Below are 56,727 nucleotides of genomic sequence, written 5' to 3'. Positions count from 1 at the left end.
GGATTCTTTAAACCGACAGAAGAAGTGACGGCAGAAGAGTGGAAGAAAATCTTCGATGTGAATGTCCAAGGTGTTTTCCTATGTTCAAAAGCTGTACTGCCGCATATGAAAAAACAAAAATTCGGGACCATCATCACTATCTCTTCCGATGTCGCACGCTATACGATTCCTAACGGTTCGGCATATGTGGCGACCAAATATGCCGTGCAGGGATTCTGCGGTTCACTTGCACAGGAAGTAAGGGAGTATGGAATCAGGGTCGGCACGATTAATCCGGGAATGGTCGATACCTACTTTGCGGACTCCAAGCAGGGGCTTCCCGAAAAAGAGGACTGGCTGAAGGTAGAGGACATCGCTAAATCTGTCATATACATGGCTTCTGCTCCCAAGCATATGCTGATCGACGAAATCAAGATCCATCCGTTCGCGCAGGATTATCCAATAGCATAGATGTCTTTAGAGAGATGAGGGGACTCATCTCTTTTTTTGATTTGGACCCTATTATATGAGGGGTGAGGTGGAGAGAATGTACAAGTGTGTGTGGAATTTGTCGAAATTTGATGAATGGCAAATATATCGTGATTTTGGCAGATAAAATAAATAAATGGCAGATATATCATGATTTTGGCAAATAAAACGAAAAAGTAGAAGATATATCAAAAGAATGGCAGATATCCCCCCCTCAGCTCGTTTAAGTCTATATAAATAAAATGGACTTCACACATGACAGTCAATACTATCAGTGAAATCGGACAACGGCATCCCTCAATAAATCAGAAACTGAAAAGAACAAACGTTTTCAGTAAAAAGTCGTAGAAAAATTCCTTCTTTCTTAGAATATCGAATTGCGATCAAAACTGTATAATAATAATAAGAGACTAGAGAGGACGATGACAATGAATGAGGAGGCACTTTCAAATATCGAGCTTTTAAAAGAAATTGCCGAATTCCTGAATAACGAAACCGAGCAAAGTGATATGCTCCACGGTGCCTTGAAAAAATTAATCAAAGGCACAAGCTTTACGACCGGATGGATCTTTTTTATAGAAGAAGGAGGAAAGCATCAGTTGGCGTCTTATGAAGATCTGCCTGAATCCCTGGAAAACAACGGTTGTGAATTGATGCATAACGGCGGGTGCTGGTGCGTCAATCGTTTTCGCAAAGGGAAGCTGACGAAAGCCTCGAATATCATCGAATGCCAAAGAATAGAAAAAGCCATCGAAGAGGATAGGGGGGAAACCGATGATATCACCTATCACGCGACGGTCCCCTTACAATCCGGTGACGAGGCTTATGGATTGTTGAATGTAGCAGCTCCTCACAAAACCCATTTTTCCAAAGACGAATTGGCACTGCTGGAATCGGTCGCCTTTCAAATAGGCTCAGCGATAAAACGGATCGCCCTTACTAAGAAAGAACAGGAGATCGCCCTGCTTGCGGAAAGAAATAGGCTGGCAAGGGATCTTCATGACTCTGTAAATCAATTATTATTCTCTCTGACGCTGACAGCACGAGGCGGTGCAGAGATGACCTGTGAAGATGAAGTGAAGGAGACTTTTCAAACGGTGCAGACCCTCGCCCAGGAAGCATTATCCGAGATGCGTGCCCTTATCTGGCAGCTGCGGCCGCATGGTCTGGAAAATGGGTTGGTGGAAGCGGCGAAAGGCTATTCTGACATGCTGGGGCTGAAGCTCGAAGCAAGGGTGGAAGGAGTCATCTCCTTAAGCTCAAAAGTAGAAGAAGTACTCTGGAGGGTCAGTCAGGAAGCGCTGAATAACTGTAAAAAACATTCAGGAGTGAAGAATATCAGCTACCTCTTAAAAGACGATGGTAATAGGATCGCTCTTACAATTGAAGACAAGGGATATGGTTTTCAATATGATGAAGGTCAACTGCTGCCCTCCATCGGGATTGAAAGCATGAGGGAACGGGTTAAGAGCTTGGGAGGAACGTTTCATGTGAGAAGTGCACTTGGAAAAGGAACAAAATTAACGGTAAAGATACCTTATTAGGAGGACCGGTATGACGATTCGTATCTTGATTGCAGACGATCATCACGTAGTGAGAAGGGGTCTTGTTTTCTTTTTGAAAACGCAAAAGGACTTAGAAATCGTAGGTGAAGCGAAAAATGGTGCAGAAGCCGTTCAATTGGCGGATAGCTTGCAGCCTGACCTAATCTTGATGGACCTCATGATGCCGGTCAAGGATGGGATTGAAGCAACGAAAGAAATCAAAAAGAAGCATGGCAGCGGCATCCAGATTCTCATGCTGACGAGTTTTTCCGATCAAAACCATGTCATCCCGGCAATTGAAGCCGGGGCTGCGGGATATCAATTAAAGGATATTGAGCCGGATGAGCTGGTAGAGAGCATTCGAAAGCTGCTATCAGGAGAAAACTCCCTTCATCCAAAAGCAACCAATCATCTTTTGACGAGAATTTCTAAGCAAGATCCCCCACATAAAATCCATGCTCTTACAAAAAGGGAAAAAGATGTTTTGGTCGAGCTGACAAAAGGGAAGAGTAATAAAGAAATTGCATCAAGCTTGTTTATAACGGAAAAGACGGTCAAGACCCATATTTCGAACATATTCTTAAAGCTTGAAGTATCCGATCGAACTCAAGCGGCACTATATGCCGTGAAACATAATCTGGTTTGAAAACAGAAAGGACGTAGTAAAAAATGAACATCGTGGTTATAAATGGCAGCCCAAGAAAAAGGGGACGAACAGGCATTGCAGCGCGTTTCATCGCAAGAACGTATAATGCCGATTTGATTGATCTCAGTGATGGTACCCTGCCTCTTTATACAGGTGAACAGGAACAGGCTGAGCTTCATTCCGTACAGTCGCTCAAACAAAAAGTGAAGAATGCCGATGCGGTCATTTTAGCCTCCCCCGAATATCACAGCGGGATGAGCGGGGCATTGAAGAATGCACTGGATTTCTTGAGCAGCGAGCAATTCGCGCATAAACCGGTGGCTTTGCTAACATGTGCAGGTGGAGGGAAAGGCGGGATCAACTGTCTGAATAATCTTCGTATAGTGGCGAGGGGCGTTTATGCAAATGTCATTCCGAAGCAGCTGGTACTGGACCCTCACTGTTTTGATTACGACAATGATGGTTTGATGGAAGAACCGGCAAAATTGGTAGATGATATGGTACAGGAATTGAAAGTATATATAAAGGCAGCGGAGATTGTTAAGAATGAAACAACATCGAGATAATTAAATGTTTGGAAGCTGACGCTTGGTGTCGGTTTCTTTTTTTGTGCTGTGTCCTGTGTCTGGCAGGTTGTGAAAGTGACCTTTTGATGTCGATTCTTGTAGAATTGTCGGTAAACCACAAAGAATTGTCCGCATTTCCGGATTTTTGTCCGTAAATCGAATGAATCGTCCGCAACTCAAAATTTTTGCCCGCAAAATCCAAAAAATGTCCGATAAACATTTAATCCACCTCTTCACCATTAAGATGGTGATTTATACATAAAAGCCGACTGTATGCAAATACTAAAAGCTGATTCAACAGTAAAAACTGTTGAATCAGCACGGTTAGGTGGAATTCTCTTTTTACATTTCTGCAAATGTTTCCTCAAGTGGTTGCTCGACACTGAAGGTGTAATTTGCATGTTCTACATATCGCAGTAATGTGTATAGGTTGCGCTCGATAACGGCATAATCCTTTGAAAAGTGATAGGCGTGCAAGAATTGTTCAATTCTTTTCGAAAGAAGGTCATCTTTCGTCCTTACCATCAGAATGAGCAGGTTATCCCATTCCGATCGGTGGGTGTAGTACAAGGCCCTGTCATAGTCGACTTTGTTCACTTTTGTTTCCCTCCTTCTGAAGGGGGTAATCTTATTGTGTGAAGAAACTCAGCATTATTTTCTCTGAAAAACTTGGTACTCCTGCTTGTACTGACTTTCCTTCTATTGGGTGAATATTTTTTATTTATTACATCATCCTATGTAATGAGAAGACATAAGAGGTGATTAAATGAAAAAGTCAATGATGATGCTGGCAGCCGTATTTGTTCTTTTATTTTCAAGCAATGTTCATGCCCAGCAGCCGCAGCCTTCGGATTATGAGAAGTTCGGCCGCATAGCGACAGCTGTCATAAAGGAAGATTATCCTGGGCAGCCTTTAAAGGACTATAAGTATCAAGGACGTCAAAAGATAGACGAAAACAAGCTTGCGGATTCTTTTGAATTCACCGTTCAGGATAATAATGAAGAGAAGGTAGTCATTGTGAAAGTGGTACATGATCTTGAAAATGAGAAGACGTTGAATATTACTGTTGCAGAGAAGAAATGAATCATCATAGGACTGGCTTAGAATCGCATGATGCGAATTAAGTCAGTTTTTTGCTGTTTATTGAAGATTGAGTCCTTTTATTCGGCAATCGACTAACGGAAAAACGTGCACGCTAGTCAAGTAAAACATATCGGCAGACTAGGAAACCTTTTGTTATCTGTTTGTATAAATTTATTTATGGTGTTCACCGTCAGAATTGTTTGATAAAATAAAATCATTATGAAATGAGAGAGGAGCCTTCATCCAATGTGATATGTCTTTCACCTTAAATATAAATTGAATATTGGGAGGAAAAGACATGGCTTCTAAATCATTTCAGCATCTTTGGATCGGTCAGGCACTGGCGAATATGGGGGATATCTTTTACATCGTGGCATTGATTTCCCTGATTCATACGGTCACAGCTTCACCGGTATTTTTGACTGCAGTGCCGTTGGTGATTACATTTTCGAGATTCATCAGCAGTGTGATGGCACCTCTGTTATTGAATCGTTCACAAATGAAATCCTTGATAGCGTATTCCCAGCTCGCAAAGACATTGCTGCTTATTCTTTTTTTGGCGATTGTTTTATATTCAATAGGGAATGTATGGCTCTATTTAGCGCTCGCAAGTATGATATCCTTTTTGGACGGCTGGGCACTGCCGGCAAGAAACGCATATATACCCTTTATTGTGAAGCGTGAAGAATTGATGGGGGCGAATGGTTTTTTATCGACCGTCGACCAAACCATTCAATTCTCAAGCTGGGCTCTCGGCGGATTATTGCTCACATTAATGAATGAAAGCCTCTTATTCGTACTTGTCATTTTGCTGTTTCTTGCCAGCACGCTATATATGCTCAAACTTCCGGTCATCCCGGGCACCACTCTCCAGCAAAAGAAATACTGGTGGAAAGAATTTGGGGAAGGCTGGTCTGAAGTGAGGACCAATGAACGGCTGAGAAATATATTCTTTATCTACGGTTTGGAATCTGCAGCTGGAGCCGTTTGGATTGCTGCCGTTCTTTATCTTTATGTGGACCTGGTCCTGAATCGGAGTGAAGCTTGGTGGGGTTTTATCAACAGTAGCTTTTTCGTCGGTTTGGTGATTGCTTCTTATCTTGTGTTCAAACTTCACGGCTTTTTTTCACGGAGACGGGGCGTTTGGCTTCCGGTATGCATGATCATGACATCCATTGTAACACTGGTTTTTGCCTGGAACAAAGCGGCCCTCCTCGCACTGGTTCTATCTTTGATCTTCGGTGCATTCGATCAGATAAAAACCATCGTTTTGCAGACATATTTGCAGGAAAGTTCACCTCATGAAGAGATCGGGAAGATATATGCTGCGCAGGGGGCGTTGACTACTCTCTTATTTGGACTGTCATCTTTAGGGATGGGGATGCTCTTGGAATTCACGAGTGTACAAATCATTTTTTCCATTTCAGCAATCCTGCTGATGCTCACTCTGATTCCGATCCAGTCATTAAGAAAAGCTTAGATGTAAGGAAGGCTGTTTCATCAATTTTGATGGTACAGCCTTTTATTTTTTTGAACCTGGAATCGGAAAAAATCATCCCGGCAGAAACAGAGTCCTTTTCTTCTCATGAATCAGCTCTTCTTCTCATACATTGTGATAAGAGTAAAAAGAGGGGGATGACCATGAACCAAGAGGAACAAAAACAATTGCAGAAAGCGATTGGTGAAATCACTGAAATAGCTGCCGGATTCGGCCTCGACTTTTATCCGATGAGATATGAAATCTGTCCTGCTGACATTATTTATACATTTGGTGCCTATGGGATGCCGACTCGTTTCTCTCACTGGAGCTTTGGGAAGCAATTTCATAAAATGAAGCTTCAATATGACCTGGGACTCAGTAAAATTTATGAGCTTGTCATTAATTCAAATCCATGCTATGCATTTCTTTTGGATTCCAACTCATTGATACAAAATAAGTTGATTGTTGCGCACGTACTGGCGCATTGTGATTTCTTTAAAAATAATGTGAGATTTGATAATACAAAACGGGATATGGTGGAAAGCATGGCGGCGACAGCCGATCGTGTAAGAAGGTATGAAATCGAACATGGCAAGCGGGAAGTTGAAAACTTTCTCGATGCAGTTCTTGCGATCGATGAACATATCGATCCTTCCTTAATGAGGCCTAAGCTTTCATGGACGATGGAGGATGTGGAATGGGTGGAAGAAGAAGTGAATCCAGTCACTCCTTATGATGATTTATGGTCGCTTGATGATAAACCGAAAAAACGCAAAACCAAGAAAGTGAAAAAGAAGTTCCCGCCGCAGCCTGAAAAGGACCTGCTTCTATTCATCGAGCAATACAGCCGTGAACTGACAGACTGGCAAAGGGATATTCTGACAATGATGAGGGAAGAGATGCTGTATTTCTGGCCGCAGCTTGAAACCAAGATCATGAATGAAGGCTGGGCTTCCTATTGGCATCAGCGGATTATCCGTGAGATGGATCTGACAAGCGGTGAGGCGATTGAGTTTGCCAAACTGAATGCAGGCGTCGTACAGCCATCGCGTACAGGAATCAACCCATACTATTTGGGGTTGAAAATTTTTGAAGATATTGAAGAACGATATAATAACCCAACGGAAGAGATGAAGAAGCGGGGTGTGAAACCAGATTCGGGACGCGATAAAATGTTCGAAGTGCGGGAAATCGAATCAGACATCTCCTTTTTACGCAATTATTTAACGAAAGATCTTGTGATGAGGGAGGATATGTACCTCTTCCAGAAGCAAGGAAAGGATTATAAGATTGTTGATAAAGAATGGACCGCTGTACGTGATCAGCTTGTAAGCATGAGGGTCAATGGAGGTTTCCCATATATTACGGTGAATGACGGTGACTATATGAAGAGCGGGGAACTTTATCTTAAACATTGGTACGAAGATGTGGAGCTTGATATTAAGTATTTGGAAAAAGTGCTGCCGTACGTTCACCGTCTCTGGGGCAGACCGGTTCATATCGAAACACATGTGGAAAACCGCGATATGCTGTTTACGTATGATGGACGGAGTGTGCAGAGAAAGTATCTATAAGCCAGAGGATAACCGATTTCTATTTGAAGGAATCGGTTTTTTTCTATTACTTCAAAAAAAGCACCACAGTTTTTCCTGTTCTAAATGACGTGGACAGGCTTATATATAGTAGTAAACAAGTTATGGGGTGAGGGGGAACTCAATATGGCGGATGTTGAAGTATTCATAGGCGACCTTACAGATCAGACATTTCATTATGAGGGGGGCGACTGGAATCATAATTATCCTAAAAGGATAAGTGAATTTTTCCCAAAAGGATATGATTTGTTTTTTTCGGTGTTAGATGACATTTACTATAATCGTATCGAAGGAAGGCAGACGGATTGGGGAAGTCATACATGCCCCATGTATCCTGATGAGATCCTCTCGCTGCTTGAGGACTACTATAAAAGGGATATGGGAGACATTAAGGTGCAGGAGCTCTTCCAGTTTGTAAAGCAGTTAGATCCATATCAGCAATACGGTTTGGTCGCATGCGAGATGACATAGGTATATCAACGGAAGAACAAGCCGCTGGGCTTGTTCTTTTTAACTGCATTCAAGGGTAAGGTCAACCGGCCTTCATTCTCCGATCAGGCTCCGGAAATCGTGTGTCCAGAATGCGGGTAAACGAAAGAAATGTATTCTGAAAAATCGGGCTCTGGATGAAAGTATAAATAAATGTAAAAATAAAGACCGGGCCGCCAAGCAGTAGTCCCAACAGTAATACACAGCATTCACATATGATTCTTACTGAGCTGATTGAGAGACCTGTCCTGTCTGATATCGTCAGCATGAACCCATCACGAGGTCCCGTCCCCAGGTGGGCCGCAGAGTATAATCCCCCGCCAATCCCCATCAAGACAATGGCAGCAAGAAGCAGGAGTACATCACCGACTAATTTCGTTTGAGGAGGAAGCAGGTTGAAGTGAAGAAAAAAATCTACAAGGACACCAACCATAATTCCATTGATGATTGTACCCACGCGGACATATTTACCCTTCAATAGAAGTGTACCCACTATCATCGCGGCTCCAATGATGATATTCCATGTTCCGATGGTCAGCCCGATTTTTTCGAACAAGGCGATATTCAACACATCCCACGGGTGAATGCCTAAATACTGCACCTTGATCGACAGGCTGATGCCATAACTGAAAATGAGTAATCCGATGATAAAATAGCCCAATTGCCAATAGATTTTCATAGCTTCTCCTTTTCCTTAATACTAATTTTCACTATACAATATTTTACAATAAAAACACGTATGTAGAAACGGACAGTTTTCCTAATTTTATTATTTGTGGCTGGTTGAACGAAAAAATCGGATCAGGATCCTGATCCGATTCTCATGTGTTTTTGGTGGGTCTTTTAGCCCCTTGCTTACTGTGCCGTATACCCGCCATCTAAAACGACAGCCTGACCTGTGACACCTTTCGCCTTATCGCTTGCGAGAAACATTGAATAATCAGCGATTTCCTCTACTGATAGCAATCTTTTTTGCGGTACGAGCGGATAAATGACATCTTCCAGCACTTTTTCCAGAGGTACTCCTCTTGTTGTGGAGATGTCCTGAAGCTGGTTCCGGACTAGAGGTGTGTCCACATAGCCAGGGCACATTGCATTAACCGTGATGCCGTGTTCTGCTCCTTCAAGTGCAGACACCTTTGTCAGTCCGATAACACCGTGTTTTGCACTGTTATAGGCAGCTTTCCCGGCGAATCCGATCAGACCGTTGATGGAAGCCATATTGATAATACGCCCGAATTTTTGCTTCTTCATATGAGGAAAAGCAAACTTAGTCGCGATGAATGGGGCAGTCAGCATGATTTTAATGAGCAGCTCAAATTTCTCAATGGGAAATTCTTCGATGGGAGCCACATGCTGGATTCCTGCATTATTGATCAATACATCGATTCTTCCATAATGCTCGACAGTTTTATCGATCCCTGCTTTGACTTCATCTTCATTCGTAACATCACACTTGATACCAATAGCATCGAACCCTCTGTCTTTTAAATCATCAACGGCTTCATCAAGTCCTTCCTGATTAATATCAGATAATACAACCTTAGCGCCGTTTTGCGCAAAATGTTCCCCGATCTCAAATCCGATGCCGCGTGCAGCCCCGGTGATAAATACCACTTTTTCATTTACCATGATGAATGAACCTCCAATATTTTTTAAATAGATTTTTAATTTTGTCTGTTTCTAAAAGGTTTTTTCGCAGTGATAAAAGTGTGTGGCTCAAGCTGACTAGCCACAAAACGTTCTATTTACATTACCTATTTTTTATAAACCAACATTAAAAACCAAATTAATAAATTCCCATATTCGCTAAAATGATGGAAACGATTTCAGCCACTGTCGGAATCAATAAACCGACGACTGCGACATCGAGGTATGAGTCTTTATGGGTTAGACCTGTAACAGCAAACAGTGTCAGCAGTGCCCCATTATGAGGCAGGATGGATGCACCGGATGAGATGGAAGCGATTCTGTGAAATGCTTCTGCACTGATTCCGGATGTTTGGGACAGTTCATAATATTTATCGCCCAATGCCTCGAGTGCAATGCCCATTCCTCCCGATGCCGAGCCGGTAATCGCAGCCAATACCTGAACGGCAATGGCTTCTGAAATAACCGGGTTTCCTTTGATGCCAAGAATCAGATTAGTCAGCGTTTTAAAACCCGGAGCTGCAGTTACGACAGCACCGAATCCTACAGCGGCACTTGTATTGATGACCGCCATGACAGAACCTTTGGCACCTCCGTTTATGGACGAGATGAACTTCTTGAAATGCTTGAAATTTATCAAGAGTATGGAAAGGATACCTACCAAGAGAGAAGTTAAAATATTCCAGTCGAATACATTCAATGTAACTACCACGATCACTAAAGGTAAAAAGGACAAATAGAAATTAGGCAGCTCATCTTTGTTTATTTCCTTTACTTCGTTGCCCTCGTTAGGCTCGGTGAATGTATCCCCTTTTTTTGTGAACATGCTTTGACGCCATCTTAAATAAAAATATCCACCTGCCGCCATGATCAATCCGCCGACAATCCCGATGATAGGTGCGGCAGTCGGAGACGTCTTAAAATAATCCATCGGTATCAAGTTCTGGATTTGAGGCGTACCGGGAATGGCGGTCATCGTGAAAGTGAATGCACCAAGTACAAATACTGGTGGAAGCAGTTTTCGTGTAATATCCGCTTCCCTGAACATTGCGATGGCCAATGGATAGATTGCAAAGACCACCACGAACAGGCTTACACCTCCGTATGTCAAAACGGATGCTGCAATGAGAACACCAAGAATGGCACGGTCCTTTCCAATGATACTCGTAATTTTATAGGCAACCGATTGTGCAGCCCCAACATCCTCCATAAGTTTTCCGAAAATCGCCCCGAAAAGAAATACTGGAAACCATTTCTTGGCGAAATCCACAAAGCCGGTCATATAGGTCTCTGTATACGCAGGCAGCAGATCAAGTCCACTCATGAGGGCAACCAATCCTGCTACCAAAGGAGCAATCCATATAATGGACCAGCCTAAGTAAGCTAATAACATAAGAAGGAGTAATCCAACAATAATGCTAGTCATAATTCACCTCTGATTATTCATTTGCTATTATTCTTCCTATAGCTCAAGGCTTTATGTGAATTTTGGTGAAAAAATAAAAGTCAAGAAATAGTAAAAAATTATCAAGAATATATACTTGAATTTCGTTTTGATTGGATTTATCCTTTATTAAGAATTAAACTGTTACCTTTTTCCCGTTGAATCATGGTAAGGTATAAATAATGTAATCCGTATCTTTAAACCATTAGATAATACCTTACATAGATGGAATGTTAACAGACATAATAAATAACCTTCTTGTCTGATGACGGGTTCAAATGTACAAGGAATAGAGGGAAATCGGAATAGTCGGAAAGGAGAAAGATTATGGCAGACGTATTTAATCAGGAGTTTGTTGTAGCTATCATCATAGCATTTTCTGCTTATATTATTTTAAGAGGAATAGCTATTTTCTTTGGCAAAGCAGGAAAAGGCTATCTGGAGAATATTGAAACGCCAAGAAAAGTGTATTTACAAATGATTGGTGTTTATTATGTAGTATCAGGCGGGTTGGGACTTTTGATTCCAAGACTTGAGTGGAAAACGGAAGACATCTATTTTGCCATTGCGTACTTTGCAATCATTTCGGTTGTTTTCTGGGCAGGCCTTGATTTCTTTATAAAGCGTGACAAGAAAAAGCAGCTTCAGCAGAATTAAGAGAAAGCCCAGGTTTGCGAACCTGGGCATTTTTATTGAGCCCGGGAAAAGGTTTTAGTCCAGAAAAACCAGAACGAACTCGTACCCGAGATTCCAACTCCATGAGGTTTATTCAAATGTACTCTCTGATATTTTCAGCTTTTTCCAGCGGTTGATTGGAGTGCAAGGCGAAGACTCCTGCGGGAAAAGTAGCTAATTAGAAAAGCGGAAGGGCTTTGCTCAGAGGCGGGTGGCATAAGACGAATCGGCCTGGAAGGCAGCTCTTTGCCTTCTTGGTCGGTTTGGCTTATGACATGTGCCTCTAAGCCCTGCAGCTAGACATGTGAGACCCCGCAGGAGCGAATGCGACGACGAGCTACCCGCGGAAAGCGAAGTCTTGCACGGAAATCAATAGCGGTATTAAAAACCTACGCTGGAATAAAAGCAGCCTAATACCCTCAAGTAAATGTTGGAAAAAAACAATCGGTTGGTTTAACACGATCTCTCATTGGGGTATATCCCCAAGTGGAGGGATGAAAAATGCTGCACCAAGAAAGTAAACCAAACAATGTAAATTCACCTGAAAATAAAAAAGACTTTTATATTCAACAACTATTGAGAATAGGTGTTTATAAATATTTCGGCAAACAGCTTTATGAATTATCGATGAGCGAACTTCAGGAAGTATACATTGAGTATTATGTAAGCAAAAATGATCTGATAAGTTAAAAAGACGAACCTTTTGTGAAGGATCGTCTTTTTTTATGCTATTTCTTATGGAACATCATGACCCATAGAGCTTTGCAGGATCTCAAACCACTGATCATGATTTAATTCGATGGCTAACGAATCGATTGCTCTTTGAATACGTTCTTTTTTCCCTGAACCTACGATCGGCATGATACCAGCAGGATGATTCAATAGCCATGCATAAAGAATGGAATCAATTCCTTTTGCATCGGTCTCACCCTGTATTTTCTTCAGTGTTTCACGCAGGCGGACGGCTTTCTCATCTTGACCGGAGAAGATGTTTCCACCTGCAAGCGGAGACCAAGCCATTGGTGCCACTCTTTTTTCCTGACAGAGATTCAGTGTGCCATCTTCAACATTTTCAAGCTGGTAAGCGGATAATTCAATCTGGTTGGTCACTAATGGAAATGGCAGGTAGGATTGCAGCATGTTCCATTGATGTTCCTTAAAATTGGATACCCCGAAATGGCGGACCTTTCCTTGTTCCTTCAGCTGGGTAAAGGCTTCTGCAACTTCTTGACCATCCATGAACGGGTCTGGGCGGTGAATGAGCAGTACATCAATGTAATCAGTGCGCAGATTCTTTAATGATTGTTCCACTGACGACAATATATGCTTTTTACTCGTATTGTAATGATGCGTTTTATTCTGTGGACGGTTTTTCGATGGAAGTACGATGCCGCATTTTGTAACAATCTCCATCTCTTGTCTTAGAGAAGGTTTCAGAGAAAGGGCCTCCCCGAAGATCTCTTCACAAGTGTAAGATCCATAAATATCTGCATGGTCAAATGTAGTAATGCCGTTTTCAAGGTTGTATTCAATCAATGACAAAGTCTCTTCCTTTGATTGATTCCATTCTGAAAGTCTCCATAATCCATGTATGATACGGGAAAATGATAATTCTTCATTCATTGTGATTCTTTCCATATGTATACCCCATTTCCTGTCAGTATGCAGTCACTTTCAATAAGTAATACTAAATTGTATCTTACTATGATGTGGAATGAAATGAAAATGAAAGACCTTTTATCAAATTGGAATCTTGAAAAAATCAAAATCAACGGCCATCAAAACAAGATAATGAAAATCACTTCCGGAGTAAATACGTTTTATTTGAAAAAGAGAAAACAAACTTCCTGCAGTGAACGTCTGGAAGAATACCGCATCACCCAGTATTTGGTTAGAAAAGGCATTCATGCAGAAACGCCACTCTTAACCAATAAAGGAGAAGCGTTCATTGCCACAGATGGAAGCTTTTATTCATTATATGCTTCCTTGGATGGGACTTCGCTCCATAACAGCAGAATGATTACTTCCGATCAATTTTTCTCGCTTGGAAGCTATTTGGCTAAATTGCATCAGGCATTGGAAAAATATCCATATAAAAAAGATACAGTTGTCTGGGATGTTTATGGGTATTTGAAAAGTTGGCTCTCAGTACCGAATCTCGCATTAAATGAATGGGCTGAAAAAGTATATGATGGGATTGAACGATATGAACTGCTATTTGAACAACTGCCTCGTCAGCTTGTACACAGTGACGTGCATTTGCGGAATTTTCTATGGAGGGGAAATGATATCAGTGGTCTTGTCGACTTTGAAAGAATCAGGCAAGCTCCCCGTGTGGGGGATATCTCCTATATCATAACGAATATTTTGAAAAACACTGAAAGCGGCCAGGTTTCCAAACATTTATCGTGGAAGATTCATCACTTTATTAATGGATACACCAGAAACCAGAAGTTAAGTGAGACAGAGCTCATTTTGATTCAGCCATTGGCCATTCTTTTCCTTCTTCAATATACGATGTTTTATGATCAAGAGGGTTATGGCGAGGCTGCCTATGATTGCATGAATAAGGTCGATGCTTTGATTAGCGATGAAGAATATATAAAATTTTGACTTACTTTTTACAAAATGAAAGGATGAAACATCATTTACCATCATAAAACTTCTTCTTCTGAGAAAAAATGAAAGCAATGAATTCTAGAAAAAAGGAGAAGGTGAAGATGATGGATGTGAATAATCAGAGTCTCCCATACGATGCAGGAGATGTGGTTTACGTGATTTACCGCAATCCCCATACTCAAACGGTTGCCAATGTTCAAGAAGCGGCAGTCGTTAAAAATCCTGAGAACCCTGAAGAATTGGCTTTGTTTTTATATGAAACCTATTATCCCCTGACAGATGATTTGGCTGTATACGCTTCGGAAACAGAAGCAGAGCAGGTATACAACCAATCATTTGGGGACCTTTAGGGGGATGAAACATGGTTAAACCGTTCATGCCGCAGCTGGTCTACTTTGAACCGGGTGCCTTAGAATATCCACTTGGGAAAGAGCTTAAAGAAAAGTTTGAAAAAATGGATGTCGAAATACGCTATACCACATCTCATAATCAGGTAAGAAATCTTCCAGGAGAGAACCATTTCCAAAAATACAGAATTGCGAAGTCCACCCTGGTTGTGGGAGTAAGAAAAACATTGAAATTCGATACGTCCAAACCATCCGCCGAATATGCCATTCCGTTTGCTACCGGTTGTATGGGCCATTGTCATTACTGTTATTTACAGACGACAATGGGAAGCAAGCCGTATATCCGGACCTATGTGAATGTAGATGAAATCCTGGAGGCTGCGGATAAATATATATCTGAACGAGTACCGGAAATGACAAGATTCGAAGCTGCGTGTACGTCCGATATCGTAGGTGTAGATCACCTGACCCATACCCTTAAACGTGCAATCGAACATTTTGGTGAGTCGGAACATGGCAAACTAAGATTTGTGACAAAGTTTCACCACGTCGACCATTTGCTCGATGCGAAGCATAATGGCAAGACAAGATTCAGGTTCAGCATAAATGCTGACTATGTCATCAAGAATTTTGAGCCTGGGACCTCACCTCTCGATAAACGATTGGAGGCAGCAGGTAAAGTGGCAAGGGCAGGATATCCACTTGGGTTCATAGTCGCTCCTATTTATATTCACGATGGGTGGGAAGAAGGGTACAGGAACATGTTTGAGCACCTGAATCAGCATCTTCCACCAGAAGCGAAAGAAGATTTGACATTTGAATTCATTCAGCACCGATTCACCAAACCTGCAAAACGGGTGATTGAAAAAAACTATCCTATGACGAAGCTTGAATTAAATGAAGAAGAGCGGCGTTATAAGTGGGGAAAGTATGGAATTGGAAAATATATTTACCAGAAGGATGAAGAACAGGAATTGAAGGACCGTCTATATTCGTATATGGAAGAATTTTTCCCTCAAGCAAAACTCGAGTATTTCACTTAATGGAAGAATAAAAAAAGGGACTGATGTCATTTGAATAAAATGATCGTCAGTCCTCTCAATTGAATTCGGGAAGGATTGTTTCAAGACTTTTTACTTTTAACGCTATTTCATCACAAATTTCCTGATACCTTGCCCATTCTTCCATTTGATTCCTTGAACGCTTACTCGGATTCGGGAGATCCCAATAAATGACTTTTTTTTCTAAATCAGATGGCAGACTGATGTCTTCATCGTATTCAGTGTCCTGGATCTTCACGATCACCGAAGCTTGATTTAAGTCAGGTATCTCTATTCGTGTACGGGGGAATGAACTAATATCAATACATAATTCTTTCATTGCAAGGACAGAAAGGTCTTGATCAGTCCCATCAATCCACCCGGCACTTTTGAAAGACCAGTTTGGAACAGAAAGTTTTTCGGCCCAGCCTTCAGCTATTAAACTGCGCTGCTGGCTGCTTGAAAGAAAGTATACAGTTTTATTCATAGCTATGTTCCTTTCTGTTTTCATGCTGTTATTACTATTTACCCAATATCATTTAAAGTATTCAATAAGATCAATGAAAGTTTCTGGAAATAATTTTTATAGGTATAAGTGATTAATAAATCCCTTATTTTATGTAATGAAACTTTTTTTACATAGTAGAAAAGATTGAAATTAGAGAGAAACTAATTTAATTTTTAAATTAATCAGTATAATGATAAAGGTAAAATCATTGAGAGGCTGTCAGGGCATATTAAATTAAATTAAAAAATGCAGGTTTGAAATTCTTATAATAAGGTAAACATCTGTAAATTATTTTGTGCAATTTTAGAAATCCTGATTTTAGTTTTTTATAAGGAGGTACATCAATGAAATTCAACTTAACAACAAAGATCATCCTTGCCCTGATTCTCGGGGCTTTGGTAGGACTGGCTCTAAATATATTTGCTAAAGATGTATTCGATATATTAGATCCTTATTTATTCACCCCGCTAGGGAAGATATTCTTGAACTTGATCAGCATGCTGGTCGTACCAATCGTGTTCTTATCCATCGTTTTGGGATCTGCCGGACTTGGAGATCCGAAAAAGCTTGGAAGAATTGGGTTGAAAACCATCGTTTACTTCTTGGTAACGACATGTATTGCCATTGTGATCGGATTGACATTAGCAAACGTCATTGATCCTGGATTAGTAGAAGGGATTGACCGTACTCAGGCAGAGGAATTTAAATCAGAGAAAGCTCCTCCAGTCGGGGAGACAATCATGAATATTATCCCTAAAAATCCTTTGACCGCCATGACGGAAGGGAATATGCTTCAAATCATTGCATTTGCCATCTTCATCGGATTGGGTCTGACTGCTTTGGGTGAAAAGACAAAAGGAATCTTGAAATTAGTCGAACAAGGTAATGAATTAATGATGTATCTTGTGACACTGGTGATGAAGTTTGCTCCGTATGGAACATTCGGCCTTATCGCATCAGCTATCGGCAGTCAGGGGATGAGCGCGCTTAAAGCGATGTGGCTGTACTTTGTCGTCGTTTTAGCTGCACTGATCATTCATGCTATCATTACGTACGGCAGTACAGTATTCTTGCTTGCCAAGAAAAATCCTCTATGGTTCTTCAAGAATTTCAGCCCTGCCATGAGTGTTGCGTTCAGTACTTCCAGCAGTAATGCTACATTACCGATATCAATGGAAGTGGCTCAGGATAGACTGAAGGTTTCGAAATCTGTAAGTTCATTCGTACAACCTTTAGGTGCTACGATCAATATGGATGGAACAGCCATCATGCAAGGTGTAGCTACGGTCTTCATCGCTCAGGTTTATGGTATCGATCTGACTCTTGAACAATTAGTTACAGTCGTACTGACAGCAGTCCTTGCAAGTATCGGTACAGCAGGTGTTCCTGGTGTCGGATTGATCCTGCTTGCAATGGTATTAAGTTCTGTAGGCCTTCCCGTCGAAGGAATCGGCTTGATTCTTGGAATCGACCGTTTGCTTGATATGGCCAGAACATCAATCAATATCTCAGGAGATGCAGCGTGTGCCCTGTTTGTTTCCGAAAGTGAGAAGAAGCGTACAATCAAGGAACAAAGAGGAGACGTTTAAGATTAAGGAGATAATCGCTTTAGTTTGCGATTATCTTCTTTTTTTAGGGAGATTTTTATTAGTTGTATTAAGAGAGTGGAATGGTGTAATATTACACTAAGTTTAAAAAAGCAGGTGTTTCAATGACAAAAGAAGAAATTATCCTCATCATTTCCGATAAGCTGCGATTAATCAGAACGGAAGCAGGTTATACACAAGATAAAATGGCGAATGTAATCGGTCTATCTAAAAAGACCCTCGTTCAAATTGAAAAAGGAAGAGTAGCTGCAAGCTGGACAGCCGTGATAGCGGTTTGTGCCTTGTTCAGGGACAATGAAACATTGACTTCAAGTCTAGGTGGAGAACCGCTCGAAGTAATTGAGACGATTGCACGTGATGGAATGGACTTTCGTAAAGAAAGAACGCTTGGCGGGAAAGTTTGGTGGAAAGAAATAAAGAAGAATGATGGATACGTCCTTCAGCAAAATTTGTTTAGCAAACACTATCGTATATTGGATCGGAATGACTATCGGATCTACAGCAGCTTTGATGAAGAAAGCTCAAACAGTCGATTTGATGAAGTTTCAACAGAGCTGATCACAAAAAAGGAGGAAGCTTGATAAAAGCTTCCTTCCTCTTTTTGTAAAGTATTCTATTACTTAACAAGCAATACACTTGCTTCACAGGAATGAGCAACTTTTTCACTGACGCTGCCAAGTACCCATTTTTTTAAGTTTGATTTTCCGGTATTCCCCACCAGAACCAAATCTGCATTGTTTTCTTTTGCATATTCACAAATTCTCTTTGCTTCTGAACCTGATAAATGAACATAGTTAATATTAAGCTGATAAGGATTTAATTTTTCTTTTACGTTTCTTAAAACCGCGTGAGAAGACGATGGCGCCGTTATTCCCTGGTTATTATCCACGGCTCTGTTAGTGTTTAATTTTTCATCGCGGGATGCAGATAGGTTTCCCATATACTGATTATCGAATCCAGGGGCTGTATCAGCCAGTGCATGGGTGGGAGTATAGTTGTCACGGGTTTCAGTCGTCCCTTTTTCCTCTGAAACATAAAGGATCGTAAGTTTTGTATCCGGTGATAATTTAGTTAACTTTAACGCTTCATCTAAAGCTTTTTTACTGCCGTCAGTTTCGTCATAAGCTACTAGTAAGTGCTTATACATGTAATCACCTCATTTGTAAGATATACGTTATTTACCCCGTTTTACTACTATTTAATCACTTATGATAAATCGCCATAAACTTCCTCTGTTTCTTACTCGTAAACCAATGAACCAAAAAGAGCAGGATAGGGGGAAGTCTATCCTGCTCTTTTTGGTTGCTTACATATAAAACTTATAATAGCTAATTGATTTTAATAAATTATTATAGCATGCTGATAATCCAGCCAATTACTACAATTGCACCAATGACCATTAGGATTGTACGTAACATGTGATTCACCTCGACTTATAGATATCAATAGTGTGTTTTTCTACTAATTACAACCGGTTAATGTATTGTTACCCGGTTGCTTTCTTCTCGAAACATTCCTCAATATCTTTTCAATGTACTTTTGATTGTGAGTCGTATTATTAGTGTGAACCTTAAATGAAAAATTATGAACGTTTTTTGGCAAGGGAATAGTCGATAGTGTGGTTTAAAGTATTATCACCATGATAAAATGGATTATATTGGTTAAAGGAGGGGTGGGATGAGTGGAAGGGTAATATTTGTGGAAGGGATCCCTGGTGCAGGGAAAACATCTACAGTCCAAATGATATCAAGAGTATTAAAGGATAAAGGTCTCCCTGTAAAAGCATACATAGAAGGGGACCGGGACCAGCCTGCGGACTATGAGGGTGTCGCTTGGCTGTCTGAAGAGAAGTTGTCTTTAATTGAAAAAAATAATAGTGAGTCAGCGAACAGCTTACAATTTTATTGTGAACCAACTGAGAATGGTGTGCTGGTTCATTATGCAAAAATGGCTGAAAGCAACCGGTTCGCTGAGAATATCATAAATGAAATCTCCCGGTATGATATCTACAACGAGGAACCTGCAACTTTTACGACGCTCTTAAAAAATAAATGGAAACAGTTCAACGAAATACTTGCTAACACGGATGATGTGTACATATTGGATTGCAGTTTGTTACAGAATCCAACTACGTTTCTGAGTGCCAGGAATGACCTGGCGAAAGATTATATCGAAGTATTCATTCTAGATCTCCTTAATGAAGTGAAAAAGTATCGGCCTTTGGTTATTTACTTAGAGCCGAATGATATCAAAAAAGCATTTGAACATGTCATGGCTGAACGTTCAGAGCAGTGGTTCAATTTCGTGAGGGACTATTATACAAAACAAACATTTGGGGTGAACCACGGTCTGGAAAATGATTTTAAAGGGGTTATGAGCTATCTGAAGCATCGGATAACACTCGAAAAATCAATTTTGACAAATGCCAATGTGGACTGGATTCATATCGAACGAGATCAATCAACATGGGAAGCTGTGAAAAGCAAAATCAAGGATGAACTCTCCAAACGCTATTAAGGGAGGATGAAAAGCCATCAGACTTCAGACGGAGGAAAAAACCACCAATAGACGCTCAACGGTCTACGGAATCTGAAGTAACATTAACATAAATTAGAAAATGGTGGAGATGATTCCTGTGAAAAAAATGATTGAAATCTTCAAGAATCCAATTTTTTTGAAGTTGTTCATGGCTAATTTGACTTCTCATATGGGAAGTGTAATTGGTCTTACTGCGTTTATGTTTTACCTTTTGGACCGCTTTTCAGACCAGCCGATGTATGCATCGATAACAGAAATGATGTATTCACTTCCGACACTGGTGGTATTCTTCCTAGTGGGGGTATTGGCAGATAGAATGGACCGGCAGAAAATTGCCTATCACTGTGATACGATTAGTGCTCTTTTAACAGTTATCTTATTAGGGGCAGTCTATATCGGATGGCTTCCATTAATCTTTGCTGTTCTCTTTCTGCGCAGCGGAGTTCAGAAATTCTTCTTTCCTGCTGAGCAAGCCATTCTGCAGGGAGTTCTTTCAAAAGATGATTATTCCACTGCAGCAGGATTGAATCAGATGGTCATGAGTTTGTTCATGTTACTAGGAAATGCCATTGCGATTTTTGTTTATTGGAATGCAGGAATATATGGTGCTCTCCTGGTAGATTTCATTACATTTGTCGTAAGTGCCATTTTGATCAAAAAATGTGTCATTCCGGAAGAGGTGCGCCAGCCGAATGGAAAGCATACTTGGAAAGACTTAAATGTCTCGTTCGTCATGAAGCACTTTAAGTCGGGTCTCGTATATATCCTGAATCATAAACTGCTTCTTTCGTTAATCAGTGGATTTGTCGTCTTTGGTATCGTTAACGGAGGGTTCTCCGTTATTCCGATATTCATTCTGAAATACAAGTTGGCTCCGGAGACGTATGAAGAATATTCAATTATTCTGGGGGTTGCTTTCGGATCGGGAGTCTTGATCGGTAGTATTGTTTCGTCGATGCTTACACAGAAATTTAAATTCTATCAATTGATCGTAGCAGGGCTCGTTATTTCAGGAACGTTCATCATTGCCGCTTCATTTGCACCGACGGCATGGCTCTTCATGATGATCGTGTTCATCGCTGCATTGGGACTTCCACTTGTAAACATTGCAATCGGGGGCTGGCTGCCGAGTATCATCGATCCAAAAATGATGGGGAGAGTACAGGGATGGATCAACCCACTGATGATGCTCTCCCAATCGATCACACTTGGTATCATCGCTTTCACATTCCCTGCAGTTGTTTCTGTAGAAATGTTATATTGGCTCGTTGGAGGCTGTTTACTCTTAGTGGGAGCTTTTTATACAGTGATTTTACCCAAGTTAATGAAAGAAGAGGAAATCAAGCCTGCAGTTGTAAATGGCTAAATAGAAATAATCCCTATGAGTGATCATAGGGATTATTTTTATTGAAGAAGCTGAATTTTACTGTGGAATAATTGTAACTACTATACCTGAACTCTCTTGCATAATAATCCTATCTAGATTAATTATTTGTTTGAAAATATAATTTTAAATGAACGTTTTGTCATATCATTCGTATTATCAATGAACGCACTGGCGGATAGAAGGGAAAAATGCGATGGAAGAGAGAGAATTAATTAAACGGGCAAAAAAAGGGGACCACGAAGCCTTTGCTTTCTTGTTTAGACAACATTATCCTTTTTTAGTGAAGTATTTGATAAAAGTGACAATGAATAAAGATCAGGCTGAAGAGCTGGCTCAGGATACAATGGCAAAAATAGTAGAGAAAATTCACCTGTACAAAGGTAAGTCCAAGTTTTCTTCGTGGCTTATCACAATCGCAACCAATCGGTATATCGATATCCAAAGAAAAAAGGGGAAAGAGAAGGACTGGCAGAAAGGAGAAGCCAGCTACCGCAGCCTTAAATGGAGTATGGAGTCAAGAAATGAAGAGTGGAATGATGTGCTGGCAGCATTATCGACTTTAGAAGATGGGGTGAGGATACCGATTATCCTTAAACATTATTACGGTTATTCCTATGAAGAAATTTCAGAGATGATTGGATTGCCACCCGGAACCGTTAAGTCAAGGACACATCACGGCATTATCCGGTTACGAAAGGAGTTGAAACTGGATGAACAACAAACATCAGCCAGATGAAGAATATGAACTGAAGCAAATCCTTACAGCCGGGATGGAGCCTTTAGAGGATGAAGTGGGAGATACAGTTCCTTCTGAGGAATGGTTTGAGCAATTCGTTCTTCAGCAGCAAAAAGATATAAAAGCGGGATTGAAACGAGACCTCCTCCTGTTTATGTTAATTGCAACCTGTCTGCTTATTATCCTTTCTCTCACACTTGTAAAATTACCAGTGCTGTTCATTCTGCTTCAAGGTATCGTATTTATAGGAGCAGCCATATTCAGCAGCCTTACGTTTTTCAAGCAGGTGAAGAAGATATGACGAAGGAAGAAATGTATCTGTTATTACTCATCATTCCCGTCCTTCTTGCTCAGAGCATCTACTTATTTCTCGATGCCAGAAAGAATGGACATCTTTATTGGTTCTGGGGATTATGGGGATTGATCCAAACGCCTATGCCGCTCATTTTTTATTTACTATTTGCAAAGAAAATTTGGAAGAAGTTCAAGAAAAGGGAGAGAATCGGATGATTATCGTAACGACTGATTATGTGCCGGGGAAGGAAGTCAAGGAATTAAAAGGATTCGTGAGAGGCAGCACTGTCCAGGCCAAGCATATTGGTAAAGATATTATTGCTGGTTTAAAAACAATCTTGGGGGGAGAAATCAGTGAATATAGTGAATTGATGAAAGAAGCCAGAAATCAGGCAATTGAAAGAATGACAGAAGAGGCTGCAGAAAAAGGAGCCAATGCGGTAATCGCCGTGAGATTAGAAACGTCTGCAGTGATGCAGAACGCCTCTGAAATTATTGCGTATGGTACAGCCGTTACAGTGGAATAATCAATTCATCTGAAACATATAGTGAATTGGGTGCACCCGCCCTGAAACACTCACATACTGTATAAAGAAAATTACTAATTAAAATAAAATTGACACAATTCAAAACCTATAGTATGGTTATTAATGGAATAAATAATAGTGAAGAAATGGAGGGTTTGTGATGATTAACGTATATACAGTTCAAGGCAAAGGAAGAGCAGCATCTACTAATTTCATATCATCACATAACCAGTAACTCCTTATTCACAATTCAAGCGGATAACAGGCACAGGTTATGATCGATAATCTGTGCTTTTTTATGTCCATTTATGGGCGTTAACAAGGCACCGTCAGGGCCACTGATGCAAATCAGCCCTGCCAAGTAAGCCTTTTAACGCCCTTTTTTATTTGGAAACAATCAATTGCCGGTGATTTCAGGTACAGTACCTGTTCACATAAATAATGACTATTTGGGAGGAAAAAAAGATGCTGAAAGTACAAAAGAAAAAGATGATGACATTGGTGGAGACAGAAGGCGGATAGTGAACGAAGATTAAGGGGGGATAAGGATGTTTAGTATTTTTAAGAAATTATCATGGTTTTTTAAAGAAAATTGGAAGAGATATACGGTTGCTATCTTCCTTTTGACGATAGTGGGGATTCTTGATGTGATTCCTCCTAAGCTCGTAGGAAATGCGATCGATGATATTCATATCGGATCGATGTCCTTCGACGCTTTAAGTAAGTACCTTTGGTTATTAGCGGGAATTACGCTCGTTTCATACGCGATGACCTACGTATGGATGTATCAATTATTTGGAGGAGCGTTCCTGGTTGAACGGAAGCTTCGATCTAACTTCATGGGTCATTTATTAAAAATGACACCGACATTCTTTGAAAAAAATCGTACGGGTGACTTGATGGCAAGGGCAACGAATGATTTGAAGGCGATTTCTGTAACTGCAGGATTCGGTGTACTGACACTGATCGATTCAAGTGTATTCATGCTCACGATCTTGTTTACAATGGGATTTTTGATCAGCTGGAAGTTAACCATAGCTGCCATCCTGCCTTTACCGCTCATGGCTTTATTGATGAAGGTGTATGGGGCAAGGATCCATAAGCGTTTCACAGAAGCACAGGACTCATTCGGGGATCTTAACGATAAGGTGCTTGAGTCCATTGCAGGTGTAAGAGTGATCCGGGCATATGTTCAGGAAAGAGCGGATGAGCGCCGATTTTCCGACATGACAGAAGATGTGTATAAAAAGAATATAGGAGTTGCAAAAACTGACTCGCTGTTTGATCCAACGATAAAAGTACTGGTCGGTTTAAGTTATTTGATCGGGCTTGGGTATGGAGCGTATCTTGTCTTTCATCAATCCATCACCCTCGGTGAACTTGTATCGTTCAATGTCTACCTTGGGATGTTGATTTGGCCAATGTTTGCGATTGGTGAACTGATCAACATCATGCAGCGGGGAAATGCATCGCTTGATCGTGTACAGGAAACGCTGGATTATGTTCAGGATGTAAAAGATCCGGAGCATCCTCAATCTGTCGGTACGCCCGAAAATGTAGCCTTCGAAGATGTCCAGTTTCAATACCCATCCTCACAGGTGAAGAATCTGTCCAATCTTAAAGTGAAAATAGGGCAAGGGGATACACTTGGAGTAGTCGGAAAGACGGGAAGCGGGAAGACGACCTTCATCAAACAGCTTCTTCGGGAATATCCTGCAGGGGCAGGTTCCCTGTCGATTGCAGGAGTTCCGATAAAGGATCTAACTCTTGATCAGGTCAGAAGCTGGATCGGCTACGTTCCTCAGGATCATGTATTATTCTCGAGAACTGTGAAAGAAAATATCTTGTTCGGGCGGCATGATGCGGATGAAAGAGACCTGGAAAAAGCGATTGAGCTTGCAGATTTCAAGAAAGACTTAGAAATGCTTCCAGACGGTTTATCCACGCTGGTGGGAGAAAAAGGAGTTGCGCTCTCAGGGGGCCAAAAACAGCGTATTTCGATTGCGAGGGCACTCATCAAGAATCCTGAAATTCTTATTCTGGATGACTCCCTTTCAGCGGTCGATGCCAAAACAGAAGCAAAAATCATTGAAAACATTCGAAATGAACGTGAAGGAAAAACAACGATCATCACGACTCATCGTCTATCGGCTGTTCAGCATGCTGATTGGATCATCGTTTTAGAGGAAGGGAAAGTGGTGGAAGAAGGGGTCCACGAGACACTTCTTGAAAATGACGGCTGGTATAAAGAGCAATTCGACCGTCAGCAGGTTGAAGATTCCTCACTTGAGGAGGTGGGCGTATGAAAGTCGGAAGAAGACTCGTAGACTATGCGCTATTATATAAAAAAATCATCATAGCAGCCCTGCTGATGCTGACCGTTTCTGTGGCAGCAGAGCTTGCCGGCCCTTTCATCGCCAAGAAAATGATTGATGATCATATTCTTGGGATAGAAGCGGCATGGTATGAAACCGAAAAAGGAAAAGATGCCGTATCCTATAAAGGAGAATGGTATAAAAGAGAACAGTATTTCAGCAGTGGTGAACAAATGGGGGAAGAAATAAGAATCCTTCAAGTCGGAAGAGAATTTTATTTTATCCCTGCTGCCATTTCGTTTGATGGTGAACGTAAATTCCAAAATGGCACAATGATCATCACAAAAGGAGAAGAAACAGAAGCTTATCCTGCTCAAAAAATAAATGGTGGTGAGCTGTTAGACTTTTATAATCCTGAAATTCCAAAGATTATCAAATTGCTCGCCTTTTATTTTGGGCTGTTGGTGGTTGCGTCCTTCTTTCAGTATGGTCAGCGGTTTTATCTTCAAAAAGCTGCCAACAGAGTCATCCAGAAAATGCGGAACGATATCTTTCAGCATATCCAGAAGCTGCCGATCCGTTATTTTGACAATCTGCCGGCAGGGAAGGTAGTTGCCCGGATTACAAATGATACGGAAGCGATACGAGATTTATATGTGACCGTACTATCAACATTTTTCACAAGTACAATCTATATCATCGGTATTTACATCGCCCTGTTCATTCTGGATGTGAAGCTGGCAGCAATCTGCCTGATCTTGATTCCGATACTCGTCATCTGGACATATTTGTACCGGATCTATGCATCAAAATATAATCATATTATCCGGTCGAAGGTCAGTGATATCAACGCGATGATCAATGAATCGATCCAGGGGATGAACATCATTCAAGCTTTCAGCAGAGAAAAGCAAACAAGCGGCGAATTTGAAGAATTGAACGGTACTCATTATAAATATCAAAATAAGCTGCTCAGCTTGAACTCCATGACATCTCATAATCTTGTCGGAGTATTGAGGAATATTACGTTTGTGGCATTCATCTGGTATTTTGGAGGAGGGGCGATCGGGGTCGGGTCTGTCGTGACTCTGGGTGTCCTCTATGCATTTGTCGATTACATCAACCGATTATTCCAGCCAGTGACTGGAATTGTCAATCAGCTTGCTAACCTGGAACAGGCACTTGTAGCAGGGGAACGCGTTTTCAGGCTGCTGGATGAAGACGGAACGAAGGTAGCCGATGATAAAATGACGCGCTACCAAGGGAATGTCAACTTTGATCACGTGTTCTTTGGCTACAAAGAAAATGAATATGTTCTAAAGGATATAACATTCGAAGCAAATCAAGGAGAAACCGTAGCTCTAGTCGGACACACGGGATCGGGAAAAAGTTCAATCATGAATCTATTATTCCGTTTCTATGATGCAAATGAAGGGAAAATCATGATTGACGGCCAGGACATTAAAGATATTCCTTATCAGACGATACGTGAGCATATGGGGATCGTCCTGCAAGATCCGTATTTGTTTACCGGAACAATTGCATCCAATGTCAGCCTTGATGATCCAAGGATTTCAAGGGAAAAGGTGGAAGAAGCCTTAAAGGCGGTAGGGGCAGAAAAAGTATTCAAGAACCTTGAAAAAGGCTATGACGAACCAGTTATTGAAAAGGGCAGCACCCTTTCATCCGGTCAGCGTCAGTTAATTTCATTTGCCCGTGCGCTTGCCTTTAACCCGGCAATCTTGATACTCGATGAAGCAACCTCGAGCATCGATACCGAAACCGAGGCCGTAATTCAGGAAGCAATGGAAGTATTGAAAAAGGGAAGAACTACTTTTATCATCGCTCACCGTCTATCCACGATTAAGAACGCGGATCAGATTCTCGTCTTAGATCGCGGAGAAATCGTTGAAAAGGGTAATCATGACGAACTCATGAAAACCAGAGGGCGATATTATCAAATGTATCAGCTACAGCAAGGCTCATCATCAGATTTAGCAGGATGATAAGAGATAAAGCATCTGACTATTTGTCAGGTGCTTTTTTTAAGGCTCTCTTTTTCAAGATCTGCTAATAACAAATCCCGACTCTATTATGTACAAATTGAGCGTGCATCAATTCCTTGCAGATAAAATCAGCAGTATCAAAAATCGAAATGCTTTTACCGTTCGCAGGGAGTGTATTTTTCTGAACACGGTAAGTGCCAAGTCGCTCCCCGTCAGGAAGATAAGTCGGGCAAACAACCGTCCAATCAAGTCCTGAAGAATGAAGCATCAGAAATGTTCTGAGATGATCCTCTGCAGCGATTGAACTTCTTCTCTTCGATTCACTGGATTGGAAACGGTATAAATGGGGTTCTGTCCTTGAGTTCAGTATCCCGGCCGTCCCGCACGTAATAATGCGGCTAACCGCATTACACCTCATTGCTTTTAAAATTAGCGGCATGCTTCTCGATAACACATCTTCCTTATCGGTGTTCAAACAGCTGATCACAGCATCACAACCTGAAATTGTATTGAACACATCTTCTTCATTTAGCACATCCCCTATCACTAAAAGCTCTCTTGATGAGTCTTTCTGAACAGAATCCCTGGTTAATCGGTGAATAGTATGATTTTGTTTTGCGTTTTCGTAGACGACCGAACCAACTCTGCCGGTACTGCCAAATAGAGCAAGTTTCACTATGTTATCCCTCCATAATCAACTCATTATCCACATGCGAAAGTAGCCTTTCCGTGGAATCTGTATCCACATTCATATATTTGGTTAGATTAAAAGTATACCAAAGGAAAGAGCATCAATGAAAAAAATCTCGAAATTAAGATTTTTTCATTGACTTTTTTTCCGTATCGTTTTATGATGACATTCGTGATACTTAATTCCGATAAGAATAGTGGGGGTTTAAACATGAAAAAATGGAAATTATCAGTTATTCTGCTGCTGGCTCTTTCAATGGTGCTTTCAGCATGCGGACAAACCAAAGATAAAGAATCAGGCGGGGATTCAGAACAGTCCCTTTACGATAAAGTGAAAGAAGAAGGCAAGCTATTAGTAGGGACTGAAGGAACATATCCTCCATTCACATTCCACGATGAATCTGGAAAGCTTACTGGCTTTGATGTGGAAATCGCACGCGAAGTTGCAAAACGCCTTGGTGTAGAAGCTGAATTCAAGGAAACTCAGTGGGATGCGATGTTTGAAGGGTTGAACTCAGAACGGTTTGACATGATCGCTAACCAAGTGGGGATCCGTGAAGACAGACAGAAGAAATATGACTTCTCAAAACCATATATTGAATCAAGTGCAGTGGTTGTCGTTTCGAAAGATAACAATGATGTAAAATCTTTCAAAGACATCAAAGGACTTACTTCGGCTCAATCGCTGACAAGCAACTATAGAGATATCGCAGAGGAAAATGGTGCAGTCATTCAAGGTGTGGATGGACTCGCTCAATCAATCCAGCTCCTTGAACAGGGACGTGTGGATGTAACAGTGAACGATAAAATTTCGATTCTTGATTATATGAATAAACAAAAAAATGCCAACATCAAAATCGCTGCTGAAGCAGAAGATGCAGGACAAAGCGGCTTGATGTTCCGTAAGGGCAATGACAAATTAGTGGAAGAAGTCAATAAAGCGTTAGAGGATATGATGGAAGACGGCACGTACGAAGAGATTTCTAAAAAATGGTTCGGTGAGAATGTATCTCCTGAGTAGTATCTTTCAAAATCCTGAAGAAATGTTTGATATATTACAAAGCTCCCTGCTTCCGATGATAAAGGGAGCTTTGTATTATTCTATCCCTCTAACGCTCATATCATTTACTTTAGGATTGATAATCGCTGTATTCACTGCTTTAGCGAGACTATCAAGTGTCTCCATTTTAAGAGGCATAGCGAGAGTTTATGTATCAGCGATCAGGGGAACTCCCCTTTTGGTACAGTTGTTCATTATTTTCTTTGGGCTCGGTTCACTCGGTATAGAATTCCTTAAATTAGAACCATTCCCTGCTGCAGTCATCGCTTTTTCCTTGAACATGGGGGCCTACTCTTCTGAAATCGTGAGAGCTGCCATTCAGTCCATTCCAAAGGGACAATGGGAAGCAGGGTATTCAATTGGAATGGGTTATTCCCAGACGCTGAAACGGATCATCCTGCCACAGGCGACAAGGGTGTCCATACCGCCTTTATCGAATTCATTCATCAGCCTTGTTAAAGATACGTCGCTTGCCTCATTGATCTTCGTAACGGAAATGTTCAGAAAAGCACAGGAAATCGCAGCAACGAATTATGAGTTTCTTCTCATGTATATGGAAGCTGCATTGCTATACTGGATTATCTGTTTTATCTTATCCATCATACAAGGACGAATAGAAGCAAGGTTAGATCGCTATATAGCAAAATAATGAGTAAAGGAGGGTAAAGATGATTTCAATAAAAGGACTGAAGAAACGCTTTGATGACCTAGAAGTGCTGAAGGGGATGGATGTAGAAGTCCGAAAAGGCGAAGTCATCGTTCTGATCGGCCCATCGGGATCTGGGAAAACAACGTTCCTCAGATGTTTGAATGCTCTTGAAACACCGAATGAAGGCAGTGTATCAATCGGTGAATTGAATGTGGATTTTTCTAAAAAAGTATCGACCGCCGAACTATTGAAGTTGAGAAGAAGAACAGGCATGGTCTTTCAAACTTATAATCTGTTTCCTCACATGACTGCCCTTGAAAATGTAATGGAGGGCCCAGTCATTGTTCAGGGAAAGAAAAAAGCAGAAATGAAAGAAAAAGCAAGCCGCCTTCTTGAAAAGGTGGGTCTCGGAGATAAAATCGACTATTATCCGTATCAACTTTCCGGGGGCCAGCAGCAAAGGGTGGGTATTGCAAGAGCGCTGGCAATCGAACCCCAGGTCATGCTGTTTGATGAACCGACATCTGCACTCGACCCTGAATTAGTGGGTGAAGTACTTAAGGTCATGAAAAACCTGGCAGAAGAAGGCATGACGATGGTGGTTGTCACCCATGAAATGAGATTCGCAAAAGAAGCAGCTGATAAAGTGATCTTCATGGACGGGGGTTATATCGTGGAAGAAGGGACTCCTCAAGAAGTCTTTGAGAAACCTAAACACGATCGTACCCGACAATTTTTAAACTTGATACAATGATTTTTACAAGATGAATGGGACTCAGATGAATGAGACCATTCATCTTTTTTTTAGGTTGGGGAAATAAAGGAGGATTTTCGTGAATTGGAAAGAAAAGGTATTAAATGAGAAAAGGGGGATTCTATGAAAATAATTAGAAGATTGCTGCTCGTATTTACTGGATTGATATTCATAAGTGTGCTGCCGAATCTGTTTTTTAATACTGATTTCCAATATGTTTATATGAACGCAGAAAGCGGTTCATTTGGTTTTTATCCACTGGGGTTTGTTCTTGCGATTTATGAGGTGTTACTGAACTTGTCACAGCCTGATCAGTGGTCGCTTGTAGTGATGGGGAAGGAATATGCATTTGCTGATGTGATTGGAGGCAGAGTTATGTATTCCATGAAAGTATTCTTTCTGTCACTCACGTTGGCAATTATCATCGCTTTTTTGATCAGCATATTGATTTCTCTGGCAGACGGAATGGTGAACCGCCTTCTTCTTTCATTAGTGAATGTTGTGGAATCGTTACCGGATATCTTTATTATCATCGGAGTTCAGCTGCTCGTCGTCATGTATTTCCGGCAGACGGGGGTATTGATTGGGGATATTGCGATGCTGAATGAAGAAATTTATTTATTGCCTGTCACATGTTTGACTGTGATACCTGCCGTCTTTTTAATAAAGACGATTGTGTTGTTGTTGAAGGAGGAGGAGCAGAAGTCTTATATTGAACTCGCGCGCGGAAAAGGTTTAAGCTCACTTCACATATTAGTGGTCCATAGTTTCAGGAATGTGGTGTACAGTCTGTTTTATCGATCGAAACTTATCTTTTCATTTATGCTGTCGAACCTATTCATTCTGGAACGACTGTTTAACTTGCGAGGGGTGATGGACCTTTTGATGTGGTCGACGGGTTATACATTTGTCATAATCAGTACAATGATATTTCTTCCGTTCTTCCTGATCTTTACATTCGTTGAGCAGCGTATGAAAAAGAGCATTGGAATTAAGGAGGACGGTACTTATGCTTAGGCATTTGTGGAAAAAACCAAAATTTTTGACAGGATTCATCTTTCTGGCCGGGCTTCTCACCCTCAGTTTTTTGTATGAGCCACTTTTCAAAGAAGGGATTGAAACTGTCAGCTTCCTACATGTAAATGGGAAAATAGTAGGGCCGCCATTTACTCCTTTGGAGTTACCGCCGCTTGGTTCCGACAGGGTAGGCACCCCGATTTGGACGTATGTAGTACAAGGAGCGAAATATACGATTCTGCTGGGATTGATCATCAGTCTCCTTCAAATCGTATTATCATTACTGTTTTCAATTGTGTTTACAAGATTTTTAAAGAGCATGTTAAGTGCTTTCGAAGAAATTGTGGAATCCATGATTTATGTTCCAATGGCTGTCATAGCATTTATGCTGCTCTTCCCAATTCGCTTCGTCGTGGACGCAGAGGTTGAACCGGCTAAATATCTCATGATTCAAATCTTTTTGCTTACAGTCATCGGGCTTCCCCAAATTGTGGCGGTGCTCTCTAAAGAGATACAAAAGATGCTTCAGGAAGAATTCGTAATGAGCGCTAAAACCTTGGGGGCAAGGGGGTGGTATCTATACCGCCGTCACATCCTTAAAATCCTATTGCCCCGCATCATCTTGCTATTCTTTCAAAGAAATGTCAGCGTGCTAATATTATTTGCACATCTTGGCTTCCTGGGGGTATTGCTTGGAGGCGGGGTTGAAAAGGAAATCATGGTAGGGGAATCCCGTTTATTCTCTTTATCAAATGAATGGGCAGGGAACATAGGGAATGCCCGAGTAGAGATCATGACAGGTCCATGGATTATCTTTTCTCCCCTTGCAGCACTGTCTTTAACTGTCTTTGCTTATAATATGATGGCAGGATCCCTTCAAGGAGTAATGCTAGGGGAAACCGAGATCAGAAAACGAAAGGGCATAAAAAAAGAAAAGCTGAATAAACCCACTGTAAAAGGACGAATCGAAAAGGATCAATTTACCTTCAAACGAAATCACACAATAAACGGATGAGAAACTTGCACGAATGTGGTTAGTTCCGATCTTTTAGTGGAAATATGGTAATGTGATTAATTTGTTGAGGGAGGAAGAGAAATGGATTATCGGATTGAACGGGATACTATTGGTGAAATGAAAGTACCGAGGGAGAAATACTGGGGAGCTCAGACCCAAAGAAGTAAAGAAAACTTTCAAATTGGTAATGAAAAAATGCCGATCGAGGTTACATATGCCTTTGCTCAGCTAAAGAAAGCAGCAGCAGTGGCGAATCACTCACTGGGAAAGCTCTCCGGAGATAAAAAAAAGGCGATCAGCCAGGCATGTGATGAGATTATCGATAGTAGATGGGATGAGCACTTTCCATTGGTCGTCTGGCAGACGGGAAGCGGCACGCAATCAAATATGAATGTAAATGAGGTCGTTGCTTATCGCGCCAATGAACTTTTAAAAGAGTTCGGAAGTGAAGAGAGAGTACATCCCAATGATGATGTGAATATGTCGCAAAGCTCAAACGATACATTTCCTACAGCGATGCATATCGCGGCATATAAAGAAATATCCGCGTATCTGCTGCCGGTCATCGATGAGTTTATCAAGACACTTCATGAAAAAGAAGAGAAGTTCCAGGATATCATAAAGATCGGACGCACACATCTTCAGGATGCTACACCTCTTACACTGGGACAGGAGGTAAGCGGCTGGAGGGCGATGATGGAAAAATCACGTCACATGATTGAAGAAAGCATGGGACAGCTTGTCCATTTGGCCATAGGGGGAACAGCTGTGGGGACTGGCATAAATGCACACCCTTCATTTGGAGATAAAGTAGCTCATGAACTGGAGAATCAGACAGGTATCGCATTTGTTTCATCCGACAATAAATTTCACGCCCTGACTTCCCACGATGAAATCGTATATGTGCACGGGGCATTAAAAGCGCTGGCTGCAGACTTGATGAAAGTGGCAAATGATGTCCGCTGGCTGTCAAGCGGTCCTCGCAGCGGAATCGGTGAAATCACGATTCCTGCAAATGAACCGGGAAGTTCGATCATGCCAGGGAAAGTGAATCCTACTCAAAGTGAAGCTGTCACAATGGTGGTCACCCAGGTATTTGGAAACGATGCTGCCATAGGCTTTGCAGCAAGCCAGGGGAATTTTGAATTGAATGTTTTCAAGCCTGTGATTATTTATAACCTGCTGCAATCCGTGCGATTGCTTACCGATGGAATACGGTCATTCAACGAAAAATGTGTAAAAGGCCTGGAAGCCAATGAGGACGTGATAGAGGATTTCGTCCAGCGTTCATTGATGCTTGTGACGGCTTTGAATCCGCATATCGGATATGAGAAGGCAGCAGAAATTGCCAAGAGTGCTCACAAAAGTGGATCGACTTTAAAAGAAGCTGCCATAAAGTCCGGCTACCTGACAGAAGAACAGTACGATGATTGGATCAATCCAGCAAATATGGTTAACAACAAATGAATTAGGAAGCTAATAGCGGGTCAATTTTATGGAGAATCATGTTTGAAGGTGAGATGTAGAATTTGACTGTTTCCAGCGATTGATTGGAGTGCAAGACGGAGACTCCTATCAGAAATGCGGAAGGGCTTTGCTCAGAGGTGTGTGGCATAAGACGAAGCGGTCACGAAGGCGTTTTTTGCCTTCTTGTCCGGTTTGACTTATGACATATACCTCTAAGCCCTGGAACTGGACAGTTACTCCCCGTTAATAAGAAGAGGAGGCTCACGGGCTACCCGTGGAAAGCGTAGTCTTGCACGGAAATCAATAGCGGTATAAATAGCTTCTTTCAATAAAAAAACCCCCGGCATCTGCCAGGGGTTTATCCATACATATTAAATTTTGCTTTTGATTAGTATTGTCCGCCGCCGATTTGTTGTTCAGCCATTTGAACTAGGCGCTTTGTGATTTCTCCACCAACAGAACCGTTAGCGCGAGCTGTAGCATCTGGCCCTAATTGTACGCCAAACTCAGAAGCGATTTCGTATTTCATTTGGTCGATTGCTTGTTGAGCTCCAGGAGCTACTAATTGGTTAGATGAATTGTTGCGAGATTGTTGTTGCATAATCTGTCATCTCCTTAAATATAGTATGTTTTTTTATGGTTGGGTCAGCCGGAGTTGCACCAGCACGCATTCCATTAGCGACCATCTATAATGGTATAACCCAAGGTTATGAGTTGGTTGTACCTTGTTACTAGGTATTATGTTTCGTCCGAAAAAATATATGCAAAAACATATTAAGGAAATTTATTCCTGACTAATTCCCTGTAATTTGTCTACATAAAACAGTATCAATCTTAAAAGGATAACATTATACACTTAAGCTGAAAGAATGGTGACACGCATGAAAGCTTGTGCATTATGTAATGGGATTGTCGAATATAAAGGCTTATGTCCAAAATGCGGTGATTCCACATTGGATCAAGGAAGATATTATGATTATTATGATGAATACAGTGCCTATATGGATATAAACCATGTACAGCTGGCAGATGGAATTCCGAACAGCAGCTGTACGGATACTTGCCTGCATTTATTCACGTGTATCAGATGTGGGGAAGAAGAAGGAAAAAGCATTAATTTAACAGAGTTTTAAAAAAGGCTTTTTCCTGAAGTCATGTAAATAGAGCCTGAAAACAAATGAAAAAGACCACGCTCAACAGGAGTGTGGTCTTTTTCATCTATGGGAGATTAGCGAATTCTTAATTCAGATTCAGTATCGAAGAAATGTGCTTTGTTCATGTCAAATGCAAGATCGATCGATTGACCGGCACTAATATCTGTACGGGAATCGACGCGAGCGACGAATTCCTGGCCTTCGATTTGAGAATACAGCATCGTTTCAGCACCCGTTAACTCAGATACTTCGATTTTTGCAGTGATTTTAGCACCTTGTGCTGTATCGATGAAAATAGGCTCATCATGAATATCTTCCGGCCTTACTCCCAAGATGATGTCTTTTCCAACATAGCCTTGGTCACGAAGCACTTTCATCTTACCTTCAGGAACTGCCACTTTGGATTTACCGATCACGAATGTGCCTTCTTCAATTTTACCGTGGAAAAAGTTCATTGCTGGAGATCCAATGAAGCCGCCAACGAATACGTTCTCAGGCTTATCATATACTTCTTTAGGCGATCCGACCTGTTGAATGACACCATCTTTCATGACAACTATACGCGTAGCCATTGTCATCGCTTCAGTCTGGTCATGAGTTACATAAATTGTCGTGGTTTGAAGACGCTGATGAAGCTTTGCGATTTCTGCACGCATCTGTACCCGCAGCTTTGCATCAAGGTTGGATAAAGGCTCATCCATCAGGAATACCTTCGCATCACGTACGATTGCACGTCCCAATGCAACACGCTGACGCTGTCCACCTGATAATGCTTTTGGTTTACGGTCTAATAATGCTTCCAAACCAAGGATTTTTGCAGCTTCCTGCACGCGACGGTCGATTTCCTTCTTATCAAATTTACGAAGTTTAAGTCCGAATGCCATATTGTCATAGACGCTCATATGCGGATAAAGTGCATAGTTTTGGAACACCATTGCGATATCACGATCTTTAGGAGCCACATCGTTTACGCGTTTTCCATCGATGGAGAAATCACCTTTTGAGATTTCTTCCAATCCTGCAATCATTCGAAGCGTTGTTGACTTACCGCAGCCTGATGGACCAACGAATACGATAAATTCCTTATCATTGATATGAAGGTTAAAATCATTTACTGCTGTCACTTTATTATCATAGATCTTATAAATATTCTCTAATTTTAATTCAGCCATTGTCGTTTCTCCTCCTGTTATGCAAACGTTTTATTCTATGAGTTCATTGTAAAGAAAGCGGATTCAAAACGGTATGGTCAACCTGCACAAAATTCATTCTTACTTTTTAGGCAGGTTGTCAGATTCATAATCAAGTACGGCTAAATAAGCAAGCAGTGCACCTTGAAATGTTTTTATATCTATCGTTGTTTTTTCAATGAATTTATCAATACGGTATTGGACACTGTTACGGTGCATAAATAATTTCTTGGCTGTTTGACTGATGTTTGATTGATTTTCCAAAAAAGCTCTAACCGTATGAATCAGCTCAGTGTCTTCTGAAAATACTTGGATGGTCTTGCTGAAAATATGTTCCTTCCATTCAATGGGGAGGTGCTTCAGCATAAACGAAGGCAGTACTGTAACAACTGATTGAATATAGTTGGTACGAAGACTGGCTTCTGAAAATGAATACATGTCACTCTCATACTTGAAGGATTTGATAAAATCACGATTCACCGGTTGGAACTGACCCATGAAGAATGACATGCTTACAAAAAAGTCAGATTCAATGACATGGGAAATGGAGAGAAGTTGTTCTTCGTCTAAATTCAAGTCATTTTTTTCTTCCAGGATTAACCCTTTTCTCTCATCCAGCAGCACTAATACTGCATTAAGCGGGAGTAAATGCTTGAATGCTTCTCTGATTAAATGCACGTCCGTCTGCTCACTAAAGGTGAACTGAATAACGCGATATTCATATTCGTTATGTGAAGGAGAAGGTCCATTTTTAAATAAAAATTCAAACCATTCATTTGCACGGGGAGACTCATTCATAAGCTTTACGTCACTGGACAACTCTTTGAACAGGCATCTTAACAATTCTATTTCTTCTTGTGTGAGATCACTTGCATTTATACCGATGAATTCATCTTGATTTGGATTCGTAAACCAGATTTTCATTGGGGTAAGTTCTGCCGGATAGTGTTTCTGGACGGTTGCATCAGGGTATTTTAAAAGTAAAGAAGTTAACATTTCATCCCTCTTATTTGAATTATTTATTGGCTTTGTTTATATGAATGATGCTTAGTTAGTATTTTGGACAACAGCTACGTACTTGCACGGTAATCAGCAGCGGTGTTTCTAAACAAATCCATATGTATTAAACCCATTGTACTGAAAATATTTAGGGAATCAAAGGGTCCTGCATTGCAAATTCTTCCTAATTCTAATACTATGGGATAAGGAATAAATCATTATGGGGTGTCCAATATGGAATACAATAAAGAAGTAACAAACCGATTAAAACGTTTAGAAGGACAAGTCCGCGGAGTCATTAAAATGATGGAAGAAGAAAAACACTGTAAGGATGTCGTTACCCAGCTGTCAGCAGTGCGCACAGCAGTAGACCGTACAATCGGGTTAATAGTTGCGAAAAATCTGGAAGCATGTATCCGTGAATCAGAGCTCGAAGGCGGAAATGCAGAAGATGCAATCAAGGAAGCCGTTAACATGCTGGTCAGAAGCCGATAATAATTGATGAAAGCTGCCGATGGGCAGCTTTTTTTATGGGCTTCTTGCTATTTTAATGGGTGCTTCAGCTGAAACATATAAAGAGGGGCCAGTAAGACAGACCCCTCAATTGAAAGATGATTAAGAATGAGCTGGGGGTTCCTCATGATCCGTAATGAGAGTCGCTTCACCGATATTCGTTGAATCCTCTCTCATATGAACAGACCCTCCGGACATGCCTTCGTTTATGAATCTGTCCACATCAAGGAACAGACTGCCTCTTCCTTCATAATTGGTATCAGGAAGAAATTGATAGTCATTTTTATCTTTTGCCATTCTTATCAGCCTCCTATGTTTAGTTTTAGAAAAGAGGCCTGGGTTCATTCATCTTTCATGATTTTTGTCGAGAGAGGTTTGAATTGAGAACAGGAGGGTTATTGAACAAATAAGGAGTGTCAGTGTAATGCGATTTCCGTGTATTTAGTTCGCGGGAAGAAAAAATAATGTTGAATATAGTTCTGAAAACATCTGTTTTGAGGTTTTCTGCAAGAACAGAATCCGATTTTCAGCTATTTTGAGTTAAATCTATATCCTACTATGGGATAAAGAAGCAGTATTTAATGAACAATGGGATTAATTGCGCAACTTTCTGATTATTCGGGCCGGAAATAAAATAATTGCGCCGGTTTCAAGATTTACGTGCCACATTTCATAATATTGCGCCACTTTTCCTGATAATTGTGCCACTTAGAATGATTCTAACTAAACTCTTCCTTTTAAATCTCCATCATCGGCTGTATCATAACCAGGGAACTTAATAGGCAAAGTACGCATTCCCGGCCCATTCATCTTATGCTTTCACCTCTAATCAAGCCGCCTCCGCTTTTCTATTGTCCAGCTGCAGGGCTTAGAGGCACATGTCATAAGTCAAACCGACCAAGAAGGCAAAGAGCGCCTTCTTGGCCGATTCGCCTTATGCCACCCGCCTCTGAGCAAAGCCCTTCCGCTTTTCTAGTGTCCAGCTCCGGCGGCTGGAGGCTCGAGACATAAGCCATGCCATCCAAAAAGGCAAAAAACGCCTTTGTGGCTGCCCTGTCTTATGCTTGTCGCCTCTAATCAAGCCGCCTCCGCTTTTCTATTGTCCAGCTGCAGGGCTTAGAGGCACATGTCATAAGTCAAACCGACCAAGAAGGCAAAGAGCGCCTTCTTGGCCGATTCGCCTTATGCCACCCGCCTCTGAGCAAAGCCCTTCCGCTTTTCTATTCATATACATGATACAACATAAGTTCATGCAGTTGTTTTTTCAGGTCTTCTTCTTTATCTGCAGGCGGGAGATGGCTTGTCCATTCGATGCTTCCGTTTTTATGATAATTTCCTTCGTATTTCAATCCGCTGTAGTAGAACGAGAATGTCCATCCCGGCAGCTGTTTGTTTTCATACATACTTTTGTATTGAAAGTGCTGTATCAAATTAATCACCTCAACTACCATTGTAAACGTTTCATCATACGCTGTGTAGGAATTCCTTTTATCCAATCATATTTTTCTTTTTCAATTAATAGAATTTAGGGAAGTGACCATAGGAGGGACGAAGCATGAATTCGTTTATTCGCGATTTGGAGAAGGCGATCAGTGATGAATGGACAGCCTATTATTTTTATAAAGATTTGAAGAACAGGACAAATAATCCGCTATATGTAGAATTCATCGAACATGCCAAAAAGGATGAGAAGGAACATTATGAGATGTTTCAGTATCTCCATTATTTATATACAGGTGAGTATTATGAGCATAAGAAAGAAAAGATTGAATATACCACGTTCAAGGAAGGGATTTTGCGCGCTTTGAAGCATGAATTGGAAGCAGCAGAGTTCTACAGGGATATGTTATTGGAAATGCCCAATCAGCAGGCCTATAATCCGCTGTTCATTGCAATGACAGATGAGATGGAGCATGCTACCCGGTTTTCCACGATTTATAATTCATTGCGTTAATAGTAAGGTTGACCTTGGTGCCCTATTCAAGCGGTCAACCTTCTTTGTGTACGGAAAGTGTGAGAAACGTGCGGACAAGCTGCCGCCTCCTCTTCGCTTCAATGTCTTCTTCGTCGAATGTCATCGGTTTTGAATTGACTTCAAACAGGACAAATCCTCCTTCTTCCCGCGGTGCAAGGTCGACAGAGAACTCGCCTACATACCCGAATGCCCTTTCAAGCTCTCTGCCGCAGGTCTTCACAATCGTGAGGATTTCTTTTTTTGTCTGAGGTGTTGCAACCTCCTTGATTGAAATGATTTTACCGCCGGCAGGGACATGGGTGGTCACTTCCTGCCGCTGAGAAATCCTTACGCCGATCCCCATCAATTTAAACTCCTCCCCGGTGTGCAGGACCAGGATCCGATAATCAAACCGGTGATCATGGAGCGTCTTGCAAGGAATCGCTTTCTGCATGATAAGGTTCTGTTCATGGTGGAACCATTCATGGTATGAGTAAATAAAACGGGGCAGGGAGGTATACTTTTCGATTTTTTTAATGCTTTTACTTATGATGGTGCCGTTTTCCTCCATTTCAATCAGCCTTATGCCTCTGCCTTGGGAAGCAAATGAAGGTTTGACATATATTTTTTTATGCTGTTCCAAAAATCCCGTGAAGCTTTCTTCATTTTCTAAGAGTGACGTTGGTGGTAAGTAATCCTGCAGCTCCCCGCATTGAGAAAGAATCTGATGTACTTCCCATTTGTTAAAGAAGTGGGGATTAAAATAGGGAATATTAAAAGTCTTGATAAACTGTTTAAATTTTTTATATTCCTGATGTTGTTCCGCTTCCCTTGATGGGATTCTGTTATAGATGACATTGGGAATCGGGAAGACACACTTCACCCATTTATTTACGTCTTTGTTAAAGATGATCCCGTTGATGGAATGTCCGGCAGCATCCTCAGGGGAGAATACGAAGCACATGCCTCCCTGCTTCTCAAACTCCTGCTGTATTGACCGGAACAATTCGAAGTTTCCCTTGTACTTATTTTGATCTTTGCTTGCAACTATGCCTACTAGCGGGACAGACAGAATCTTTTTATCGGAGTGGACCTTAAATCTGTAAACATCTTCCTTTTCTTTTGAAGAAAGAAGGAAGGAATCCTTCGCGAATGGAACGGCAGTGAGTGATTCCTCCCTGTGACAAAAGATCTTTCGGGACAAGTCATATAAAATGTTCATTTCATCATTTCCTCAGGGTGGTGAAGGGCTTGTTGAGATAAGAAGACCCCGAAAGATAAGGCGAGTTTCCTTGTCAGGATGTCAAAGTTTCTTAAATGAGGGTGAGAAAAGATGGCTCTCCCCGGCTTCGAATTCGCTTCGAACATCCATATACGGCCGTCTTCATCTATGCCTAAATCAAACCCGATTTCACCGATATACCCTTCCATATTGCATTCGATTGCACTGGAAAGCTTCAAAGCTGCTTCTTTGAGTGAATGTTCCACCTCATTTTTCCTGGAGGCATCCGGAAACAGCTCTGCGAGACTTTTTACCACCCCGCCATTATTGGCGTGAGAGGTGACGCTTCCGATACCGGCTACCTTTCCTGCCATTGCACTCACATGCCAGCTGCCTTCTTCGTCTTTATTAGTATGGACGCGGAAGTCGATTGGACGGCTGTTTTCCGTCAGGAGTGAAATTCCCTGCTGGACAAGAAATGAATCCAGGCTCCGGTTTCTAAAGACTGAATTCATCAGACGTTCAAGCGAGGAGAACCTGACAAGGCGATTTTTACCTTCTATATCACGGAACCGGCAATAATAATCCTGTGCCTGACGGTCGAAAGTGAGTTTGTGGATCCCATTACCCAAGCTGCCATTTTTCGGTTTTATAAAAACATGCTTATAAAGGGAAAGCATCCGTTCGATTTCTTCAAAAGATTGAAAAGAGTGGGTCTCCGGAAGATATTGAGCGACGGACTCATCTGATTCCAGCCGTTCAAAGAGATCAAGCTTATTGAAGAAACCTGGATTATACCATGGAATCCCATATTCCCTTTGCAGCCTTTCTTTGATTTCTTTGTACGTCTTTCTTTTTTCACTGCGCCGGTTTGGAAGCCGGTCATAAATCACATTCGGAAAAGGAACTGTTTCCATCACCCATCCATCTCCAAAATGAAAATAACCTTTGACCACCCCGTTTTCCCAGTCGATGTGCTTCTCGCCAAAAATGAACGGAATCACTCCCAATGATGACTGAACCGATAACAGTTTCCTGAAGAAATACGATCGTTCTCCGATAGGACTGAGCTTGAAGTTTGTAAATCCTGAAGTGAAAACACCGATTAACACTCCAAGGTAGAGACAATCGTCTTTTGTAAAGAGAGAGAGTGAGGTCACTTTGTCGGGAAGATTCAGACTCCTGGCTAGAGAAGAGCTGATGCCGATCACATTCCTGCCATTCGGATGCCTTTTACAATCGACTGCCTGTCTTTTGGTTCCGAGAACAGCAGTTTTAGGGAAATCGAATTTTTCAGGCTTCCAGCGGGAAGGCAGATAAAGGATGTATTCTCTTTCTTGGAATTGTTCTATTTTATAGGTTTTTAACATTAAAAATCACCTCTCCTTAAGGATGGAAGAGACCGTGTGTAAAGGTATTCACAATAATCCAAGGGGGATTGATGCAGGGAATCCAGCTTTTCATGTCCAAGAGTTTCCACAATCTTATGACCGGGCTTCGAATTGATATCCAAAATCCACAGTGAGCTGTCTCTCGCAAGCAGGACATCGATTCCCAATTCAAACAGTGGTGCAAAATGGTCTTCCAGCAGTTGAGGCAGTTCATTCATGATTTCATTCAGTTCCGTATTGATAAAACTCCAATCAGCTTTTGGATATCTGGATTCCCATTCGTCTTGTGAAAAATATGAACCGCCTCTGCTTATGTTTGTCAATATCCCTCCTTCAGGACCTTCGCGGATCGCACGCTGAAATTCCCTCCAATTCCCATTTTTATCCTTATTTAGCAGTATCCTGAAGTCAAAAGGAGTATCATGATCCGTTCTGTTAATGACTCTTTGCTGCGCGATGAAGGTGTACTGTTCAAGCAGTCTCTCTGCCCACTTGAGAAAGGTGGTCTTAGAAGAAAAAGTCTGTTCTGCGATCTGTTGGTTTTTGGTGGTTCGGACCGTCACATCATTTCTTGATAACATTACATGATATACGGCAAACCCATGTGATCCATCCACTGGTTTTATAATGATATCTTTATGCTTAATCAGTAAGTTAAATAAGTGAAAGTGATTTTTTAATAAGAACGTTTCAGGAATGTAAGAAGAAAGAGGAGAGTCTTTTAATTTTTCGTACAGGTGCCATTTATTTGGCAGCCCATATCCAAGGAATCGGATGTCTGCCTTGTTTTTCAGCCATTGAACGACGGCCTTCGCCTGCCTGGATTGCAAGCTTTTATCATAGTAGGTCCTGTCGTAAATGAATGTGGGAATATCAAAGGTTGCCTTTTCCCAGCTGCCGCTTTCACTATTGAATGCTAACCCTTCCACCGTTTCATTGAGTGGAGAGATGTCTTGAGGTGAAAATAAGTACAAATCGATTTCATAGAAGGTTGAATGTCTGGCTATTTCTTTAAAATATGGATGTGATGGGTCAGGCTTCAGCGTCATGATCCCGAGCGGATAATACATGTTAATCCTCCTTCTCATTCCAGATGTAGTAGCTGTACTCATATAAAGCTTTTACAGAAGGTCTAACGCGATCATTGGTAATAAACGTCTTTTTAGAAGGTTTGGAATTGATTTCGATGATCCAGGGTTTACCTGCTGAATCCACCCCGATATCAATGCCGAACTCCGCATAATGTCCTTTAAGGTGCTCTGACAAGAAAGCAGAAGCTGAGACGGATAATGCTTTCATATTGCTGAATATAAGCTGACTGTCCTCATGAGGGAAAAGAGATGTGAGTATAGATTGGGGAGGTTCCATTCGGCCGCCCAGATCGACATTTGCAACAAATTGCTTTTCAGAAGCAATCCGGGCTACTGCTGAAATCACCGTCCAGCTTCCTTTATGGTTTTTATGACATAAAAAGCGAAAGTCAAGCGGCTGCTCCTTTACCGTCATGAAAGAGATTGTCTGCTGAACGATATAACGCGAAGAGCGGCACCAGGATTGAATTTGTCTGTAAAGAGATGAATAAGTCGGGAACGTGAGAGTACGTTTAGAAGAAAAGGAATTTTGAAAGACGAGATAATCCTTTTCCCTCTTTTGGATGCGAATGATATAGCGTCCTTTGCTTCCATTGACTGCTTTTACAAAGACATCCTTATGAACGGACAGCATCTCATCCAGTCGATCGAGTCCTTGAACCGTTTCAGGCAAGTGGGGCTGAAACAGTGAATGATCCTGTAAATGGGAATAAACTATATCCTTGGAAAGAAAAGTAGAATTAAATAAATGTATGGATTGTTCCTCTGTCCTTTTCAGGGCAGAATCATAGAGTTTGTGGCTTTCGATTTTACGTGAATGGCTGCGGTTGTAAATCACATGGGGGAGAGGGACAGATCTCTTCTGCCAGTCATTATGATCAAACACGAATCCTTCCGGCTCATTCTTTATTAACGAGGTGACCGGCAGCAAATAAAAGAGCCCTCCTCTTTGTTGAAACCAACGTCGACACTCTGTAAAATATTCCTTTAAAGAGTGTGTATTTAATGTATCTTCATGACAATGATCAATCATTAAAGCTGTTATCGGCCCAATGGAAATGCAATTATGAGCCTGGTCGATTTTCATAAGGACGTTTTCCATCTGATTTATGGAGGTGAAGAATGGGTCCCTGCTTTTTAATATGACCTGATCACTCCCGGCGGCAGTTGGAGAGCAGTTTACACGAAGGAAGGAAGCTCCGGCTTTCAGCGTCTGTTGCCCCGAAAAATCAAATTTACGATAGATGGGTTGGGGTAAAATCAATTCATTTTCATCACTATGATTCTCTAAACTGATGAAGGGACATTTATACATCATAAGACATTCCTCGTTTGCATATGGGGATGAGATAACTTTATAATTGTTTATTGGGCTAATGTTGATATAGCATTGTATGTAAAGATAGGCAAAATGTTCAAAAGCAGAAAAGGAAGGTGCCATTATGCTGGATGCTTTCATCCTCATTGTATTTATGGTAGTGATTGGAGCCCTTATAGGAGGCGTGACCAATTCACTCGCTATTAAAATGTTGTTCCGGCCGTATAAGGCTTACTATATTGGAAGATTCAAAGTACCATTCACGCCTGGGCTGATCCCGAAACGAAGACAAGAACTGGCTGAACAGCTCGGCAATATGGTGGTCGATCATTTAATCACTCCTGAAAGTCTTCAGAAGAAAATCTTGAATGAGGAGTTTCAAAGAGATGTCGCAGCGTGGCTCAAGGAAGAGACTGAACCGGTCTTCACTTCAGAAAAAACTGTAAATGAATGGCTGGAAATGCTGCATATCCCTGTTTCATCCGATGTATTGAATCAGTGGCTTAAGGATTGGGTTGAAGAGAAAGTATCCTATACAAAATCGGAGTACAGCTCAAAACGGATAGAAGAAGCACTGCCTGAAAAGTGGGAGGAAAAAGTCGAAGAGACAATCCCGAAACTGGTCGACTTGATCGCCGGTCGCGCTGAAAGCTACTTTACCAGCCCAGAAGGAAAAGCGAAAGTGAAGGTCATGATTGATGACTTTCTAAAAGAAAGAGGCATGCTTGGCAATATGCTCGGGATGTTCCTTGGCAACACGTCTGTAGCCGATAAGGTGCAGCCGGAAATCGTCAAGTTCATCAAGCATGAAGGCACGCAGGAAATTCTTCACAACCTGCTAAGAAAAGAATGGGCAAAACTCAAGCTCATGAAAATCGAAGACGTAATCGATAAGCTTCCGGAAGAAGATATCATGTCTCAGCTCCATGTATCATTAATCAAGGTCGTCAACTTTGAAGGACAACTTTCCAAACCATTGTCACACTGGCTGTCACCGCATCAAGAAACATTCACCGGGACGTTGCTTCCTAAATGGGTTGAAAGAGGGACGGACCTTTTATCAAAAAAGATTCCAAATCTGATGGGCAAGCTTCATCTTCAGAAAATCGTCCAGGACCAGGTGGAATCATTTTCGGTTGCAAGACTCGAAGAATTGGTACTTGGCATTTCACGGCGGGAGTTCAAGATGATTACCTACCTCGGTGCCCTGCTCGGAGGCGTCATCGGGTTGATCCAAAGTATATTCGTCATGATATTCACGTAGATTTGATAAAAAAATGAATGAGTACCGAAACAGGTGGAAAGGGAACTTCCTAGAATTCTGCCTCATAGTTTGTTATAGTGGTGGAGGAAACAAAGAGTGAAAATTTTAGGAGGTACGTATTTTGGCTATTAATTTATATGATCAAGCAAACGAACTGGAAAGAGCGCTTAGACAAAGCGACGAATTCTTGGAATTGAAAAAAATGTACGACGAAGTAAACAATGACGAATCAGCAAACAAGATGTTTGAAAACTTCAGAAACATTCAAATGACTCTTCAGCAAAAACAAATGAGTGGCGAAGAAATTTCACAAGAAGAAGTTGAGCAAGCTCAAAAAACAGCACAACTCGTGCAACAGCATGACAAAATCGCTAAGCTTATGGAAGCTGAACAGCGCATGAGCATGGTTATCAATGACTTGAACAAAGTCATCATGAAGCCGCTTGAAGAACTATACGGTTCCATGCAGAAATAATCAGTTTCACTAAGGGTACCCGGATATGATCCGGGTACTTTTTTTGTTGGGATTGAGTGGCCATGGTGGAAGCCCGGTAAGGATTACCGGTTCTGTACCAGGCAGGGCAGTTTGTTATTTGTATTGTATCTCTGATAAATATGACAATGGTTTTACCAGGTACAACACCCCACCTCCTCAAAACCTTACCCCCTTGTCATATTTGTCTCAGTTCCTTCATATGAGTATAGAAAGGAAGTAGACAACATTTAGGGGGGACACCAATGATTTATAGAATGATGGCTCTTAATATTGATGGCTCTGTAGTGAATGAAAATGGAAAGATCGCCAAGGAAACAAAGGAAGCGATTGAGTACGTTCAAAATAAAGGTGTGCGGGTTACGCTTGTCACAAGCAGAAATTTTGCTTCTGCCAGAAAAGTCGCAAAAGCCCTTAAAATAGAGGGTCCAATCATCACCCACGGCGGTTCGTATATAGCTGCGGAGCGTGATCGACCGATCTATGTCAGAAAAATCTCTGAAAATATCACGTATGAAATCACACAATTCCTTGAGGGCTTCTCTAGCCAGGTACAATTATCCCATGAAAAACAGAGTATTGTAGGAAAAGCAAGTAATCAGTCGAAAATGACATCCACCCTATCGTGGGAAAGGGATTCCCGCTTTTTATACAGTAAGCAGTATGTGAATGTGGTGAGCGAACACCTGCTTGAAAACCCGCTGGCGGTTCCGAAAATTTCTGTGCTGTTGGAACATAGGGAGGATTTATGGGATATCGTTGCCGCATTAAAAGGAATGTATGAGGAAGTGGATGCAATTCCTACGTCGGATCATACCCTTGATATTGTTCCTAAAGGAGTTTCAAAGCTGAGAGGTCTGATGTATTTGTCAGAGAGACTCGGAATCAAAAAAGAGCAGATTGTCATGGTCGGTGCGGGAATCGACGATGTCGATGCCATCCGGTGCTGCGGTCTCGGAGTCGCAATGGGGGAAGCGCCTCCGGAGGTAAAGGCACATGCAGACTGGATTACAAGAAGTCAGGACCTTAAAGGTCTTCCATATTTCATCACGGAGCTCTTCAGGAAGCAGCACCCGATTCCGTTTTTGAAAAAAATGAATGTGATCAGATCTTAACATATAAAGAGGCTGGGAAAAAATATTTTAGGCTAAGTAAACCCCGGACTAATTTGCCTTAAGAGAGGCGAAGTAGTCCGATTTTTTTTATAGTTTATAAAATGGACGTCTAGTTTTAATTTGTTTCAGCGGTTGATTGGAGTGCAAGACGAAGAATCCTGCGGGAAGAGTAGCTTATGTGAGACGTGTCCAGCTACGGGGCTTAGAGGCACATGTCATAAGTCAACTCGGCCAAGAAGGCAAATAACGCCTTCGTGGCCGATTCGCCTTATGCCAACCGCCTCTGAGCAAAGCCCCTCCGCTTTTCCAACCCGCAGGAGCGCAACGACGAGGAGGCTCACGGGCTACCCGCGGAAAGCGAAGTCTTGCACGGAAATCATTAGCGGTATTAAAAGCCTTGACTGAAATATTGGTCTTTGGGTTTTGTCCTAGGCTCTTTTTATGCAAAAGATTTTGACACCCTTCACGGACCCCAATGCTCATTGACCATTTTCCTGCCTTTCTGTACACTAATAAAAGTTAGTTTTATTGAAAGGTGATTACAAACGTGAATGTTTTAATAACGGGAGTGGAAGACGAACGTTTCGAACGACCGCTTCGATTGATAGCCAATTTATTTTTTGAAGAGACGACGATTCATTTTTCAGTATGTGAAGAGTATGATTTAAAGGTTCATATAGATATAAACACAGATGACCGAATAGAAGCGAAAGCTGTTTTATCTGATCCTGAAAGCGAGAAGGATCTTCACTCAGAGTATTCAAGGGAGTGGCAGCCCTTTGAAACGGATAAAGAGCGATTCCGGCAAGTGAAGACGGCGCTGTCCCATGTGTATCTCAATGTCCTGCAGGACTTGACGGGCATCAGACAAAAATGGGGGATCCTTACAGGGATTCGTCCCACTAAGCTTATCCACAAACAGAACCAGCTGGGCACTCCGAAAGAAGAAGTTCATGCAAAGCTGAAGGAAGAATATCTGATTACAGAGGAAAAGATCCAGCTTATGCAAAACATCGTCGACCGCCAGCTATCCGTGGTACCAGATCTGTATGAAGTGCAGAATGAGGTCAGCATTTATATTGGTATCCCTTTCTGTCCTACGAAATGTGCCTATTGTACATTTCCGGCATATGCGATCCTCGGAAAACAAGGCCGTGTGGATTCCTTCCTGGCAGGTCTCCATTATGAAATACAGGAGATGGGCCGCTGGCTGAAAGAAAAAGGGATCAAAATCACGACAATTTATTACGGTGGAGGGACACCGACTTCGATTACCGCGGAGGAGATGGATGCTCTTTATGAAGAGATGTACAGGTCCTTCCCGGATGTGGACAAGGTAAGAGAAGTGACGGTGGAAGCCGGTCGTCCTGATACGATCTCTGTAGAAAAGCTAGAGGTATTGAATAAATGGAACATCGATCGGATATCAATCAACCCGCAATCCTATACACAAGAAACCCTGAAAGCGATAGGGCGTCATCACACAGTAGAAGAAACCATCGATAAATTTCATCTGGCACGTAAAATGGGGATGAATAATATCAACATGGATCTGATCATCGGTCTTCCAAATGAAGAGCTTCCTGAGCTTCAACATTCGTTGGATGAAACCGGGAAACTCATGCCTGAATCACTTACAGTCCATACTTTATCTTTTAAGCGGGCATCCGAAATGACCAAGAATAAAGAAAAGTATAAGGTTGCCGACAGACTTGAAATCGAGCGGATGATGAATCTGGCTGAAGAATGGACGAGCGAACACGGCTATGAGCCATACTATCTCTATCGCCAGAAAAATATTCTGGGCAACCTTGAAAATGTCGGATACGCCCTGCCCGGGCAAGACAGTATCTACAATATCATGATCATGGAAGAAGTTCAGACGATCATCGGCATCGGATGCGGGGCAGCAAGCAAGTTTATCGATCCGAAGACGGGCAAGATCACCCATTTCGCAAATCCTAAAGAACCAAACGCATATAATCTCAGTTTTAAAGAATATACAGAGAAAAAAATCAAGATTCTTAATGAATTATTCTCATAATAAAAAGCAGTTCGTGAGCATGCGTCTCATGAACTGCTTTTTTTTATCTCCCGGAGTCCACGCCAAATTTTCCAACAGACGGCCAAAATCATGAGAATGAAAAAAGTAGAGCGGTCGACTGTTTGATATGGGGCAGGATTCGGTATTGCTATAAAGAGATAGCTGACACACAAAGCAAGAAGCATCCAAAAAACATCAATCTTGAATTTTCGCAATATCGGAAGCTTTGCACCTGTACTTGGCATATAAATGGCTGTGCCGATCCATGCGATCAGCATAAGAATGAAAACAACAGGAGAGGAAGAAAAATGAACACGCCATAAAACGGACGTCACGATTCCGGCCACTATAACCCACATAAAATGATACTTAGCAGATAGACTCATAATAAATTCCTTTCTTTGTGACACTATTGAAGTTTGTTCTAAGCTGGTTCCAGCTGTTGATTGGAGTGCAAGACGAAGACTCCTGCGGGAGAAGTGACTGATGTGAGACCCCGCAGGAGCGCAGCGACGAGGAGGCTCACGGGTCACCCGCGGAAAGCGAAGTCTTGCAAGGAAATCAACAGCGGTGTTTAAAGTGACGTCTTTTTCACCAGTTCTTTTAGTGTAACGTTAAGTAGTGTAAATTTTCAATAAACTTAAAGGAGAAATAAGAGAAAAAGAGAATAGTAACTATAGACAGAAAATGAAAGCGCTTTACTATTTGAGGGGAGAGATGGAATATGATGCAAACACCTCTGCTTTTAACACAAATGATTGAAAGAGCTGAAAGATACTTTCCAAAGAAAGAGATAGTTTCACGCACTGAATCAGGGATTCACCGCTTCACGTACAAACAGTGGGGCGAACGGACGAGAAGGCTTGCAAGTGCCTTAAGTACATTAGGCGTCAAAGAAGGTGACAAGGTTGGGACACTCGCCTGGAATCATCACCGCCACCTCGAAGCCTATTTCGCGATCCCGTGCAGCGGGGCCGTTCTCCATACCATCAATATTCGGTTATCACCACAGCATATCAGCTATATCATCAACCATGCAGAGGATAAAGTACTCCTCATAGATTCGGATATCCTTCCGCTGGTCGATAAGATAAAAGACAGCATTCCAGGTGTCGAAGCTTTTATCGTCATGACTGATGGCGACCTGCCGGAGACATCATTAGAAAATGTGTTTCATTATGAAGAATTATTGGAGAAAGGAGATCCTTCCTATTCATTCAGGACAGATCTGGATGAAAATGCTCCTGCCGGAATGTGCTATACTTCTGCAACAACAGGCAATCCGAAAGGGGTCGTCTACTCCCACAGAGGAATTGTGCTTCACGCCATGGCACTGGGGCTTGCAGATACTACGGGAGTCTGTGAACGGGATGTGGCTCTTCCAGTGGTGCCGATGTTCCATGTGAATGCCTGGGGACTGCCGTTTGCTTCTGTATGGTTTGGTACCAAACAGGTACTGCCTGGTCCGTACTTTACTCCTGGAATTCTTGCAGGCTTGATGCAGGATGAGAAGGTGACGATTACGGCAGGTGTTCCAACGATATGGCTTGGGCTGTTGAATGAGATGGAACAGAATTCGTATGATCTTTCCAGTTTGCGTTCTGTACTGTGCGGAGGTTCTGCTGCACCTAGGGGAATGATCAAAGCTTTTGAAGAGAAGTTCGGTATTCCATTCATGCACGCATACGGGATGACAGAAACAAGCCCTCTTGCAGTCATTGCCGCTTCAAAGAGTTATCACGATGACCTGTCCAATGATGAAAAGCTTGATTTGAAAGCGAAGCAGGGGATTCTTGTTCCTGGTTTGGAAATGAAGATCATCGGTAAAGACGGGGAAGTTGCCTGGGACGGGAAAGAAATGGGAGAGCTGGCGCTGAGAGGCCCTTGGATTGCTTCGGAGTATTATCAGGATGAAAGAAGTCAGGAAGCTTTCCGAGACGGCTGGCTTTATACAGGAGATGTCGTGACAGTCGATGAAGAAGGCTATATCAAGATTGTGGACCGGACTAAAGATTTGATTAAATCTGGTGGAGAATGGATTTCTTCAGTAGATCTTGAAAATGCGCTCATGGCTCATGAAGATGTTTTTGAAGCTGCAGTCGTTGCGGTACCGCATGAAGAATGGCAAGAGCGTCCGGTTGCATGTGTCGTATTAAAAGAATCCTCTCAAGGAAAAGTGACAAAAGAAGATATACTTGATTTCCTGAAGCCGCAATTCGCAAAGTGGTGGATTCCGGATGATGTTCTATTCATGAATGAGATTCCGAAAACATCTGTAGGGAAATTCTTAAAAAGAACATTACGGGATCAAGTTCAGGATAAGATCAAGCAGCCATGATTCAGAAGAGGTCAGCCTATAGGGCCCGACCTCTTTTAAATTGAGATAAATAGTTAAACTATTCAAAAAATGATTCACTATTCATTTTTTATGAGGTATTCTAGAAATAAGGGGAGGGATTACATTGACAGTGTCAAACCATTATGAAACGGTGAAGTTACATAAAGAGGGAAGGGTGGCAAGGCTTAAGTTAAATCGGCCGAAGTCTCTGAACGCTTTGGATGCAGGGCTTATGAAGGATCTCCTGGGCGCCCTCAAGGAAGTCAAAGCAGATCCGGAGATTTCCATATTAATCCTGACTGGGGAAGGAAAGGGGTTTTCCTCAGGCGGAGATATCAAATCAATGCTCATGCTGAGCGGAGAAGAACAATTTTCAGGAATAATGGACACAATCAGTGAACTTGTCATGACGTTGTATACGATGCCTAAAGTGGTGGTCACCGGCATTCATGGAGCAGCAGCCGGTCTTGGATTCAGCTTGGCACTTGCGTCAGATTATATTTTATGTGAAGAAGACAGCAAGCTTGCCATGAACTTTATTGGAATCGGATTGATTCCGGATGGAGGCAGCCATTTTCTTTTACAAGAAAGGCTGGGTACCCATAAATCGAAGAGAATGATCTGGAATGGTAAAGTATTTGAAGGGCAGGAAGCATTAATGAAGGGCCTTGTCGATGAAGCTCTTCCATCTGGGAAATTGGAGGATGGAATCCAACGATATATTAAACAATGTTTAGCTGCACCTGTAAAAGCCATGCTCAAGACAAAGGAGATCTATGTTTCACTGAATAAGGAAAGATTGCAGCATGCTTTGGAGCTCGAGAAAGAAGGCCAGTGGCTCATGAGGCAAACAAGTGATCATCAAGAGGGAATACGTGCATTCGTAGAGAAAAGAAAACCGGAGTTTAAAGGGAATTAAAACAGCAAGAAAGATAGAAGAAGGCCCGCCCTTCAGTGATTTAAAGCGCTGAGGGACGGGCCTTTCGATTGGCTTTCAGGTTAGGCGTGGAATAATACCAGCTTGCCGAGCGGGGATGTACAGCGGTGTGTATGGTCAAGATATCCCTTTTCCTCTAGCAGGGATTCCCCGGTTTCCTTTGCTTCATTGTCAGAGGATGCTTCAAATGTTTCGTCGAGAATCTTCTTTCCGTCTTTTTCAAATACCGTTAACTTATACGTTTTCATTATCGTTACCCCTTTGTCTAATAATCTTTCATTCTTTATTATTTTTCCATAATTTTTAAAAAATTTAAAGTCTAAATAAATATAAATTACAGGTAGGAAAATGAAACCTTTTTCTGTCAGAATCGTAGAGTAACAAGAGAAGGAAAAGGATGAGAGGAGAAACTGCATATGAGTTTAGCTATTCAACAGGTTACCAAGAAATTCGGCAGCTTCACAGCCGTCGATAGATTATCTCTTACAATAGATCGTGGAGAGATGTTCGGATTTCTCGGTGCAAATGGAGCGGGGAAGACTACCACATTTCGGATGGTGTTGGGATTGTTGGACCCGACTGGAGGAGAAATCACATGGAATGGCAGCCGCATTGATTACGCGTCAAGTGGTGAAATCGGCTATCTGCCTGAAGAACGCGGACTATATCCCAAGATGAAGGTAAAGGATCAGATTATTTACCTTGCGCGACTCCGCGGGATGGACAAAAAAGATATACTCAAGGAATTATCCATATGGCTGGAACGATTTAATATTCCTCAATACTTAGATAAAAAAGTAGAAGAGCTTTCTAAGGGGAATCAGCAAAAGATTCAATTCATCTCTTCGGTGATTCATAAACCGAAGCTGCTGATCCTGGACGAGCCATTCAGCGGACTAGACCCGGTAAATGTCGAGCTGCTGAAAGATGCTGTCAGGGAAATAAAAAAGGGAGGTACTACTATTGTGTTTTCGAGTCACCGGATGGAGCATGTGGAAGAACTGTGTGAAAGCTTATGCATCATGCACCAAGGCAATCCCGTCGTACATGGGGGACTTAAAGACATCAAACGCTCCTTTGGAAAAAAGAATGTCGTTATTCATGCTGACTTTGATTTGACCCATCTGAAAGAATTCAAAGGGGTCACCAAGTTCAGGGAAACAACGGAAGGCGTCCTGCTTCAAGTGGAGTCGGAAATAGCTGCAGAAGAAATATTTCATCATACAGCTCAAAAAGGATTCCTTAGAAAATTCGAATTGGAAGATCCATCATTGAATGACATTTTCATAGAAAAGGTGGGGACTTCCTATGAATAAGTTTTTTATCATGCTTGGCCATTCATATTTCTCGAAACTTAAAGCCAAATCCTTTATCATTTCTACCATTATCATTGCAGGTGCCCTTGTTTTATTGACGAATTTTGATATGATACTGTCGACTTTCAATGGTGATAAGGAAGAAAAGGTAGTTGTACAGGATGAAACGGGCTATCTCTATTCAATGCTTAAAGCACAGGTAACAGTTTTGAATGATGATATAACTTTGACTGCCTCCAAGGATTCACAGCAAGAAGTCGAGAAGAAAATTGAAGAGGAAGAGATTAAAGGGCTGCTAGTATTGACCGAGGGGAAAGACGGTCTGCCGAGTGCACTTTATAAATCAGCTTCTTTATCTGATTCGACGATCACGTCTGATTTGCAGCTGGCCCTGCAGAACATAAAATCATCCCTGGCTGCAAATAAGCTTGAACTCTCAAGTGAAGAATTGGCAGCATTAAGCGGACCTGTTACATTTGAAAAAGAAGCCTTGTCAGAGGGGGCAAAGTCTGAAGAAGAATTGAGCCAGGCAAGAGGGGTCGTTTATGTTCTCTTGTTTTTCATTTATTTCTCTGTCATCGCTTATGCCAATATGACGGCCATGGAAGTAGCGACCGAGAAAAGTTCAAGAGTGATGGAAATACTGATTTCAAGTGTATCTCCTGTCAAGCAGATGTTTGCAAAGATCATCGGGATCGGCCTTGTAGGGTTGACTCAATTAGCCGTTATCCTCGCAGTTGGGTATTTTACATTACTTAACCGTAAAGATGAACTTGCAGGAGGATTTTTTGAATCGTTTGGTTTTGAATCTTTATCTGTGAGTGTCATCCTGTATGCAGTTGTATACTTCTTGCTGGGATATTTCCTTTATGCAACGCTTGCAGCTCTGCTCGGTTCTCTTGTCAGCAGGATTGAAGATGTTCAGCAGATGATCATGCCGATGACGTTCCTCATCATGATCGGGTTCTTTATCTCAATGTTCGGACTTGGCAACCCTGAATCAAGCTTTATCACAATCACTTCTTACATTCCTTTTTTCACTCCTATGGTCATGTTCCTGAGAGTGGGGATGCTGAATCTGCCGGTATATGAACCGATCATCGGAATCGTGGTACTGCTTGGCACCATCATTCTTCTAGGGGTGTTCGGAGCCCGGGTTTACCGTGGAGGTGTCTTGCTTTACGGGAAGTCAAACTCCTATAAGGATATAAAGAAAGCGATGGATCTTACGAATAATAAATAACATCTGGCTGTCTCCGTTAAAAGGAGGCAGCTTTTTATATGGTTTTCTTATACTTTTCATGATAACAGCTGAAATAATAGGCTATTTTAGGATATAATGAGGATATAGAACGTACATTCGTAATGGAGAGGGGATTTCATGGAGAAGATACGATTTATTCATTGTGCCGATTTGCACTTGGACAGCCCGTTTGCCGGGTTGAAGCATCTTCCAGCAGAATTATTTGAACGCATACAGAACAGCACATTTACCGCTTTTGAGAAACTGGTAAAGGAAGCGATACAGAGACAGGTTGACTTTATGATCATAAGCGGTGATCTGTTTGATGAAGAAGACAGAAGTATCAGGGCACAGGCAAAACTGATGAATCAGTTCAGCCTGTTGAATGAAAATAAAATTCCCGTCTACGTCATTCACGGTAACCATGATCATCTCGGAAGCTTCCGGCTGGAGCTTGACATGCCCGGAAATGTCCATATCTTTGATAAAGAAACAGAAGTGAAGGAACTGGTGACTAAAGGCGGTTCATTGGTCAAATTGGCAGGTTTCAGTTATGGTTCCCGCCATATTCGCGAACGGAGGATTTCAGACTATCCGAAGCATTTAGAGGCTGATTATATCATTGGCTTGCTTCATGGCAGTGAAGGGAGCGTAAAATCCCCCCATGAAAGCTATGCCCCTTTTTCAATAAATGAACTGAAAGAGAAGAACTATCATTATTGGGCGCTCGGTCATATTCATCAGCGTCAGATCCTGAATCATGAGCCTCCGATTGTCTATCCTGGTAATATTCAGGGCCGCCACCGCAAAGAAACAGGAGAAAAGGGCTGCTATCTTGTAGAAATGTCTCATCACGATGCTGTCCTTGAGTTCATCCCAACCCAGGATATATTATGGGGAAAAGTGGAAGTGTCACTTAAAGGAGTTGAGC

59 protein-coding genes (2 of these 59 running past the window's edge) are annotated in these 56,727 nt (G+C 41.7%); 41 read left to right on the top strand and 18 right to left on the bottom strand.

The window, feature by feature from the left end; genetic code table 11:
* The 4 genes from ACXAFV_RS21230 to ACXAFV_RS21215 form a co-directional block, all read left to right on the top strand.
* On the top strand, positions 1-450 hold the 3' portion of the coding sequence (locus ACXAFV_RS21230) for an SDR family oxidoreductase (RefSeq protein WP_475129409.1). It extends 273 nt beyond the left edge of the window; 450 of the gene's 723 nt are visible here — the last part of the coding sequence; its start codon lies off the left edge, out of view; its stop codon occupies positions 448-450.
* A 446-nt stretch (positions 451-896) separates the two neighbouring features.
* Positions 897-2,012 (top strand): GAF domain-containing sensor histidine kinase, encoded by a 1,116-nt coding sequence (locus ACXAFV_RS21225; protein ID WP_475129407.1) that lies wholly within the window; start codon positions 897-899, stop codon positions 2,010-2,012.
* A 10-nt stretch (positions 2,013-2,022) separates the two neighbouring features.
* Entirely contained in the window at positions 2,023-2,658 is a 636-nt protein-coding gene (locus ACXAFV_RS21220) for a response regulator (protein WP_475129405.1), read from the top strand.
* A gap of 23 nt (positions 2,659-2,681) precedes the next feature.
* Complete coding sequence (locus ACXAFV_RS21215; protein ID WP_475129403.1) at positions 2,682-3,224, top strand: NADPH-dependent FMN reductase; 543 nt, start codon at positions 2,682-2,684, stop codon at positions 3,222-3,224.
* 342 nt (positions 3,225-3,566) lie between these two features.
* On the opposite strand, the gene ACXAFV_RS21210 is transcribed toward ACXAFV_RS21215, so the two are convergent.
* Positions 3,567-3,821: a YhdB family protein gene (locus ACXAFV_RS21210; protein WP_475129401.1), complete on the bottom strand. Its 255-nt coding sequence runs from the start codon at positions 3,819-3,821 to the stop codon at positions 3,567-3,569.
* A 169-nt stretch (positions 3,822-3,990) separates the two neighbouring features.
* On the opposite strand from ACXAFV_RS21210, the gene ACXAFV_RS21205 reads away from it, so the two are divergent.
* From ACXAFV_RS21205 to ACXAFV_RS21190, 4 genes are all read left to right on the top strand, one after another.
* Positions 3,991-4,308: a DUF3889 domain-containing protein gene (locus ACXAFV_RS21205; RefSeq protein WP_475129399.1), complete on the top strand. Its 318-nt coding sequence runs from the start codon at positions 3,991-3,993 to the stop codon at positions 4,306-4,308.
* A 298-nt stretch (positions 4,309-4,606) separates the two neighbouring features.
* Complete coding sequence (locus tag ACXAFV_RS21200) at positions 4,607-5,788, top strand: MFS transporter (protein WP_475129397.1); 1,182 nt, start codon at positions 4,607-4,609, stop codon at positions 5,786-5,788.
* Between the two features lie 161 nt (positions 5,789-5,949).
* Positions 5,950-7,362: a SpoVR family protein gene (locus tag ACXAFV_RS21195; protein ID WP_475129395.1), complete on the top strand. Its 1,413-nt coding sequence runs from the start codon at positions 5,950-5,952 to the stop codon at positions 7,360-7,362.
* 144 nt (positions 7,363-7,506) lie between these two features.
* Positions 7,507-7,851, top strand: coding sequence for a hypothetical protein (locus ACXAFV_RS21190; protein ID WP_475129393.1), 345 nt, complete (start codon positions 7,507-7,509; stop codon positions 7,849-7,851).
* A 61-nt stretch (positions 7,852-7,912) separates the two neighbouring features.
* Here the strand turns inward: ACXAFV_RS21190 and ACXAFV_RS21185 are convergent, their stop codons facing one another.
* The 3 genes from ACXAFV_RS21185 to ACXAFV_RS21175 form a co-directional block, all read right to left on the bottom strand.
* Entirely contained in the window at positions 7,913-8,548 is a 636-nt protein-coding gene (locus ACXAFV_RS21185; RefSeq protein ID WP_475129391.1) for a YczE/YyaS/YitT family protein, read from the bottom strand.
* A gap of 176 nt (positions 8,549-8,724) precedes the next feature.
* Positions 8,725-9,501: a 3-hydroxybutyrate dehydrogenase gene (locus ACXAFV_RS21180; protein ID WP_475129389.1), complete on the bottom strand. Its 777-nt coding sequence runs from the start codon at positions 9,499-9,501 to the stop codon at positions 8,725-8,727.
* 157 nt (positions 9,502-9,658) lie between these two features.
* Complete coding sequence (locus ACXAFV_RS21175) at positions 9,659-10,945, bottom strand: GntP family permease (protein WP_475129387.1); 1,287 nt, start codon at positions 10,943-10,945, stop codon at positions 9,659-9,661.
* Between the two features lie 345 nt (positions 10,946-11,290).
* Here ACXAFV_RS21175 and ACXAFV_RS21170 point away from each other — a divergent pair, with 345 nt between their 5' ends.
* Both ACXAFV_RS21170 and ACXAFV_RS21165 read left to right on the top strand, forming a co-directional pair.
* Complete coding sequence (locus tag ACXAFV_RS21170; RefSeq protein WP_475129386.1) at positions 11,291-11,620, top strand: hypothetical protein; 330 nt, start codon at positions 11,291-11,293, stop codon at positions 11,618-11,620.
* A gap of 519 nt (positions 11,621-12,139) precedes the next feature.
* Complete coding sequence (locus tag ACXAFV_RS21165) at positions 12,140-12,328, top strand: Fur-regulated basic protein FbpA (protein WP_475129384.1); 189 nt, start codon at positions 12,140-12,142, stop codon at positions 12,326-12,328.
* A 45-nt stretch (positions 12,329-12,373) separates the two neighbouring features.
* Here the strand turns inward: ACXAFV_RS21165 and ACXAFV_RS21160 are convergent, their stop codons facing one another.
* Positions 12,374-13,276: an aldo/keto reductase gene (locus ACXAFV_RS21160; protein WP_475129382.1), complete on the bottom strand. Its 903-nt coding sequence runs from the start codon at positions 13,274-13,276 to the stop codon at positions 12,374-12,376.
* 81 nt (positions 13,277-13,357) lie between these two features.
* On the opposite strand from ACXAFV_RS21160, the gene ACXAFV_RS21155 reads away from it, so the two are divergent.
* The 3 genes from ACXAFV_RS21155 (at position 13,358) to splB (ending at position 15,647) form a co-directional block, all read left to right on the top strand.
* Positions 13,358-14,251: a phosphotransferase enzyme family protein gene (locus ACXAFV_RS21155; RefSeq protein WP_475129380.1), complete on the top strand. Its 894-nt coding sequence runs from the start codon at positions 13,358-13,360 to the stop codon at positions 14,249-14,251.
* Between the two features lie 110 nt (positions 14,252-14,361).
* Positions 14,362-14,607, top strand: a complete 246-nt coding sequence (locus ACXAFV_RS21150; protein WP_475129491.1) for a transcriptional regulator SplA domain-containing protein — start codon at positions 14,362-14,364, stop codon at positions 14,605-14,607.
* Positions 14,608-14,618: 11 nt separating this feature from the next.
* Positions 14,619-15,647: a spore photoproduct lyase gene (gene splB / locus ACXAFV_RS21145; RefSeq protein ID WP_475129379.1), complete on the top strand. Its 1,029-nt coding sequence runs from the start codon at positions 14,619-14,621 to the stop codon at positions 15,645-15,647.
* Between the two features lie 55 nt (positions 15,648-15,702).
* Here splB and ACXAFV_RS21140 read toward each other — a convergent pair whose 3' ends face one another.
* On the bottom strand, positions 15,703-16,131 hold the full coding sequence (locus ACXAFV_RS21140) for a low molecular weight phosphatase family protein (RefSeq protein ID WP_475129378.1): 429 nt from the start codon (positions 16,129-16,131) through the stop codon (positions 15,703-15,705).
* A 365-nt stretch (positions 16,132-16,496) separates the two neighbouring features.
* On the opposite strand from ACXAFV_RS21140, the gene ACXAFV_RS21135 reads away from it, so the two are divergent.
* Together ACXAFV_RS21135 and ACXAFV_RS21130 are read left to right on the top strand one after the other, a co-directional pair.
* Positions 16,497-17,741: a dicarboxylate/amino acid:cation symporter gene (locus ACXAFV_RS21135; RefSeq protein ID WP_475129376.1), complete on the top strand. Its 1,245-nt coding sequence runs from the start codon at positions 16,497-16,499 to the stop codon at positions 17,739-17,741.
* Between the two features lie 122 nt (positions 17,742-17,863).
* Positions 17,864-18,340, top strand: coding sequence for a helix-turn-helix transcriptional regulator (locus ACXAFV_RS21130; RefSeq protein ID WP_475129375.1), 477 nt, complete (start codon positions 17,864-17,866; stop codon positions 18,338-18,340).
* A gap of 35 nt (positions 18,341-18,375) precedes the next feature.
* Here the strand turns inward: ACXAFV_RS21130 and ACXAFV_RS21125 are convergent, their stop codons facing one another.
* Positions 18,376-18,906: a universal stress protein gene (locus tag ACXAFV_RS21125; RefSeq protein ID WP_475129374.1), complete on the bottom strand. Its 531-nt coding sequence runs from the start codon at positions 18,904-18,906 to the stop codon at positions 18,376-18,378.
* Between the two features lie 530 nt (positions 18,907-19,436).
* Between ACXAFV_RS21125 and ACXAFV_RS21120 the strand changes: the two genes are divergently transcribed.
* The 8 genes from ACXAFV_RS21120 (at position 19,437) to ACXAFV_RS21085 (ending at position 27,562) form a co-directional block, all read left to right on the top strand.
* Complete coding sequence (locus ACXAFV_RS21120) at positions 19,437-20,276, top strand: P-loop NTPase family protein (protein WP_475129372.1); 840 nt, start codon at positions 19,437-19,439, stop codon at positions 20,274-20,276.
* A 118-nt stretch (positions 20,277-20,394) separates the two neighbouring features.
* Positions 20,395-21,663 (top strand): MFS transporter, encoded by a 1,269-nt coding sequence (locus tag ACXAFV_RS21115; RefSeq protein WP_475129371.1) that lies wholly within the window; start codon positions 20,395-20,397, stop codon positions 21,661-21,663.
* Positions 21,664-21,877: 214 nt separating this feature from the next.
* The gene (sigY, locus tag ACXAFV_RS21110; protein ID WP_475129370.1) at positions 21,878-22,420 is read left to right on the top strand and encodes an RNA polymerase sigma factor SigY; all 543 of its coding nucleotides are present in this window, start codon (positions 21,878-21,880) and stop codon (positions 22,418-22,420) included.
* Positions 22,395-22,721: a YxlC family protein gene (locus ACXAFV_RS21105; RefSeq protein ID WP_475129369.1), complete on the top strand. Its 327-nt coding sequence runs from the start codon at positions 22,395-22,397 to the stop codon at positions 22,719-22,721. Before sigY ends, ACXAFV_RS21105 begins: the two co-directional genes overlap by 26 nt.
* A complete protein-coding gene (locus ACXAFV_RS21100) occupies positions 22,718-22,930 on the top strand; it encodes a sigmaY antisigma factor component (RefSeq protein WP_475129368.1) in 213 nt (70 codons plus the stop codon). Before ACXAFV_RS21105 ends, ACXAFV_RS21100 begins: the two co-directional genes overlap by 4 nt.
* Positions 22,927-23,241, top strand: a complete 315-nt coding sequence (locus ACXAFV_RS21095) for a YbjQ family protein (protein WP_475129366.1) — start codon at positions 22,927-22,929, stop codon at positions 23,239-23,241. The genes ACXAFV_RS21100 and ACXAFV_RS21095 overlap by 4 nt, the downstream gene beginning before the upstream one ends.
* 548 nt (positions 23,242-23,789) lie before the next feature.
* Complete coding sequence (locus tag ACXAFV_RS21090; protein WP_475129365.1) at positions 23,790-25,547, top strand: ABC transporter ATP-binding protein; 1,758 nt, start codon at positions 23,790-23,792, stop codon at positions 25,545-25,547.
* Positions 25,544-27,562 (top strand): ABC transporter ATP-binding protein, encoded by a 2,019-nt coding sequence (locus tag ACXAFV_RS21085; protein ID WP_475129363.1) that lies wholly within the window; start codon positions 25,544-25,546, stop codon positions 27,560-27,562. The genes ACXAFV_RS21090 and ACXAFV_RS21085 overlap by 4 nt, the downstream gene beginning before the upstream one ends.
* Positions 27,563-27,626: 64 nt before the next feature.
* Here ACXAFV_RS21085 and ACXAFV_RS21080 read toward each other — a convergent pair whose 3' ends face one another.
* On the bottom strand, positions 27,627-28,238 hold the full coding sequence (locus ACXAFV_RS21080; RefSeq protein WP_475129361.1) for an NAD(P)-dependent oxidoreductase: 612 nt from the start codon (positions 28,236-28,238) through the stop codon (positions 27,627-27,629).
* Between the two features lie 225 nt (positions 28,239-28,463).
* Between ACXAFV_RS21080 and ACXAFV_RS21075 the strand changes: the two genes are divergently transcribed.
* The 6 genes from ACXAFV_RS21075 (at position 28,464) to fumC (ending at position 34,214) form a co-directional block, all read left to right on the top strand.
* Positions 28,464-29,273 (top strand): amino acid ABC transporter substrate-binding protein, encoded by an 810-nt coding sequence (locus tag ACXAFV_RS21075; protein ID WP_475129360.1) that lies wholly within the window; start codon positions 28,464-28,466, stop codon positions 29,271-29,273.
* Entirely contained in the window at positions 29,257-29,961 is a 705-nt protein-coding gene (locus ACXAFV_RS21070; RefSeq protein ID WP_475129358.1) for an amino acid ABC transporter permease, read from the top strand. The genes ACXAFV_RS21075 and ACXAFV_RS21070 overlap by 17 nt, the downstream gene beginning before the upstream one ends.
* 19 nt (positions 29,962-29,980) lie before the next feature.
* Positions 29,981-30,715, top strand: coding sequence for an amino acid ABC transporter ATP-binding protein (locus ACXAFV_RS21065; RefSeq protein ID WP_475129356.1), 735 nt, complete (start codon positions 29,981-29,983; stop codon positions 30,713-30,715).
* A gap of 123 nt (positions 30,716-30,838) precedes the next feature.
* The gene (locus tag ACXAFV_RS21060; protein WP_475129354.1) at positions 30,839-31,732 is read left to right on the top strand and encodes an ABC transporter permease family protein; all 894 of its coding nucleotides are present in this window, start codon (positions 30,839-30,841) and stop codon (positions 31,730-31,732) included.
* Positions 31,725-32,747, top strand: coding sequence for an ABC transporter permease subunit (locus ACXAFV_RS21055; protein ID WP_475129352.1), 1,023 nt, complete (start codon positions 31,725-31,727; stop codon positions 32,745-32,747). The genes ACXAFV_RS21060 and ACXAFV_RS21055 overlap by 8 nt, the downstream gene beginning before the upstream one ends.
* Positions 32,748-32,828: 81 nt before the next feature.
* Positions 32,829-34,214, top strand: a complete 1,386-nt coding sequence (gene fumC / locus ACXAFV_RS21050) for a class II fumarate hydratase (RefSeq protein WP_475129350.1) — start codon at positions 32,829-32,831, stop codon at positions 34,212-34,214.
* Positions 34,215-34,602: 388 nt separating this feature from the next.
* Here the strand turns inward: fumC and ACXAFV_RS21045 are convergent, their stop codons facing one another.
* Entirely contained in the window at positions 34,603-34,815 is a 213-nt protein-coding gene (locus ACXAFV_RS21045) for an alpha/beta-type small acid-soluble spore protein (RefSeq protein WP_446245909.1), read from the bottom strand.
* A gap of 352 nt (positions 34,816-35,167) precedes the next feature.
* Here ACXAFV_RS21045 and ACXAFV_RS21040 point away from each other — a divergent pair, with 352 nt between their 5' ends.
* Positions 35,168-35,347 carry a hypothetical protein gene (locus ACXAFV_RS21040; RefSeq protein ID WP_224877301.1) on the top strand — a complete coding sequence of 60 codons (180 nt, stop codon included), beginning with the start codon at positions 35,168-35,170 and terminating at the stop codon, positions 35,345-35,347.
* A gap of 95 nt (positions 35,348-35,442) precedes the next feature.
* Here the strand turns inward: ACXAFV_RS21040 and ACXAFV_RS21035 are convergent, their stop codons facing one another.
* Together ACXAFV_RS21035 and ACXAFV_RS21030 are read right to left on the bottom strand one after the other, a co-directional pair.
* Complete coding sequence (locus ACXAFV_RS21035; protein WP_475129348.1) at positions 35,443-36,540, bottom strand: ABC transporter ATP-binding protein; 1,098 nt, start codon at positions 36,538-36,540, stop codon at positions 35,443-35,445.
* A 99-nt stretch (positions 36,541-36,639) separates the two neighbouring features.
* Positions 36,640-37,554 (bottom strand): PucR family transcriptional regulator, encoded by a 915-nt coding sequence (locus tag ACXAFV_RS21030; protein ID WP_475129346.1) that lies wholly within the window; start codon positions 37,552-37,554, stop codon positions 36,640-36,642.
* Positions 37,555-37,791: 237 nt separating this feature from the next.
* Between ACXAFV_RS21030 and ACXAFV_RS21025 the strand changes: the two genes are divergently transcribed.
* On the top strand, positions 37,792-38,052 hold the full coding sequence (locus ACXAFV_RS21025) for a metal-sensitive transcriptional regulator (protein ID WP_475129344.1): 261 nt from the start codon (positions 37,792-37,794) through the stop codon (positions 38,050-38,052).
* Between the two features lie 120 nt (positions 38,053-38,172).
* Here the strand turns inward: ACXAFV_RS21025 and ACXAFV_RS21020 are convergent, their stop codons facing one another.
* The gene (locus ACXAFV_RS21020; RefSeq protein WP_475129343.1) at positions 38,173-38,367 is read right to left on the bottom strand and encodes a hypothetical protein; all 195 of its coding nucleotides are present in this window, start codon (positions 38,365-38,367) and stop codon (positions 38,173-38,175) included.
* A gap of 923 nt (positions 38,368-39,290) precedes the next feature.
* The gene (locus ACXAFV_RS21015; protein WP_475129488.1) at positions 39,291-39,500 is read right to left on the bottom strand and encodes a YheE family protein; all 210 of its coding nucleotides are present in this window, start codon (positions 39,498-39,500) and stop codon (positions 39,291-39,293) included.
* Positions 39,501-39,625: 125 nt separating this feature from the next.
* On the opposite strand from ACXAFV_RS21015, the gene ACXAFV_RS21010 reads away from it, so the two are divergent.
* On the top strand, positions 39,626-40,024 hold the full coding sequence (locus ACXAFV_RS21010; protein ID WP_475129342.1) for a ferritin-like domain-containing protein: 399 nt from the start codon (positions 39,626-39,628) through the stop codon (positions 40,022-40,024).
* A 34-nt stretch (positions 40,025-40,058) separates the two neighbouring features.
* Here the strand turns inward: ACXAFV_RS21010 and ACXAFV_RS21005 are convergent, their stop codons facing one another.
* Genes ACXAFV_RS21005 through ACXAFV_RS20990 form a run of 4 tightly spaced genes read right to left on the bottom strand, consistent with a single transcriptional unit; the run spans position 40,059 to position 45,046 of the window.
* Positions 40,059-41,246 carry a YheC/YheD family endospore coat-associated protein gene (locus ACXAFV_RS21005; RefSeq protein ID WP_475129340.1) on the bottom strand — a complete coding sequence of 396 codons (1,188 nt, stop codon included), beginning with the start codon at positions 41,244-41,246 and terminating at the stop codon, positions 40,059-40,061.
* Positions 41,243-42,616 (bottom strand): YheC/YheD family endospore coat-associated protein, encoded by a 1,374-nt coding sequence (locus ACXAFV_RS21000; protein ID WP_475129338.1) that lies wholly within the window; start codon positions 42,614-42,616, stop codon positions 41,243-41,245. Before ACXAFV_RS21000 ends, ACXAFV_RS21005 begins: the two co-directional genes overlap by 4 nt.
* A complete protein-coding gene (locus tag ACXAFV_RS20995; protein WP_475129337.1) occupies positions 42,616-43,707 on the bottom strand; it encodes a YheC/YheD family endospore coat-associated protein in 1,092 nt (363 codons plus the stop codon). Before ACXAFV_RS20995 ends, ACXAFV_RS21000 begins: the two co-directional genes overlap by 1 nt.
* Position 43,708: 1 nt before the next feature.
* On the bottom strand, positions 43,709-45,046 hold the full coding sequence (locus ACXAFV_RS20990) for a YheC/YheD family endospore coat-associated protein (RefSeq protein ID WP_475129336.1): 1,338 nt from the start codon (positions 45,044-45,046) through the stop codon (positions 43,709-43,711).
* 124 nt (positions 45,047-45,170) lie between these two features.
* Between ACXAFV_RS20990 and ACXAFV_RS20985 the strand changes: the two genes are divergently transcribed.
* The 6 genes from ACXAFV_RS20985 (at position 45,171) to ACXAFV_RS20960 (ending at position 53,219) form a co-directional block, all read left to right on the top strand.
* The gene (locus ACXAFV_RS20985; RefSeq protein WP_475129334.1) at positions 45,171-46,310 is read left to right on the top strand and encodes a DUF445 domain-containing protein; all 1,140 of its coding nucleotides are present in this window, start codon (positions 45,171-45,173) and stop codon (positions 46,308-46,310) included.
* A gap of 121 nt (positions 46,311-46,431) precedes the next feature.
* A complete protein-coding gene (locus ACXAFV_RS20980) occupies positions 46,432-46,785 on the top strand; it encodes a YlbF/YmcA family competence regulator (RefSeq protein ID WP_475129333.1) in 354 nt (117 codons plus the stop codon).
* Positions 46,786-47,048: 263 nt separating this feature from the next.
* Positions 47,049-47,918, top strand: coding sequence for a Cof-type HAD-IIB family hydrolase (locus ACXAFV_RS20975; protein ID WP_475129332.1), 870 nt, complete (start codon positions 47,049-47,051; stop codon positions 47,916-47,918).
* A 547-nt stretch (positions 47,919-48,465) separates the two neighbouring features.
* Positions 48,466-49,962, top strand: a complete 1,497-nt coding sequence (locus ACXAFV_RS20970) for a coproporphyrinogen III oxidase (protein WP_475129330.1) — start codon at positions 48,466-48,468, stop codon at positions 49,960-49,962.
* A gap of 724 nt (positions 49,963-50,686) precedes the next feature.
* Positions 50,687-52,300, top strand: a complete 1,614-nt coding sequence (locus ACXAFV_RS20965; RefSeq protein WP_475129329.1) for a long-chain fatty acid--CoA ligase — start codon at positions 50,687-50,689, stop codon at positions 52,298-52,300.
* A 124-nt stretch (positions 52,301-52,424) separates the two neighbouring features.
* Positions 52,425-53,219: an enoyl-CoA hydratase gene (locus ACXAFV_RS20960; RefSeq protein ID WP_475129328.1), complete on the top strand. Its 795-nt coding sequence runs from the start codon at positions 52,425-52,427 to the stop codon at positions 53,217-53,219.
* 80 nt (positions 53,220-53,299) lie between these two features.
* On the opposite strand, the gene ACXAFV_RS20955 is transcribed toward ACXAFV_RS20960, so the two are convergent.
* On the bottom strand, positions 53,300-53,485 hold the full coding sequence (locus tag ACXAFV_RS20955; RefSeq protein ID WP_475129326.1) for a YhzD family protein: 186 nt from the start codon (positions 53,483-53,485) through the stop codon (positions 53,300-53,302).
* A 168-nt stretch (positions 53,486-53,653) separates the two neighbouring features.
* On the opposite strand from ACXAFV_RS20955, the gene ACXAFV_RS20950 reads away from it, so the two are divergent.
* From ACXAFV_RS20950 to ACXAFV_RS20940, 3 genes are all read left to right on the top strand, one after another.
* The gene (locus ACXAFV_RS20950; protein WP_475129324.1) at positions 53,654-54,553 is read left to right on the top strand and encodes an ABC transporter ATP-binding protein; all 900 of its coding nucleotides are present in this window, start codon (positions 53,654-53,656) and stop codon (positions 54,551-54,553) included.
* Positions 54,546-55,796, top strand: coding sequence for an ABC transporter permease (locus ACXAFV_RS20945; protein WP_475129322.1), 1,251 nt, complete (start codon positions 54,546-54,548; stop codon positions 55,794-55,796). Before ACXAFV_RS20950 ends, ACXAFV_RS20945 begins: the two co-directional genes overlap by 8 nt.
* A 138-nt stretch (positions 55,797-55,934) precedes the next feature.
* A protein-coding gene (locus ACXAFV_RS20940; protein WP_475129321.1) for a metallophosphoesterase family protein crosses the window boundary here: on the top strand, positions 55,935-56,727 show its 5' portion. 428 nt of this gene lie beyond the right edge of the window; 793 of the gene's 1,221 nt are visible here — the first part of the coding sequence; its start codon is at positions 55,935-55,937; the stop codon falls past the right edge of the window.

This window comes from Rossellomorea sp. ABR4_012 (assembly GCF_056159545.1).
This window is presented reverse-complemented; position numbering and strand designations above follow the sequence as displayed.

What these genes read in the sequence shown, in the direction of transcription:
- ACXAFV_RS21045 (WP_446245909.1), bottom strand. Translation starts at nt 34,815, where the DNA reads ATGCAACAACAATCTCGCAACAATTCATCTAACCAATTAGTAGCTCCT.
- ACXAFV_RS21090 (WP_475129365.1), top strand. Translation starts at nt 23,790, where the DNA reads ATGTTTAGTATTTTTAAGAAATTATCATGGTTTTTTAAAGAAAATTGG.
- ACXAFV_RS21165 (WP_475129384.1), top strand. Translation starts at nt 12,140, where the DNA reads ATGCTGCACCAAGAAAGTAAACCAAACAATGTAAATTCACCTGAAAAT.
- ACXAFV_RS21160 (WP_475129382.1), bottom strand. Translation starts at nt 13,276, where the DNA reads ATGGAAAGAATCACAATGAATGAAGAATTATCATTTTCCCGTATCATA.
- ACXAFV_RS21100 (WP_475129368.1), top strand. Translation starts at nt 22,718, where the DNA reads ATGACGAAGGAAGAAATGTATCTGTTATTACTCATCATTCCCGTCCTT.
- ACXAFV_RS21185 (WP_475129391.1), bottom strand. Translation starts at nt 8,548, where the DNA reads ATGAAAATCTATTGGCAATTGGGCTATTTTATCATCGGATTACTCATT.
- ACXAFV_RS21000 (WP_475129338.1), bottom strand. Translation starts at nt 42,616, where the DNA reads ATGTTAAAAACCTATAAAATAGAACAATTCCAAGAAAGAGAATACATC.
- ACXAFV_RS21020 (WP_475129343.1), bottom strand. Translation starts at nt 38,367, where the DNA reads ATGGCAAAAGATAAAAATGACTATCAATTTCTTCCTGATACCAATTAT.
- ACXAFV_RS21175 (WP_475129387.1), bottom strand. Translation starts at nt 10,945, where the DNA reads ATGACTAGCATTATTGTTGGATTACTCCTTCTTATGTTATTAGCTTAC.
- ACXAFV_RS21085 (WP_475129363.1), top strand. Translation starts at nt 25,544, where the DNA reads ATGAAAGTCGGAAGAAGACTCGTAGACTATGCGCTATTATATAAAAAA.
- ACXAFV_RS21205 (WP_475129399.1), top strand. Translation starts at nt 3,991, where the DNA reads ATGAAAAAGTCAATGATGATGCTGGCAGCCGTATTTGTTCTTTTATTT.
- ACXAFV_RS21150 (WP_475129491.1), top strand. Translation starts at nt 14,362, where the DNA reads ATGGATGTGAATAATCAGAGTCTCCCATACGATGCAGGAGATGTGGTT.
- ACXAFV_RS21105 (WP_475129369.1), top strand. Translation starts at nt 22,395, where the DNA reads ATGAACAACAAACATCAGCCAGATGAAGAATATGAACTGAAGCAAATC.
- ACXAFV_RS20945 (WP_475129322.1), top strand. Translation starts at nt 54,546, where the DNA reads ATGAATAAGTTTTTTATCATGCTTGGCCATTCATATTTCTCGAAACTT.
- ACXAFV_RS20990 (WP_475129336.1), bottom strand. Translation starts at nt 45,046, where the DNA reads ATGATGTATAAATGTCCCTTCATCAGTTTAGAGAATCATAGTGATGAA.
- ACXAFV_RS21005 (WP_475129340.1), bottom strand. Translation starts at nt 41,246, where the DNA reads ATGAACATTTTATATGACTTGTCCCGAAAGATCTTTTGTCACAGGGAG.
- ACXAFV_RS21195 (WP_475129395.1), top strand. Translation starts at nt 5,950, where the DNA reads ATGAACCAAGAGGAACAAAAACAATTGCAGAAAGCGATTGGTGAAATC.
- ACXAFV_RS21155 (WP_475129380.1), top strand. Translation starts at nt 13,358, where the DNA reads ATGAAAATGAAAGACCTTTTATCAAATTGGAATCTTGAAAAAATCAAA.
- ACXAFV_RS21030 (WP_475129346.1), bottom strand. Translation starts at nt 37,554, where the DNA reads ATGTTAACTTCTTTACTTTTAAAATACCCTGATGCAACCGTCCAGAAA.
- ACXAFV_RS21075 (WP_475129360.1), top strand. Translation starts at nt 28,464, where the DNA reads ATGAAAAAATGGAAATTATCAGTTATTCTGCTGCTGGCTCTTTCAATG.
- ACXAFV_RS21225 (WP_475129407.1), top strand. Translation starts at nt 897, where the DNA reads ATGAATGAGGAGGCACTTTCAAATATCGAGCTTTTAAAAGAAATTGCC.
- ACXAFV_RS21140 (WP_475129378.1), bottom strand. Translation starts at nt 16,131, where the DNA reads ATGAATAAAACTGTATACTTTCTTTCAAGCAGCCAGCAGCGCAGTTTA.
- ACXAFV_RS21035 (WP_475129348.1), bottom strand. Translation starts at nt 36,540, where the DNA reads ATGGCTGAATTAAAATTAGAGAATATTTATAAGATCTATGATAATAAA.
- ACXAFV_RS21220 (WP_475129405.1), top strand. Translation starts at nt 2,023, where the DNA reads ATGACGATTCGTATCTTGATTGCAGACGATCATCACGTAGTGAGAAGG.
- ACXAFV_RS21130 (WP_475129375.1), top strand. Translation starts at nt 17,864, where the DNA reads ATGACAAAAGAAGAAATTATCCTCATCATTTCCGATAAGCTGCGATTA.
- ACXAFV_RS20950 (WP_475129324.1), top strand. Translation starts at nt 53,654, where the DNA reads ATGAGTTTAGCTATTCAACAGGTTACCAAGAAATTCGGCAGCTTCACA.
- ACXAFV_RS20995 (WP_475129337.1), bottom strand. Translation starts at nt 43,707, where the DNA reads ATGTATTATCCGCTCGGGATCATGACGCTGAAGCCTGACCCATCACAT.
- sigY (WP_475129370.1), top strand. Translation starts at nt 21,878, where the DNA reads ATGGAAGAGAGAGAATTAATTAAACGGGCAAAAAAAGGGGACCACGAA.
- ACXAFV_RS21095 (WP_475129366.1), top strand. Translation starts at nt 22,927, where the DNA reads ATGATTATCGTAACGACTGATTATGTGCCGGGGAAGGAAGTCAAGGAA.
- ACXAFV_RS21025 (WP_475129344.1), top strand. Translation starts at nt 37,792, where the DNA reads ATGGAATACAATAAAGAAGTAACAAACCGATTAAAACGTTTAGAAGGA.
- ACXAFV_RS21120 (WP_475129372.1), top strand. Translation starts at nt 19,437, where the DNA reads ATGAGTGGAAGGGTAATATTTGTGGAAGGGATCCCTGGTGCAGGGAAA.
- ACXAFV_RS20975 (WP_475129332.1), top strand. Translation starts at nt 47,049, where the DNA reads ATGATTTATAGAATGATGGCTCTTAATATTGATGGCTCTGTAGTGAAT.
- ACXAFV_RS21070 (WP_475129358.1), top strand. Translation starts at nt 29,257, where the DNA reads ATGTATCTCCTGAGTAGTATCTTTCAAAATCCTGAAGAAATGTTTGAT.
- ACXAFV_RS21215 (WP_475129403.1), top strand. Translation starts at nt 2,682, where the DNA reads ATGAACATCGTGGTTATAAATGGCAGCCCAAGAAAAAGGGGACGAACA.
- fumC (WP_475129350.1), top strand. Translation starts at nt 32,829, where the DNA reads ATGGATTATCGGATTGAACGGGATACTATTGGTGAAATGAAAGTACCG.
- ACXAFV_RS21170 (WP_475129386.1), top strand. Translation starts at nt 11,291, where the DNA reads ATGGCAGACGTATTTAATCAGGAGTTTGTTGTAGCTATCATCATAGCA.
- ACXAFV_RS21060 (WP_475129354.1), top strand. Translation starts at nt 30,839, where the DNA reads ATGAAAATAATTAGAAGATTGCTGCTCGTATTTACTGGATTGATATTC.
- ACXAFV_RS21055 (WP_475129352.1), top strand. Translation starts at nt 31,725, where the DNA reads ATGCTTAGGCATTTGTGGAAAAAACCAAAATTTTTGACAGGATTCATC.
- ACXAFV_RS20985 (WP_475129334.1), top strand. Translation starts at nt 45,171, where the DNA reads ATGCTGGATGCTTTCATCCTCATTGTATTTATGGTAGTGATTGGAGCC.
- ACXAFV_RS20965 (WP_475129329.1), top strand. Translation starts at nt 50,687, where the DNA reads ATGATGCAAACACCTCTGCTTTTAACACAAATGATTGAAAGAGCTGAA.
- ACXAFV_RS20955 (WP_475129326.1), bottom strand. Translation starts at nt 53,485, where the DNA reads ATGAAAACGTATAAGTTAACGGTATTTGAAAAAGACGGAAAGAAGATT.
- ACXAFV_RS21135 (WP_475129376.1), top strand. Translation starts at nt 16,497, where the DNA reads ATGAAATTCAACTTAACAACAAAGATCATCCTTGCCCTGATTCTCGGG.
- ACXAFV_RS21200 (WP_475129397.1), top strand. Translation starts at nt 4,607, where the DNA reads ATGGCTTCTAAATCATTTCAGCATCTTTGGATCGGTCAGGCACTGGCG.
- ACXAFV_RS21180 (WP_475129389.1), bottom strand. Translation starts at nt 9,501, where the DNA reads ATGGTAAATGAAAAAGTGGTATTTATCACCGGGGCTGCACGCGGCATC.
- ACXAFV_RS21010 (WP_475129342.1), top strand. Translation starts at nt 39,626, where the DNA reads ATGAATTCGTTTATTCGCGATTTGGAGAAGGCGATCAGTGATGAATGG.
- ACXAFV_RS21125 (WP_475129374.1), bottom strand. Translation starts at nt 18,906, where the DNA reads ATGTATAAGCACTTACTAGTAGCTTATGACGAAACTGACGGCAGTAAA.
- splB (WP_475129379.1), top strand. Translation starts at nt 14,619, where the DNA reads ATGGTTAAACCGTTCATGCCGCAGCTGGTCTACTTTGAACCGGGTGCC.
- ACXAFV_RS21190 (WP_475129393.1), top strand. Translation starts at nt 7,507, where the DNA reads ATGGCGGATGTTGAAGTATTCATAGGCGACCTTACAGATCAGACATTT.
- ACXAFV_RS21065 (WP_475129356.1), top strand. Translation starts at nt 29,981, where the DNA reads ATGATTTCAATAAAAGGACTGAAGAAACGCTTTGATGACCTAGAAGTG.